This window comes from Clostridium sp. DL1XJH146, assembly GCF_054819755.1.
Map to the genome: position 1 here is coordinate 1 of NZ_JBTVVN010000001.1, position 57,671 is coordinate 57,671.

55 protein-coding genes (1 of these 55 running past the window's edge) are annotated in these 57,671 nt (G+C 28.8%); 44 read left to right on the forward strand and 11 right to left on the reverse strand.

Annotation, left to right across the window (positions count from 1 at the left end):
• The first annotated feature begins 173 nt into the window (after positions 1-173).
• The 3 genes from ACVHXK_RS00005 to ACVHXK_RS00015 all read left to right on the forward strand — a co-directional run bounded on the left by ACVHXK_RS00005 (position 174) and on the right by ACVHXK_RS00015 (position 1,034).
• A complete protein-coding gene (locus ACVHXK_RS00005) occupies positions 174-347 on the forward strand; it encodes a YfgJ family double zinc ribbon protein (RefSeq protein ID WP_461204280.1) in 174 nt (57 codons plus the stop codon).
• 74 nt (positions 348-421) lie between these two features.
• Positions 422-760: an arsenate reductase family protein gene (locus ACVHXK_RS00010; protein WP_461204281.1), complete on the forward strand. Its 339-nt coding sequence runs from the start codon at positions 422-424 to the stop codon at positions 758-760.
• Positions 761-764: 4 nt separating this feature from the next.
• The gene (locus ACVHXK_RS00015) at positions 765-1,034 is read left to right on the forward strand and encodes a hypothetical protein (RefSeq protein ID WP_461204282.1); all 270 of its coding nucleotides are present in this window, start codon (positions 765-767) and stop codon (positions 1,032-1,034) included.
• A 69-nt stretch (positions 1,035-1,103) separates the two neighbouring features.
• On the opposite strand, the gene ACVHXK_RS00020 is transcribed toward ACVHXK_RS00015, so the two are convergent.
• On the reverse strand, positions 1,104-2,486 hold the full coding sequence (locus tag ACVHXK_RS00020; RefSeq protein ID WP_461204283.1) for a peptidoglycan DD-metalloendopeptidase family protein: 1,383 nt from the start codon (positions 2,484-2,486) through the stop codon (positions 1,104-1,106).
• 338 nt (positions 2,487-2,824) lie between these two features.
• Between ACVHXK_RS00020 and ACVHXK_RS00025 the strand changes: the two genes are divergently transcribed.
• The 5 genes from ACVHXK_RS00025 to ACVHXK_RS00045 all read left to right on the forward strand — a co-directional run bounded on the left by ACVHXK_RS00025 (position 2,825) and on the right by ACVHXK_RS00045 (position 9,219).
• Entirely contained in the window at positions 2,825-3,484 is a 660-nt protein-coding gene (locus tag ACVHXK_RS00025) for a rhodanese-like domain-containing protein (protein ID WP_461204284.1), read from the forward strand.
• 39 nt (positions 3,485-3,523) lie between these two features.
• On the forward strand, positions 3,524-3,973 hold the full coding sequence (locus tag ACVHXK_RS00030; protein WP_461204285.1) for a hypothetical protein: 450 nt from the start codon (positions 3,524-3,526) through the stop codon (positions 3,971-3,973).
• Between the two features lie 269 nt (positions 3,974-4,242).
• The gene (gene recQ / locus ACVHXK_RS00035) at positions 4,243-6,399 is read left to right on the forward strand and encodes a DNA helicase RecQ (protein WP_461204581.1); all 2,157 of its coding nucleotides are present in this window, start codon (positions 4,243-4,245) and stop codon (positions 6,397-6,399) included.
• 226 nt (positions 6,400-6,625) lie between these two features.
• Positions 6,626-8,923, forward strand: coding sequence for a glycoside hydrolase family 3 C-terminal domain-containing protein (locus ACVHXK_RS00040; RefSeq protein WP_461204286.1), 2,298 nt, complete (start codon positions 6,626-6,628; stop codon positions 8,921-8,923).
• Positions 8,924-9,006: 83 nt separating this feature from the next.
• Complete coding sequence (locus tag ACVHXK_RS00045) at positions 9,007-9,219, forward strand: (2Fe-2S)-binding protein (RefSeq protein ID WP_461204287.1); 213 nt, start codon at positions 9,007-9,009, stop codon at positions 9,217-9,219.
• A 49-nt stretch (positions 9,220-9,268) separates the two neighbouring features.
• Here ACVHXK_RS00045 and ACVHXK_RS00050 read toward each other — a convergent pair whose 3' ends face one another.
• Positions 9,269-10,348, reverse strand: coding sequence for an endospore germination permease (locus ACVHXK_RS00050; protein ID WP_461204288.1), 1,080 nt, complete (start codon positions 10,346-10,348; stop codon positions 9,269-9,271).
• Positions 10,349-10,444: 96 nt separating this feature from the next.
• On the opposite strand from ACVHXK_RS00050, the gene ACVHXK_RS00055 reads away from it, so the two are divergent.
• The 3 genes from ACVHXK_RS00055 (at position 10,445) to ACVHXK_RS00065 (ending at position 13,767) form a co-directional block, all read left to right on the forward strand.
• Positions 10,445-11,848, forward strand: coding sequence for a spore germination protein (locus ACVHXK_RS00055; RefSeq protein ID WP_461204289.1), 1,404 nt, complete (start codon positions 10,445-10,447; stop codon positions 11,846-11,848).
• The gene (locus ACVHXK_RS00060; RefSeq protein ID WP_461204290.1) at positions 11,845-12,963 is read left to right on the forward strand and encodes a Ger(x)C family spore germination protein; all 1,119 of its coding nucleotides are present in this window, start codon (positions 11,845-11,847) and stop codon (positions 12,961-12,963) included. Before ACVHXK_RS00055 ends, ACVHXK_RS00060 begins: the two co-directional genes overlap by 4 nt.
• A gap of 147 nt (positions 12,964-13,110) precedes the next feature.
• Entirely contained in the window at positions 13,111-13,767 is a 657-nt protein-coding gene (locus ACVHXK_RS00065) for an HAD family hydrolase (protein WP_461204291.1), read from the forward strand.
• A 91-nt stretch (positions 13,768-13,858) separates the two neighbouring features.
• On the opposite strand, the gene ACVHXK_RS00070 is transcribed toward ACVHXK_RS00065, so the two are convergent.
• The 5 genes from ACVHXK_RS00070 to ACVHXK_RS00090 form a co-directional block, all read right to left on the reverse strand.
• Positions 13,859-14,563: an ABC transporter ATP-binding protein gene (locus ACVHXK_RS00070; protein WP_461204292.1), complete on the reverse strand. Its 705-nt coding sequence runs from the start codon at positions 14,561-14,563 to the stop codon at positions 13,859-13,861.
• Position 14,564: 1 nt separating this feature from the next.
• Positions 14,565-15,329 (reverse strand): ABC transporter ATP-binding protein, encoded by a 765-nt coding sequence (locus ACVHXK_RS00075; RefSeq protein WP_461204293.1) that lies wholly within the window; start codon positions 15,327-15,329, stop codon positions 14,565-14,567.
• A 29-nt stretch (positions 15,330-15,358) separates the two neighbouring features.
• Positions 15,359-16,321 (reverse strand): branched-chain amino acid ABC transporter permease, encoded by a 963-nt coding sequence (locus ACVHXK_RS00080; protein WP_461204294.1) that lies wholly within the window; start codon positions 16,319-16,321, stop codon positions 15,359-15,361.
• Between the two features lie 10 nt (positions 16,322-16,331).
• Positions 16,332-17,213 (reverse strand): branched-chain amino acid ABC transporter permease, encoded by an 882-nt coding sequence (locus ACVHXK_RS00085; RefSeq protein ID WP_461204295.1) that lies wholly within the window; start codon positions 17,211-17,213, stop codon positions 16,332-16,334.
• Between the two features lie 123 nt (positions 17,214-17,336).
• On the reverse strand, positions 17,337-18,488 hold the full coding sequence (locus ACVHXK_RS00090) for an ABC transporter substrate-binding protein (RefSeq protein ID WP_461204296.1): 1,152 nt from the start codon (positions 18,486-18,488) through the stop codon (positions 17,337-17,339).
• A 370-nt stretch (positions 18,489-18,858) separates the two neighbouring features.
• On the opposite strand from ACVHXK_RS00090, the gene ACVHXK_RS00095 reads away from it, so the two are divergent.
• Positions 18,859-19,557 (forward strand): glutamine amidotransferase, encoded by a 699-nt coding sequence (locus ACVHXK_RS00095; protein WP_461204297.1) that lies wholly within the window; start codon positions 18,859-18,861, stop codon positions 19,555-19,557.
• Between the two features lie 12 nt (positions 19,558-19,569).
• Here ACVHXK_RS00095 and ACVHXK_RS00100 read toward each other — a convergent pair whose 3' ends face one another.
• Positions 19,570-21,540: a BMP family ABC transporter substrate-binding protein gene (locus ACVHXK_RS00100; RefSeq protein WP_461204298.1), complete on the reverse strand. Its 1,971-nt coding sequence runs from the start codon at positions 21,538-21,540 to the stop codon at positions 19,570-19,572.
• 211 nt (positions 21,541-21,751) lie between these two features.
• Here ACVHXK_RS00100 and ACVHXK_RS00105 point away from each other — a divergent pair, with 211 nt between their 5' ends.
• Entirely contained in the window at positions 21,752-22,252 is a 501-nt protein-coding gene (locus ACVHXK_RS00105; RefSeq protein ID WP_461204299.1) for a dCTP deaminase/dUTPase family protein, read from the forward strand.
• A gap of 62 nt (positions 22,253-22,314) precedes the next feature.
• The gene (locus ACVHXK_RS00110; protein ID WP_461204300.1) at positions 22,315-22,905 is read left to right on the forward strand and encodes a metallophosphoesterase family protein; all 591 of its coding nucleotides are present in this window, start codon (positions 22,315-22,317) and stop codon (positions 22,903-22,905) included.
• A 19-nt stretch (positions 22,906-22,924) separates the two neighbouring features.
• Here ACVHXK_RS00110 and ACVHXK_RS00115 read toward each other — a convergent pair whose 3' ends face one another.
• The gene (locus ACVHXK_RS00115) at positions 22,925-23,335 is read right to left on the reverse strand and encodes a C-GCAxxG-C-C family (seleno)protein (RefSeq protein ID WP_461204301.1); all 411 of its coding nucleotides are present in this window, start codon (positions 23,333-23,335) and stop codon (positions 22,925-22,927) included.
• Between the two features lie 201 nt (positions 23,336-23,536).
• On the opposite strand from ACVHXK_RS00115, the gene ACVHXK_RS00120 reads away from it, so the two are divergent.
• From ACVHXK_RS00120 to glpK, 10 genes are all read left to right on the forward strand, one after another.
• Positions 23,537-25,441: a sigma-54-dependent Fis family transcriptional regulator gene (locus ACVHXK_RS00120; RefSeq protein ID WP_461204302.1), complete on the forward strand. Its 1,905-nt coding sequence runs from the start codon at positions 23,537-23,539 to the stop codon at positions 25,439-25,441.
• 202 nt (positions 25,442-25,643) lie between these two features.
• Complete coding sequence (locus ACVHXK_RS00125; RefSeq protein WP_461204303.1) at positions 25,644-26,810, forward strand: iron-containing alcohol dehydrogenase; 1,167 nt, start codon at positions 25,644-25,646, stop codon at positions 26,808-26,810.
• Positions 26,811-27,044: 234 nt separating this feature from the next.
• Entirely contained in the window at positions 27,045-28,112 is a 1,068-nt protein-coding gene (gene hisC, locus ACVHXK_RS00130; RefSeq protein ID WP_461204304.1) for a histidinol-phosphate transaminase, read from the forward strand.
• Positions 28,113-28,185: 73 nt separating this feature from the next.
• Positions 28,186-28,320: a hypothetical protein gene (locus ACVHXK_RS00135; protein ID WP_461204305.1), complete on the forward strand. Its 135-nt coding sequence runs from the start codon at positions 28,186-28,188 to the stop codon at positions 28,318-28,320.
• Between the two features lie 234 nt (positions 28,321-28,554).
• Positions 28,555-30,510 carry a DNA gyrase/topoisomerase IV subunit B gene (locus ACVHXK_RS00140; RefSeq protein WP_461204306.1) on the forward strand — a complete coding sequence of 652 codons (1,956 nt, stop codon included), beginning with the start codon at positions 28,555-28,557 and terminating at the stop codon, positions 30,508-30,510.
• A gap of 30 nt (positions 30,511-30,540) precedes the next feature.
• Positions 30,541-33,435, forward strand: a complete 2,895-nt coding sequence (locus tag ACVHXK_RS00145) for a DNA topoisomerase (ATP-hydrolyzing) (protein ID WP_461204307.1) — start codon at positions 30,541-30,543, stop codon at positions 33,433-33,435.
• Between the two features lie 13 nt (positions 33,436-33,448).
• Complete coding sequence (locus tag ACVHXK_RS00150; protein ID WP_461204308.1) at positions 33,449-34,012, forward strand: glycerol-3-phosphate responsive antiterminator; 564 nt, start codon at positions 33,449-33,451, stop codon at positions 34,010-34,012.
• 271 nt (positions 34,013-34,283) lie between these two features.
• Entirely contained in the window at positions 34,284-34,988 is a 705-nt protein-coding gene (locus ACVHXK_RS00155) for an MIP/aquaporin family protein (protein ID WP_461204309.1), read from the forward strand.
• A 50-nt stretch (positions 34,989-35,038) separates the two neighbouring features.
• The gene (locus tag ACVHXK_RS00160) at positions 35,039-35,626 is read left to right on the forward strand and encodes a glycerol-3-phosphate responsive antiterminator (RefSeq protein ID WP_461204310.1); all 588 of its coding nucleotides are present in this window, start codon (positions 35,039-35,041) and stop codon (positions 35,624-35,626) included.
• A gap of 11 nt (positions 35,627-35,637) precedes the next feature.
• A complete protein-coding gene (gene glpK, locus ACVHXK_RS00165; protein ID WP_461204311.1) occupies positions 35,638-37,128 on the forward strand; it encodes a glycerol kinase GlpK in 1,491 nt (496 codons plus the stop codon).
• Between the two features lie 42 nt (positions 37,129-37,170).
• Here glpK and ACVHXK_RS00170 read toward each other — a convergent pair whose 3' ends face one another.
• The gene (locus tag ACVHXK_RS00170) at positions 37,171-37,590 is read right to left on the reverse strand and encodes a hypothetical protein (protein ID WP_461204312.1); all 420 of its coding nucleotides are present in this window, start codon (positions 37,588-37,590) and stop codon (positions 37,171-37,173) included.
• Between the two features lie 244 nt (positions 37,591-37,834).
• Between ACVHXK_RS00170 and deoC the strand changes: the two genes are divergently transcribed.
• Positions 37,835-38,512 carry a deoxyribose-phosphate aldolase gene (gene deoC / locus ACVHXK_RS00175; protein ID WP_461204313.1) on the forward strand — a complete coding sequence of 226 codons (678 nt, stop codon included), beginning with the start codon at positions 37,835-37,837 and terminating at the stop codon, positions 38,510-38,512.
• Between the two features lie 109 nt (positions 38,513-38,621).
• On the forward strand, positions 38,622-40,907 hold the full coding sequence (locus ACVHXK_RS00180) for an AAA family ATPase (protein ID WP_461204314.1): 2,286 nt from the start codon (positions 38,622-38,624) through the stop codon (positions 40,905-40,907).
• Positions 40,908-40,938: 31 nt separating this feature from the next.
• On the opposite strand, the gene ychF is transcribed toward ACVHXK_RS00180, so the two are convergent.
• A complete protein-coding gene (ychF, locus tag ACVHXK_RS00185) occupies positions 40,939-42,036 on the reverse strand; it encodes a redox-regulated ATPase YchF (protein ID WP_461204315.1) in 1,098 nt (365 codons plus the stop codon).
• 292 nt (positions 42,037-42,328) lie between these two features.
• On the opposite strand from ychF, the gene mraZ reads away from it, so the two are divergent.
• The 18 genes from mraZ to ACVHXK_RS00275 form a co-directional block, all read left to right on the forward strand.
• Positions 42,329-42,757 (forward strand): division/cell wall cluster transcriptional repressor MraZ, encoded by a 429-nt coding sequence (gene mraZ / locus ACVHXK_RS00190; RefSeq protein ID WP_461204316.1) that lies wholly within the window; start codon positions 42,329-42,331, stop codon positions 42,755-42,757.
• A 10-nt stretch (positions 42,758-42,767) separates the two neighbouring features.
• The gene (gene rsmH / locus ACVHXK_RS00195) at positions 42,768-43,706 is read left to right on the forward strand and encodes a 16S rRNA (cytosine(1402)-N(4))-methyltransferase RsmH (RefSeq protein WP_461204317.1); all 939 of its coding nucleotides are present in this window, start codon (positions 42,768-42,770) and stop codon (positions 43,704-43,706) included.
• Between the two features lie 22 nt (positions 43,707-43,728).
• Positions 43,729-44,181, forward strand: a complete 453-nt coding sequence (locus ACVHXK_RS00200; RefSeq protein ID WP_461204318.1) for a septum formation initiator family protein — start codon at positions 43,729-43,731, stop codon at positions 44,179-44,181.
• Between the two features lie 62 nt (positions 44,182-44,243).
• Positions 44,244-46,439, forward strand: a complete 2,196-nt coding sequence (locus ACVHXK_RS00205) for a stage V sporulation protein D (RefSeq protein WP_461204319.1) — start codon at positions 44,244-44,246, stop codon at positions 46,437-46,439.
• 77 nt (positions 46,440-46,516) lie between these two features.
• The gene (locus ACVHXK_RS00210; RefSeq protein ID WP_461204320.1) at positions 46,517-47,980 is read left to right on the forward strand and encodes a UDP-N-acetylmuramoyl-L-alanyl-D-glutamate--2,6-diaminopimelate ligase; all 1,464 of its coding nucleotides are present in this window, start codon (positions 46,517-46,519) and stop codon (positions 47,978-47,980) included.
• A 2-nt stretch (positions 47,981-47,982) separates the two neighbouring features.
• Entirely contained in the window at positions 47,983-49,353 is a 1,371-nt protein-coding gene (locus ACVHXK_RS00215) for a UDP-N-acetylmuramoyl-tripeptide--D-alanyl-D-alanine ligase (RefSeq protein ID WP_461204321.1), read from the forward strand.
• A 12-nt stretch (positions 49,354-49,365) separates the two neighbouring features.
• Complete coding sequence (mraY, locus tag ACVHXK_RS00220) at positions 49,366-50,322, forward strand: phospho-N-acetylmuramoyl-pentapeptide-transferase (RefSeq protein ID WP_461204322.1); 957 nt, start codon at positions 49,366-49,368, stop codon at positions 50,320-50,322.
• 27 nt (positions 50,323-50,349) lie between these two features.
• Entirely contained in the window at positions 50,350-51,462 is a 1,113-nt protein-coding gene (ftsW, locus tag ACVHXK_RS00225) for a putative lipid II flippase FtsW (protein WP_461204323.1), read from the forward strand.
• A gap of 238 nt (positions 51,463-51,700) precedes the next feature.
• Positions 51,701-52,345, forward strand: coding sequence for a cell division protein FtsQ/DivIB (locus ACVHXK_RS00230; RefSeq protein WP_461204324.1), 645 nt, complete (start codon positions 51,701-51,703; stop codon positions 52,343-52,345).
• A gap of 9 nt (positions 52,346-52,354) precedes the next feature.
• Positions 52,355-53,071 carry a DUF881 domain-containing protein gene (locus tag ACVHXK_RS00235; RefSeq protein WP_461204325.1) on the forward strand — a complete coding sequence of 239 codons (717 nt, stop codon included), beginning with the start codon at positions 52,355-52,357 and terminating at the stop codon, positions 53,069-53,071.
• Between the two features lie 10 nt (positions 53,072-53,081).
• Positions 53,082-53,429 (forward strand): small basic family protein, encoded by a 348-nt coding sequence (locus tag ACVHXK_RS00240; RefSeq protein WP_461204326.1) that lies wholly within the window; start codon positions 53,082-53,084, stop codon positions 53,427-53,429.
• 12 nt (positions 53,430-53,441) lie between these two features.
• A complete protein-coding gene (locus ACVHXK_RS00245) occupies positions 53,442-54,176 on the forward strand; it encodes a DUF881 domain-containing protein (protein ID WP_461204327.1) in 735 nt (244 codons plus the stop codon).
• 21 nt (positions 54,177-54,197) lie between these two features.
• Complete coding sequence (locus ACVHXK_RS00250) at positions 54,198-54,866, forward strand: YggS family pyridoxal phosphate-dependent enzyme (RefSeq protein ID WP_461204328.1); 669 nt, start codon at positions 54,198-54,200, stop codon at positions 54,864-54,866.
• Positions 54,867-54,883: 17 nt separating this feature from the next.
• A complete protein-coding gene (locus ACVHXK_RS00255; protein WP_461204329.1) occupies positions 54,884-55,366 on the forward strand; it encodes a cell division protein SepF in 483 nt (160 codons plus the stop codon).
• Positions 55,359-56,147, forward strand: coding sequence for a YlmH family RNA-binding protein (locus ACVHXK_RS00260; RefSeq protein WP_461204330.1), 789 nt, complete (start codon positions 55,359-55,361; stop codon positions 56,145-56,147). Before ACVHXK_RS00255 ends, ACVHXK_RS00260 begins: the two co-directional genes overlap by 8 nt.
• 17 nt (positions 56,148-56,164) lie before the next feature.
• A complete protein-coding gene (locus ACVHXK_RS00265; protein ID WP_461204331.1) occupies positions 56,165-56,788 on the forward strand; it encodes a DivIVA domain-containing protein in 624 nt (207 codons plus the stop codon).
• A 121-nt stretch (positions 56,789-56,909) separates the two neighbouring features.
• On the forward strand, positions 56,910-57,605 hold the full coding sequence (locus ACVHXK_RS00270; RefSeq protein WP_461204332.1) for a 5'-methylthioadenosine/adenosylhomocysteine nucleosidase: 696 nt from the start codon (positions 56,910-56,912) through the stop codon (positions 57,603-57,605).
• Between the two features lie 57 nt (positions 57,606-57,662).
• Positions 57,663-57,671, forward strand: the beginning of a protein-coding gene (locus ACVHXK_RS00275) for a TraR/DksA C4-type zinc finger protein (RefSeq protein WP_461204333.1). It continues 585 nt past the right edge of the window; the window shows 9 of its 594 coding nt (coding positions 1-9); its start codon is at positions 57,663-57,665; the stop codon falls past the right edge of the window.

Consider the following 57,671-nt stretch of genomic DNA (forward strand, 5'->3'; position numbering starts at 1 on the left):
TGTTAGAATTTTCTGAAATTTAAAACGATAAATTTAAGCTTACTACAGCTATAAAATAAATTTGCTCGTTAGAGCTGTATTTAATAGTATTAACTTGTTCTGACTATTAACATATGTTAAAATACTTGTTAATAGTCAGAACAAAAATTTTCATTGAAAAAAGGAGAATTATTATGAAGGAAAAATATTATTGTCCAAATTGTTTTGAAGAATTAGAAGAAGTATCAGGGTGTGGTTCAGTTAGTTATTTTTGTAATGAATGTAAAAAACTCATTTCAAGAAAAATTATTATAGATGAGAATGAAATGGAAAATATTAATAAAAATAATGGTGACGTAAAAAAATAGTTTGAATTTCTCAAACGAGATATAGTTGATATCTGAATATATTGATTTTGTTTAATAAGATAGGGAGCGAGTTTATGAATATTCAAATATTTGGTACTACAAAGTGTTTTGATACAAAAAAAGCGCAAAGATATTTTAAGGAAAGAAGAATTAAATTTCAGTTTATAGATTTAAATGAAAAGGCTTTGAGTAAAGGTGAATTACAAAACGTTAAGAGAGCGGTAGGTTTAACCAATTTAATAAATGAAAAATCTAAAGAGTACAAAAATCAAAATATGGACAAAATAAGGATGGATAGTACTAGAGAAGAGATACTATTGAATCATCCTAAATTATACAATACGCCTATTGTTAGAAATGGTAAACAAGCTACAGTAGGGTATAATCCGGATATTTGGAAGGAATGGGAATAAAAAATTGATAAAAATATTAGGGACAATAATCAAAAATAATAAGATTATTAGCGAAGAAATAGTTATTTCAAGAGACGAAGGAAATTATCAAGAAAAATTGAAAGAATGTATTGTAGATATTTGTTATAGATTGGATATTGAAAAACCGTATTGGTTACCTAGAAATTTAAAAGAGTATAACAAAAAAAGTAAAACATATTTTAATAAAGATAATTTTGTAGATGAAATTCGTTTCGATAAGTTTATAATTGAAGAAATAGATAGTAACATATAAAATATTTGACAAAAATATAAGATTCTCAACCTAGTTGAGAATCTTCGTTAATTTAAATTGCAAATTGTATTAAATATAATTAAGTGGATTTACTGGAGTCCCGTTTTTCCTGATTTCAAAATGAAGATGTGGTCCAGTTGAATTGCCAGTATTTCCAGATAATGAAATGGTTTGTCCTCTATAAACTCTTTCTCCAGCACATACTTTTAGAGAGCTATTATGACCATAATAAGTTTGATATCCATTTTCGTGGTCAATAATTACTAGATATCCGTAGCCACCTTTCCAACCAGCATAAGTTACTTTACCACCATCCGCTGCTATAATAGGAGAGCCTGTTGGAATACCAAAATCAACACCCTCGTGCATTCTACCCCATCTATAACCAAAAGGAGACGTAATATATCCTGTTGTTGGTTTGATGAAAGAACCATAAGCAACTGTTTTAGGTCTTGTTTTTGTCCCTTTTAGCACAATCTCAGTAGTTGGTTCTGAAATGTTTTGTTTTTCCAATATGATTCTTTCAGTTTCAATACCATTTACTTTTACTATGTCAGCTTTAATATTAGCACTGCCGCAGACACCTTTTACAGATACTTTTGTATCACCCTCGTAGATGTCATCAGAGGATTTATATTCTGTTTCAAATGGTATTTCTTCTATATAGTCGGCTGATTCAATTGTTTCAACATTAATAAATGGTTTTGGTACAGTCAGACTTAAAACTTGTCCAATTTGTATTTTGTCAATATCTATGGTTGGATTAGCCATGCAAACCTCATTGACACTAATATTATAATCTTCAGCAATACAAGAAACAACATCACCTTCTTCAACTATATATTCTTTTATTTCATCAGTACCTAAGGCAATTAATTGGAAGGCAGTATCAAGATTTGTAATTTCTTCTGGATTGCAGTATTCTTTTTTTACTTCAACAGTTTCAACAAAATGTGTTTCTTTTAAGGTGTTTTCATAATCTTCATCTATGTATTGATTTTTCAAATTTTCTAAAAGTGAATTTGCAGTTTCTTCTGAATTTAATACAGCAAGTTCTTTAGAATCAGCATAAATAGTATAAGCCTCGACATTAATGTTTAATTCATTAATGATTAAGGGCTTTATCTCTTCAGTAGTTAAAACATTTTTTCCATAGGAAAGAGTTTTATCAAAACTGATTTTTTGAGCAATTTCAATCTCTTTATTAAGTTTTAGTTCATATTCTAATTTTAAATTATTTTTCAATTCACTGATTTCATCTTTGTTTTTTACAAAGCCAATGGTGTTATTATTAATAATAACAGCGTAAGTGATAGAGTTATTGTAAATAATTAGAGCTATTAGAATTAAAGAAACTGTGGTTATAGCTGAAAATTTGATTTTTTTACTTTCTTTAAAGTTCAATGTAAGCTTTTCTTGCCACTTTTTAATTTTTTTGATTAAATTATTCATTAAACATCCCCCAAAATACAATAAAAGACAAAATTTTATCTTATTTTATTAAATAATACATATTATATTATAGCAACTTAACTGCTGATTTTCAAATTTAGATTAGTATACAAATTTATAGCATAAATATTAACATAATATTCAAAATAATATTTTTTATTTCAGATAAATGTTGGTAAATATAAAGATTTTTTGTATAGGAATATCTTTATTGAAAATTTAAGTCTTTTAGTGTATTCTAAATATAATTATTTGAAAAGCAATTAATAATATTAAAGAGGTGAAAAAAAGTAAATGATTTTTGGGTTTTATTTCAACTAAATTGTTTACTAAAAAATATGAGTAAAAACAGAAAATTTATTGTTGTTTATGTTCTTCTTATTCAATTTATCGTTGTTGGATGCAGTAATATAGATAATATTACCAACGCTAATATTGTAAATGGTGAAAATACAGTATCATATGAAGGTAAAATTATTGAAATGGAAGATAATAATAATTTTGTTATACGAGTTAATAATGGGACAGATTTGATATCTTTAAATATCAATGAGGAAATTGAGTTTAGCGATGGAGTTTCTAATAAGTTTAACTATGGAAATACAATTGGAATAGTTTCTGGGACAGAAGTAATGGAAAGCTGGCCCCTACAAGTTAATCTATTAAAGATATACAAAAATGAAAAAGCTGTATATATGAAAATAAATCAATACGTAGCTAAGAAATTGATTGATACTCAAGACGTACTTATAATTGATGTAAGGACGCAAGAAGAGTATGAAGAAGGATATATACAAGGAGCCATTTTACTTACTTTAGATACTATTGACACAAAAGCTGATGAAATATTAAAAGATAAGAATAAAACAATTCTTGTATATTGTAGAAGTGGTAACAGAAGTAAGGAGGCTAGCCAAAAACTTATTGAAATGGGTTATACCAATATTTATGATTTTGGTGGAATAAATACTTGGGAATACAATATTGTTATAGATTGATAAAAGTTTCATCTAGCAATAATTTGAGGAGGGATAGAGATGGTAAAAATGCTTGATATTATTAGTTTTATAATAAATGAATTTCATGACATGCTTATGGAAATTTTTGATGTAATAGGGTTTAATTTTGATGATAAGCAATTACATTTTATTATTATAGGGATTATAGGAATCATAATGTATGTAATTGTAAATCAGATTTTCAAAGCATTATCAAAGATAAGTATTGAAGTGGTTTCGTTTGTTTATACATTTACTGTTTTAGTTGTAATTGTTTTTGCTATTGAAATAGAACAAAAGATAACTGGACGAGGCAATATGGATTTTGGTGATATTGTAGCAGGATTATGGGGATTTATTTATATTTTTAGCATTTATGTTTTAATTAAGGTTGCTATTTATTTATTGAAAAAATTATATAAAAATATTAAGGATAATAAAAATCAAAAAAAATCAGGAACAAGTTTTTCAACAAAAGAGGATGCTTAGCATTCTCTTTTGTTATAAATGAATTTTGATGTAGTAAATACTGAAAGAGAATTTTTATTATTATAGAAGTATTGATATAATAATATAGAGCTTTATGAATTTTACGTATAGACACAATTTGTAAATAAAATTCCAAAAAGAACTAATGTTTGTATATAATTCTATTATTGGTTAATAATAGAATTATAAAAGGTAAATGATACAATTGATTATAAAATATAAATTTTAGAATATGAAATCAATATACAAAAAATGAAAAAGAGGTTGATATTTTGGAAAATATTTTAGAAACGTTAAAAAAATATTATGGTTATAGTTCTTTTAGAGTAGGTCAAAGGAGAGTTATAGAAAGTGTTCTTAATAATGAAGACGTTGTGGCTATAATGCCAACAGGAGCAGGTAAGTCCATTTGTTTTCAGTTACCTTCAGTGTTGTTTGACGGACTTACTATAGTTATTTCACCGCTTATTTCTCTTATGAAAGATCAAGTGGATAGTATGGATCAAATAGGTATAAAAGCTACTTATATAAATAGTACTTTGAGTAATGATGAAATTAATGAAAGAATAATTGATATATCCTCTGGTGAATATAAATTATTATATATTGCACCCGAAAGGCTTCAATCATCATATTTTCAGAGTGTTTTGAAAAATACTAAGATATCTTTTGTTGCAGTAGATGAGGCTCATTGTGTATCTCAATGGGCACATGATTTTAGACCTAGTTACATGGAGATAATAAATTTTATTAGAAATATAAAAGAAAAACCTGTTATAGGAGCTTATACTGCTACAGCTACAGATAAAGTAAAAAATGATATTATTAATTTACTTGGTTTAGATAACCCTAAGGTTTATCTAACAGGTTTTGATAGGGAAAATTTGTTTTTTTCAGTATATAAAGGTGTTAACAAAAACAATTTTATATTATCATATTTAGAGAAGAATATAGGCGAAACGGGAATAATATATACTTCAACTAGAAAAAATGCTGAAAATTTGTACAATATACTTCTAAAGGAAGGTGTGAAAGTTGGGGTATATCATGCAGGATTAAGTGATAAAGAAAGAGAAAAAACTCAAAATAGTTTTGCCTATGATAAAATAGATGTTGTTGTTGCAACTAATGCATTTGGAATGGGTATTGACAAATCAAATGTTAGATTTGTAATTCACAATAATATGCCCAAAAATATGGAAGCATATTATCAAGAAGCTGGAAGAGCTGGTAGAGATGGATTGAAGTCAGAGTGTATTTTATTATTTGAACCAAGGGATACACAAATTCAAGCATATTTTATAGAGGAAAATAATTTATCCCCAGAGCGAAAAGAAAATGAATATGAAAAATTGAGAGCTATGGTAGATTACTGTTATACATCACAATGTTTAAGAAAATATATTCTAGAATATTTTGGTGATTATTCAAATGACAATGGTTGCAATATGTGTAGCAATTGTCTTGATGAAAAAGAGTTAACAGATATAACTCTTGAAGCAAAAAAAATATTTTCATGTATATACAGAATGAATCAAAGATTTGGAAGTGGTATGGTAGCCGATGTATTGAAAGGGTCAAAGAATAAAAAGGTGTTACAATTTAAACTAAACGATTTATCCACTTATGGGATTATGGACAGTTATAGGAAAAAAGATATTGTTGATATCATTAATAAATTATCAGCAGATAGTTATTTAAGTCTTACAAACGATGGATACCCCGTTCTAAAACTTACTAATAAAGCAATAAAAGTTTTGAAAAAAGATGAAAAAGTATTTATTAAAGCTATCAATATTAAAAGAGTTATTGAAGTTGATAATGGACTATTCCATAAATTAAGAGAATTAAGAGGCAATATTGCTATTAGGGATAATGTACCTCCATATATTGTTTTTTCAGATGCTTCCTTAAAGGAAATGAGTATATATATGCCAATTGTTAAAGAACAATTTTTGGGTATTAAAGGTGTAGGTATACTAAAATATGATAAATATGGAGAAGATTTTTTGGAAGTTATAAATGAATACATAAATGAAAATAATATTGATGTTTCCACAATTAAAAAAGGAGACGGTACGTCTTCATTTTTAGATGATGATAGTAATAGCAATAATCGAAATGCAGGAAAATCTGACACAGAAAAGAGTTATATAGTAACATATGATATGTTTATGGAAGGTAAATCAATAAAGGAAATAAGCAAATTAAGAGATTATGCTAAGCAAACAATTGAAAATCACATAGTAAGATGCTTTAAGGAAGGTTATCAATTGAATTTGAAAGAAATAATTCCAGAAGAATATTATGATTTGATTTTGAAAGTACTTAATGAAATAGAAACCGATAAATTGAAACCAATTAAAGACGCATTACCTGATGATGTGGAATATTTTTGGATTAATTTACTCAAAAATGCTCGATGATTTTTGTTTTACAAAGATTCCTATAGTAACCAGACTAATAGTATTCCAATAATAAATTTCAATTTACTTAACAGTTATTTAATTTATGTATTATGGAATGATAAAAATAATTTTGCTATAATATAGATAAATAAATCATTATTAAGTTGAAATACTATATAGATTTACAAAAAGTTTAAGTATAACCTATAGCGAAAAGAGAATTAAACTAATAAGGGGTATTATCATGGAAAATGACATAGTGAATATTATTAAAAAAATGACATTGGATGAAAAGATATCTTTATTATCTGGTCGTGATTTTTGGAGAACAAAAAATATTAAAAGATTGAATATACCTTCCATAACTTTCTCAGATGGCCCACATGGCATAAGAAAACAAAAGGTGTTTAATGATAATTTGGGCTTGTATGGTAGCAAATTGGCTACATGCTATCCTAGTGCTTCTGCTCTTGCTAACTCATGGAATGAAGATATTATTTATAAGTTAGGTGAGTATCTAGGGGATGAGTGCGTTAGTGAAGGGATAAATATACTTTTAGGACCAGGAGTTAATATTAAGAGAACACCTTTATGTGGTAGAAATTTTGAGTATTTTTCTGAAGATCCATTTTTATCTTCACAAATGGCTGTGAATTATATAAAAGGAGTTCAAAGCAAAGAAGTAGGGACTTCAATAAAGCATTTCCTTGCAAATAATCAAGAGACAAAAAGAATGAGAATAGATGCACAAATAGATGAAAGGACTCTCCATGAGATTTATTTAGCATCTTTTGAAAAAGCTATTAAGGAAGGACAACCTTGGACTGTCATGTGTTCCTACAATAAAGTTAATGGAGAATATTGTTCAGAAAACAATTATTTATTAAAGGACATTTTAATTAATAAATGGGGGTTTGAAGGTTTTATTGTTTCAGATTGGGGAGCGGTTAATTCTCGAATAGATGGCGTAAAAGCAGGTTTGCATTTAGAAATGCCATCATCTAAAAATTTAAATAGCATGGTTTTGAAAAAAGCAGTTAAAAAAGATGAATTAGATGAAAAATATATAGATTTTGCAGTAGAAAGAATATTAAAAATTGTTAATAAAGCAGTTGAAAGGCAAACTCAAAAAAACCCTTATGATAAAGAAAAACATCACAAGTTTGCAAATGATATTGCCACAGAATGTATGGTATTAGTAAAAAATGAAGATAATATTCTTCCACTAAGTAAAGAAAGTCAAATAGCAGTTATTGGAGAATTAGCTATTACTCCGAGATTTCAAGGTGGAGGAAGTTCCCATATCAATCCTACAAAATTGGATAAACCTCTAGAAGAAATAGAAAAAATAGTTTTAGATAAGTCCAAAATAAGATTTTCAAAAGGATATAGTATAAAAAATGAAATTTTAAATGAAAGATTATTGAAAGAAGCCCTTGAAATAGCAGCTGTTTGCCCGTTAGTCATATTGTTTATTGGATTACCTGAATACTATGAATCAGAAGGATATGATAGGCCGGATATAAAATTACCTAAGAATCAGCTAAAATTATTACATGAGTTATATGATGTAAATTCAAATATTGTGGTTGTTTTAACAAGTGGTGCTCCAGTAGAAATGCCTTGGATAGATGAGACTAAAGCGGTGTTATTGACATATTTATCTGGACAAGCTATGGGTAGCGCAACTGCTCAAATATTATTTGGAGATAAAAATCCAAGTGGAAAACTAGCTGAAACAATTCCACATAAATTGTCTCAAACACCTGCTTATTTATCTTTTCCTGGCGATGGAAAACATGCTATTTATAGTGAAGGCGTTTTTGTTGGATATAGATTTTATGATGCACGTGAAATTGAACCCTTATTTCCATTTGGGTATGGTCTTAGTTATTCAGAATTTGAATACAGTAATTTAAGTATTGAGAAAAAACCACTTAATAATGAAATTAATATTGTTGTAAAGTTAAATATAAAAAATAGTGGGCAAGTTTTAGGAAAAGAAATAGTACAATTATATGTATCATCGTTAAAATCAACTGTAAAAAAACCTGTGAAAGAGCTGAAAGGATTTAAAAAAATAGAGTTAAAACCTGGTGATAATAAGGAAGTAGAATTTAATCTTGATAAAAGAGCTTTTTCATATTACAATACTGAAATTCATGATTGGTACGTTGAAAGTGGAGATTATGCGATTCTTATAGGAAAATCCTCAAGGCAGATTGTTTTAGCATCAAAGATAAATATTATTTCAGACATAAAAATTTTAAAAGAATATGATGTTTATTCAACTGTAGAAGAAATATTGGAAACTGATAGTGGAAAAGAATACTTTGGAAAATTTATTAAAATTTTAACTACAATAGATAGGTTTTTAAATCACAGCAATAGCCACTTTTCTTTACAGAATATGTTTAAAAGGGTGCAATTAAAATTTATTACCATGGTTTCAAACAGTATTTTTAATGATAAGAAAATCAAAAATTTGTTGACTAAAGTTAATGAAGAAACTAAAGTAATTAGTAAAAAAAAGGGGAAATAGAAGAAGATAATAAAAATTATCAATTGAAAATTATTATTAAATAGCATATAATACTATTATTCTTATATAGAGAGGAAATTTAAATGGATAATAATATTGATGAAAAAATTTTGGATAAATTAACAAAGGTTTGTCTTTGTAAAGCTATATCTAGAGCTACTATAAAAAAATCTATAATAGATGGTGCTGATACAGTAGAAAAGGTCAATAAGGCAACAGGGTCAGGAACAGGTGGATGTAAAGGGCGAAGATGTTCAATTAAAATACAAGAGTTAATTGAAGAATTAAAAGAATAAACTATTTTAAATATAGTAATTAATAAAAGAGAGCAGATGCTCTCTTTTATTAATTTGAATTGGAAGTTTTATTTTTTATAAACAATAGTATATATGCTGATAAAGGCAGAATAAATAAAGTAAAGAATAAAAAAATAATATAATAGTCTAATATTTGTAAATATTTGAAATTGCTTCTTAACAATAGATTAGAAACAATAAATACTATTAATGATACGAAAATAGGAAAATGTTTTTTATAAATATTCAAATTTTCTAAAACAGTTTTTAAAGCATAGAAAGTTATTATATATTTTATAAACCAGCCACCAACAATTTGAAGAAGAACAAAAAATTCTCCACTTTCTAGAAAGTCAAATAGGCTAACAAGTTGAGATTGCAACAATTTTGGGTAAACAAATTGGAGACTTCGCTCTGGTCCAAAAGTCGTAATTACTCCCATCATTGCGACTATTTCCATTTGGATTACTATTACTAAAGCTAAAAAAGAACTTTTATTTAAATTCTGCTTATCATCAATAAATTGAAAGAAAACAAATATTGATGCTATTGAACTGTAACAACCAAGAGATTTTATTACAGATATAGTCATTTCTCTATTAAAACCAAATTCTAAGATAGGATATATATATTCAATTTGTTTATATTTATGAGTCATAAAACCAAGGTTAATACCGGCAATAAATGTAAAAGTTAAACCAATTATTGAGATTATTAATATTGTGGATAAATCACTTTTAATAGAAAATAATGTAGCTATAAGAAAGAAAATTATAATATACCAGTATGGACTGTCAATTAATAAATTGCCTCTAGTAGCACTGGCTTCTAATGTACAACTTTCAATTAATATTAAAAATAATGAAATACAGAATATTATAGAAATACAATAGCCTATAGTATCACCAAATGCTTTTTTAAAAACGTCGGTTATTTTATATACATTTGTCTTTTGTGTTGTTTTAGTAATAAAAATAGTAGCGAGTAAAATAATTATAGAAGATATAGTTACTGAAATCCAGGCATCTCTACTTGCATGCTGAATTATTAGATTTGGATAAGTTTTTAATGGAACTATAGTTACGCCGAATATTAGGAATATTAAATGCCGTGTGTTTATTTTTTTCAATATACCACCTCAAAATCCAAATTTTAATAATACTATTATTTCTTAAAAAATAGAATATTATTCGATAATATTCAAATAATAATTCTAGGTGATTATATGGGTAGAAATACATTTTTATGGATAAAAGATGAAATGAAAGGTAGTTTTGATTTTAAATGGAGATTAATAAAGAATAAGCAAGGATATATTTATATAATGTATATTGATGATTTATGTGATGCTAAATTTATTAGTGAATATGTTGTAGCTCCTTTAAGCAATAATTATGAAATTAGTGATGTAGATTTAATTAAAACTGGCATAGTTAGTAGTTCTTACGTTAAAGAAGTAGTTGATAGAGATGAATTAATAAATCATGTTCTTTCTGGAGATGTAGTAATTATATTTGATTTCAGTGACAGAAATCTTATATGTGAGGCTAAAGGGTATGTAAGAAGAAGTATTAATACCCCTTTAACAGAAGCTGTTCTTAAAGGGCCGAGAGAGGGTTTTAATGAACTAATTGTCGATAATGTATCATTAATAAGGAGAAAGGTAAAAAATCGAAATTTAAAATTCGAGAGTATGAGTGTTGGAACCAATTCAAATACTTCTGTTGCCTTAGTTTATATAGATCATTTAACAGATGAAAAATTGATTTCATACATTAGGGATAAGATTAACAGTTTAGATATAAATTTTATTTTAGATATAAATTATATTGAAGAAATTTTAAGAGAGAAAAAAACTGCTTTTAACACTATTGGATATAGCGAAAAACCGGATGTTATAGCGTCAAAGATTATGGAAGGTAAAGTCGCAGTTATAGTTGATGGGACTCCTTCTGTTTTAATAGCTCCATATTTCTTTCTTGAACATTTTCAAACTCCTGATGATTATTATTCTAATATTGTTATAAGTACTATCTCAAGAATTGAAAGATGGATAGCATTTTTACTAGCTACTTTAGTACCGGGGCTATATGTTGCATTAACTACGCATCATTTCTCGCTAATTCCAACGGTATTTGTATTTGGGTTAGCATCATCTAGGACGGGGGTACCATTTCCTACAATAGTAGAATTAATTCTTATGCTTTCATTTTTTGGTTTATTAAGGGAAGCAGGAATTCGATTACCTCAACCTACTGGGCAAGCACTTAGTATTGTTGGGGCTCTTATTTTAGGAGAATCAGCTGTTGGGGCTGGATTGGCTTCGCAAAGCACCATAGTAGTGGTTTCGGTGGCATCTATAGCAACATTCTTAATACCTAATTTATATGTACCTGCATCTTTATGGAGTTTGATTATAGTTGTTTTAGGCTCCTTAATAGGTATGCCAGGAGTATATTTTGGAATATTTCTTCTTATTACTCATTTATCAAAGCTTGAAACATGTGGATATAAATATTTATATCCATTGGGAACAGTAAAGAAGCTAAAATTAGGGGATGTATTTGTAAGAAAGTTTTTGGTGGATATTTCAAAGCCTGATTCTATAAAAAAGGATGATATTCAATGAAAAAAATGAAAAAAGCTTTGCTTTCAATTTTTCTATGTCAATTCATATTTACAAGTTGTTTTAGCTATAAGGATATAAATAATGCTTTATATTGTACTTGTATTACTGTTGATATTGCTGAAGATAATAATCCAGTAGTTTATATTGAGACTTTTAAACCACTTGGGGGGGAAGGTTCAGAAGCACAATCAGGGACAAGAATTGTTTTTAAAGGAAAAGGTAAAACCATGTTTGAAGCTATACGTAATATAACACTTTCCGCTAGCTTTAGAATTAATTTCACTCAAAATAAAGTTATCATTTTTACAAGAAAGGCTGCTGATTATGGGTTAGAAAATTTTATAGATTTGTTGGATCGAGACCAAGAATTGATATTAAGACCATATATATGCATTACAGAGGATAGTGCAGAAACGTTACTTACTACTGAATACAAAGAAAATAAATATTTGGGGATTTTTATAGTTAAATTGCTAACTAATGTTGGTAACTCTTCAAGAGCTGTTGAATTAACCTTTAATAGGTATATGATAGAAAGACTTATGGGAAGTAAAGTTGTTGTTGTTCCTCTTGTAGAAATTAAAAAAGAGAGTGTAGGGGAGAATAAAATTGAAATAATTGGAGGAGCAGTACTTAAAGAAGACAAACTTGTTAGTACAATTAAAACTATGGGAGGACAAGGGTATAGTTTTATGATGGATAAAGTTAAATCAGGAACATTAGAACCTAATAATCCTTCCCATAGAGATAAATATTTAACTTTAGAAATTTTAAACAATAAAACAAAAACTGATATAAATGTTGATGAAGATAAAATTATTTTAATTAAAAATATAAAAGTGGAGACAACTATAGGAGAAATTCAAGAAGAAATGGAAGTTGACAAAAATACAATTAGTGAAATTCAAGAACAAACAGAGGAAAATATTATAAAAGCCTGTTACGATATATTTGAAGAGTATAAAGAAAAAAATATAGATTTATTTAATATTAAAGAAGAGTTACATAGAAAATATCCTAAAGAAAAATTTGAAGATGTTATTTCTTCTACAGAATTAGTTGTAAATGTAGATGTTAAAATAAGATTTTCAAATGATACATTAGATTTTTATTGATTTCAATAAATTTGTAGCTACTTTGCTAAGTATTCAATTTATTTTTAGTATTGATTGATTGTTTTTAATGATTTAAGTATAATTATTATAGTATAGGTGTGGTAATTTAATATTGAGTAAAATGCCTATTCAGAAAGGATAAAATTTATGATAAAATATATACTTTTTGATTTTGATGGTACATTAGTGAACAGTAATGATATTATTAAAACACTTTTAATTGAAACTGCAAAAGTTTTTGAAAGCAAGGACGTTGAGGCAAATGATATAATTAGCATATTTGGGAAACCACTTATTGAGCAAATGCAACATTTTTCTGAGGAAAATGCAGAGAAAATGGTATCATATTATAGAGATAAATACAGAGAAAGGGAAGAAGAAACAAAAATATTTGATGGAATAAAAGAGTTAGTTTATACTTTATTTGAAAAAGGATATAAGATAGCTATAGTATCAAATAAAGGCACAAGGGGAATAACAAAAGGATTAAAAATGTTTAATCTTGATGTATATATTGAATATTTTGTTTCATCAGATATGGTAGAAAATAAGAAACCACACCCTGAGGCTATATATAAAGTTAAAGATTTCTTCGATTGTGAAATAGAAGAAATGATTATGATAGGCGATACAGTTCATGATATTGAGAGTGGCATACGGTCTGGAGTAAAAACGGTGTTAGTAGGTTGGACATTGGTGCCGAATATAATGTTTGAGAAGAGTAGACCTGATTTTACAATAGGGAAGCCAGTAGATTTGATAGAAATATTAGAGGAATGTAATAGCGAAGAAAAAATAGTATAATTATCATATAAATAGAGGAAGCAAATGTTAGCTTAGCTAAAATTGCTTCCTTTTATTCTGTTCAGATATAATTTTTTTAAGAGTAAACTTATTACTCACCTAAATATGCACTTCTAATAGAATCATCATTAAGAAGCTCTTGAGCATTACCTTCGAGTACAATATTACCTGTTTCTAATACATAAGCTTTATTTGCAACTGACAGAGCCATATGAGCGTTTTGTTCAACTAATAACACAGTTGTGCCAGTTGAATTTATTTCTTTAATAATATCAAATATATCTTTAACTATTAAAGGTGCAAGTCCCATAGAAGGCTCATCCATCAACATAAGCTTTGGCCTTATCATCAAGCCTCTACCCATAGCAAGCATTTGTTGTTCACCACCACTTAGTGTACCAGCTTTCTGAGACATTCTTTCCTTCAATCTTGGGAATTTAGTAAACACCATTTCAATATCTTCTTTTATTCCTTTTTTATCTTTTCTTAAATAGGCTCCTAATTCTATATTTTCCATAACGGATAAGTTAGAGAAAACTCTTCGTCCTTCTGGAACATGAGAAATACCTAAACTAACAATTTCATGGGCCGGAATATTAGATATTTTCTTATCTTCGTAAGTAACACTTCCATCGGAAATAGGTATTAAACCAGATATTGCTCTTAAAGTAGAGGTTTTACCTGCACCATTTGCACCGATTAATGTTACAATTTCACCTTCATTAACATCAATATTTAGACCTTTAAGGGCGTGAATTGCTCCATAATGAACATTTAGATTTTCTATTTTAAGCATATTAAGCCTCCTCACCCAGATACGCTTTGATTACTTCTGGATTATTTTTAACTTCTGAAGGTGTACCAATTGCTAGAATTTTACCATAGTCAAGAACAATAATTTTTTCGCATATACCCATTACTAGTTTCATATCATGTTCTATTAATAGAATAGATATTTTAAATTTATCTCTAATCCAATTTATTAGTTTCATTAATTCTGCAGTTTCTTGAGGGTTCATACCAGCAGCTGGTTCATCTAAAAGAAGAAGCTTTGGTTTTGTTGCAAGTGCTCTAGCAATCTCTAGTCTTCTTTGTTCTCCATAGGGAAGATTTTTAGCATATTCATCTTTTTTTGTATCTAAATTAAAAACCTTTAGAATTTCTATAGCTTCTTCTTCAATTATTTTTTCATCTTTATGAAATTTTGGTAATCTCAAAAGAGTTTCTGTTAAAGTTGATGATTGTTGATAATTCATTGAAATTTTCACATTATCTAAAACGCTTAAATCTTTAAATAATCTTACATTTTGGAATGTTCTAGCTATGTTTTTATGAGTTATTTCGTATGGTTTTATACCTGTAATGTCTTCTCCATTAAAAGTAATTGTACCTTTTGTTGGAGCGTAAACACCAGTAAGCATATTAAAAACCGTTGTTTTACCGGCACCGTTTGGACCTATAAGGCCATATAAATCATTATTACCTATTTCTATTGTAAAATTTGAAACAGCTGTTAAACCGCCAAATTGCATTGTCAAACTATCTGCTTTCAACAAAGACATAATGTTCACCTCATTTTGATTTAGATTTCCTATAGTTCTACAGATTTTTTATTTTTTGATTTTGATGATATTTTTTTTAGTACATCTGATATTTCGCTTGTGCCCATAATTCCTTGAGGTCTAAACAGCATAAGAGCTATCAAGGCTATAGCATAAATAAGCATTCTATATTCTGCAAAAGTTCTTAGTAACTCAGGAAGCCAAGTTAAAACACCTGCTGCGAGAATACTTCCAGTTAAACTTCCCATACCGCCAAGTACAACGAAAGTTAATATTTCAACTGATTTTAAGAAGTCAAATGATTTTGGATCAATAAACATAATATAATGAGCATATAATCCACCGGCAATACCAGCAAAGAAAGATGCTATAACAAATGATTTTAATTTGTAAAGAGCAGTATTTATTCCCATAGCTTCAGCAGCTATCTCATCTTCTCTTATAGATATCATAGCTCTACCTTGAGAAGAATTGATTAATCTATAAAATACTATAACGGTAACAATTACTAGTATATAAACTATAGTAAAATTTGTTTTTTTAGGGATTCCTGCAAGTCCTCTTGGACCACCAAGAAAATCTAAGTTGACAATAATAACTCTTATTATTTCGCCGAAACCTAAAGTAGTAATGGCTAAATAGTCACCTTTAAGTCTTAATATTGGTTTTCCTATTAGGAAACCGAAAAATGCAGCAGCTAAACCACCTGCTAACAAGACTAAAGGGAAGGGTAGACCTAATTTGATTGTTAATATTGCAGATATATAGGCTCCTATAGACATAAATCCAGCATGACCTAGGGCAAGTTGACCTGTAAAGCCAAGCACTAAGTTTAATGAAACAGCTAAAATTACATTAATACCAAGATAAATAAGTATTTGAGCATAATATGCATTAAGTGCTTTTGATTGTATAAGAGCAAAAATAATTAAATATACAACTAACAATATGCTTATTATAATTATATTTTTTTTAGTAAAAAATTTTTTCATATTCGTGCACCTACACTTTCTCGCTTATTTTTTTACCTAATAAACCAGTAGGCTTAATAAGTAGGATAACTATTAATAATCCAAATGCAATAGCGTCAGACAATTGAGTTGATATATATGCTTTAGTAAATGTTTCTGTAAAGCCCATTATTATTCCACCAAGCATCGCTCCAGGCAATATACCAATTCCACCTACAACGGCAGCAACAAAGGCTTTAAGCCCAGGCATTACTCCCATTAAAGGGTCTATTCTAGGATACATTATTCCTACAAGTACACCAGCAGCACCTGCAAGAGATGAACCGATTGCAAAAGTTACAGAAATAATTGTATTTATATTGATCCCCATAAGAGCAGCAGCATCTTTGTCAAATGAAGTAGCTCTCATTGCTTTTCCTACTTTTGTTTTATGAACTAAAAGTTCAAGTGCAATAGCTAAAATTACTGATACAGTTAAAATTAAAATTTGTATATTGTTTATTTGGACTGTTCCAAATAAATGATAAATTTTAGTTTCTAATACAGTAGGAAACGGTTTAGGGTTGGCTGAGAATTTCAATCTGAATACATTTTGTAACAATTGAGACATAGCGATAGCTGTAATTAATAAAGTTATTCTTTGTGAATTTCTAAGAGGTTTATAAGCAATTTTTTCAATTACAACTCCTAGCAAACCACTACCTAACATTGCAATGAATAATGCAGGTATGAAACCTACGCCCAACACTGTAACAGCTAAATATCCAAAATATGCACCTGCCATGTAAATCTCACCATGGGCAAAATTTATTAATTTAATAATTCCATATACCATAGTATAACCTAATGCAATTAGGGCGTAAACACTTCCAAGTGCTAGCCCATTTATAATCTGTTGAATAAAACTATTCATGTGAAGACCTCCTTATAAGAAATTAGATGCTTTAAGGTAATACCTTAAAGCATCTGTCTCAATTACTATACATGCTTGGGGGCGATATATAATACTGAGAAAATTAGGGTTAACTATAATAAATTAAGGGTTAACTTTTTTAGCGAAAGTTTGAGCTCCATCTTCAGTTTTGATTATAACTGCGCCTTTAACAGGATCTCTATTTTCATCGTATACTACATGTCCAGAAACAACTGTTATATCAGTTGCAACTAGAGCATCTTTAATTGCAGCTCCATCAGTACTTCCAGCTGCTTCAATAGCTTCTAATAATATTTTACCTGCGTCATAAGCAAGAGCACCTAATGCATCAGGTGTAGCATCATATTTAGCACTATAAGATTCTATGAATTCAACAACCTCAGTTGAATCATCTTCTGGTGAGTAATGGTTAGAGAAATAACTTCCATCAACATCAGCACCACCAACAGCGAATAAGTCTGGAGAATCCCATCCATCTCCACCTAAGAAAGTAGCTTCTATACCTAATGATCTAGCTTGTTTAGCTATTAATCCTACAGTGTTGTAGTAATCAGGTAATAATAAAACATCAGGTTCAGTAGTTTTTATATTTGTTAATTGAGCGTTGAAATCTGTATCACCAGTGTTGTATGTTTGCTCAGATACAATTTCACCACCAGCTTCTTCAAAACTCTTCATAAAGAATTCTGCAAGACCTACTGAGTAATCATTAGCTACGTCATATAATACAGCAGCTTTTGTTGCAGCTAATTCTTCACCAGCAAATTTTGCTAAAACTGTTCCTTGGAATGGATCTATGAAACATGCTCTAAATACATATTCTCCACCATCAAGTGTAACAGCTGGGTTAGTTGAAGTAGGTGTAATCATTGGAATTCCTGCTTCAGTAGCTATAGGTCCTATAGATAAACTACATTTACTTGCAACAGAACCAACTAAAGCAACAACACCATCATTGTTGATTAATTTTTGTGCAGCTGATGCTGAAGAAGTAGGTTTGTTTTCATCATCTTCATAAACAAAAGTAATGTTTTTTCCTAAAACTCCACCATTAGCATTTGTTTCTTCTGCTAATAGTTCTAAAGCGTTTTGGCAAGATTCACCAAAAGTTGCTACATCACCAGTAAGTGGTAGAACAGCACCTATTTTGATTTCTTCACTATCAGCAGTATTTGATGAATTTCCACAACCTGCAAATAACGAACCCATAACAGTCAAACTTAAAACTAAAGCTAATATTTTTTTCTTTGTCATTAACATTCCCTCCTAAAGTTAATTTATCAAATTATTAAATTGATATGCGTTAGAATGATTATATAACAAAAACAAAGAATGCACAAGTAAAAAATGATAAAATGATAAAATAATAAGATAATGTTGTTAGAATAGCAATTTGATGCGGAGAAAAAAGCAAAATTATTATATATATAAATAGGGTTTTAAAAAAAATTATTCTCAAGGTTTTAGTATTAATCTATTGGATTACCATTAAGATTTATTAATAAGAACATTAGAATTTTATTAATAAACTTTAAAATTTATGAGAAATATGTATAATAGATATAAAAGATAAAAGAGGTTATAGGAAATTATTAATAATAAATCAGAAAAGAGGATTATTGAAATGAAGTTTGTGATATTGAAAACAGGAAGCACTTATCCAAATATAAAAGATGAATTTGGTGATTTTGAGGATATGATAAAAAAAGGCATGAGAATTGATGATGAACAAATTGAATTAGTCGATGTTAGGGGAAATGACAAATTACCTGATTATAAAGATTGCACTGGTGTAATAATTACTGGTTCCCACTCAATGGTTACTGATGAAGAGAAATGGATTAGAGATATTGAAAAATGGATAAGTGAGAGTATTAGTGAACATATCCCTATTTTGGGGATATGTTTTGGACATCAGCTAATTGCTAACGCTTTCGGAGGTAAGGTTTGGTATCATCCTAAAGGTATTGAATTGGGTGAAATAAATGTTAATTTAACGGATGAAGGTAAAAAGGATGTAATTTTAGGAGAATTGGGAGAAAAATTCAGCAGTTATGCTGCTCATTCACAAACAGTAGTGAAATTACCATCTTGTGCAAAGAAGCTGGCATATAATTCCTTCGATGAAAATCATGCTTTTAGAATTGGAGACTGTATTTGGTCAGTTCAATTCCATCCGGAGTTTACTAAAGAAATTGTAAATAGTTATATCAAGAAAAATAATACAAGTGGTGTGATTAGCAAAGCTGAATTCGAAACTAATGAAAGTGAAAAAATATTACTTAAATTTAAAGATTATTGTATAAATGAGCAAGGTAAATAATCCCTGCTCATTTTATTTTTCAATTATTAAAGTGCTTATTTTTTGGTCTTTTCTTATATGTTTAATAGTATCAGGGATATCACCTACAATGCCTTTAACAAACCAGGTCATATTTAAAAGATCATCGTATGAAGCAATAATATTTTCTTCGATTTTTAAGTTATTTTGTTGATCAAAAATTGGCCCTGTAAATGGGTGATAATCTTTTCTTATTATCATTTTCCTAAATAGCTTTACTAATTTTTGAGTTTGATGTGGTACAAATTTATTTGAAAAAATAATGTCTACAATACCTGAATCAATACCTAGCCAATAGTTGATGAGCTTTGAGTTTTCTTGCCATACTTCAAATAGACTTTTGGTACCAGCAGAAAGAGTAATATTTATGAAATTTTCATAAAAATTTTCCCATAGTAATATCATATTTGCAAAGTGAGAAAACATTAAACTTTCTTCATTGGTGCCTGTATAGTCCAATGAACATAATCCGTACTGATGTTTAGCATCCCCAGGAACAGGAATGGCATGATAGAATACTATATCACAGTTTTTATTTTTTAATTTATTTCGTATGTTGTCTTTATTAGAAATATTTTGTTCATCATATGACCAATATACATGTACTTTTCCTTTTGGATTTACAGTCTGAACTCCTAAGGTAAAAGCGTTAATTTCAGGTATTATCTCTCTAACAGGGTAATCAGCTATATACCCAATAACATTGCTGTTAGTAAGAGAGCCTGCAATTAGACCAATTAAAAAACTAGCTTCATAAATTCTTGCATAGTAATTAATGACATGTTTAAATGAATATCCTTCTGCACAATTTAAGAATTTCACATCTGGAAAGTTCAAAGCTGCTTTTAAAGTAATATTTTTGTATATAGGGTCAGTTGTGAATATTATTTTGCAATCATTTTTTACAAGCTTTTCTATATAAATATATCCATTGTCATCTGAAGGAACATTTTCAATAAATTCTGTGAGAATTTCATCTTTGTATTTTTCTTGTATAAATCTTCGTGCAGATTCCTGTGCGTATGTTAATCCCCATGAATTAACATCTTTATAATAAATAAACCCAATCTTAAGTTTGCGTTTTGGTGTTACAAGATTAGTTAAACTTTTAAGCATATTTTTTTTAGGCTGCGCTAATGGTTCTGAAAGAACTTTTATTTGAGGATTAATATTGATAGCTTCAAGTTCTTTTATCAAATTTTCTATTGTTGTTATATTTTTATCTTCTATAAATTCTTGTGGGATACCATATAGTTTTATATATTCTAGTATAGCATCTCCTGTTGTTATGGGTAGATTGTCGCCACCTGATTTTTTATATAGATTTCTAAAAGGTTTATATACATAATTTTCAAAGTGTTTAAATTTATTTGAATATATAGATAAATCCGGTGTATAGTTATCAAAATAATTTGTAAGTTCATCAAAACTTTTTTCATTTGAAAACCAAATTGATGATATAGAAGTTATCTTTTGAAATTCCATAAATTTGTAATAGTTGCATATTGTTTTGTTAGATGGGTCGTATTTTGGAATTATTCGTGTAACATTACCATGAAAAGAATATGCATCGATAAATTTGAGAACACTGACTCTTTTATTTCCTTCTAATACATAAAACCAATTCAAGTATTCATAGACTTTAATTGGTTCGCGAATTCCTTCTTCTATGTGGCTTTGATATAGATGAACCCATTTATCTTTGAATTCACTATTTTTATCTAAAATAGGCATAAAGTTAGATGCAAATATATTTGCTCTGCTGAAAAAGTATGTTCCAACAATTTTTTCTAGAGGAATCTCTATTAAACCAAGATATTTTTCTGAGTCAATATTGGTATTTTTAATAATTCTTTCTAAGGAAGGTAAATATCCACTTTGGCCTTTCGATAGCATATTCATATACTGGTCTTTCCCTGTTTTGCTAGCTTTTATATATGCAATATTAGCATCTTCTATAATCATAGTATTACCTCCAATGAAAAATATAGTTTGTTGTGCATTCTTACTATTATATGATTAATTGTTTTAAACTTGCTAATAATAGTTTATTATAATAAGTAGAAAAATAAAAGATATAAATAATATTTTTATTATATTAATCAATAATATTAATATGTAGTAATAATTATGCAGGATTTGTATAAGGAAAATATTAAAGAAAAGAGGATTATAAATGAAAAAAGTAAGAGGATTCGAAAAAATTAGTTTTAAACAATTCAAAAATGATATTGATATGTGTGAGAATGATTATAACATAGTATATTCTAATTATAGTTTACCTAAAAGGGCTACAGATAATTCTGCGGGATATGATTTTTATGCATTATTTGATATTAAATTGAACAAAGGAGAATCGATTATTGTCCCTACAGGCATAAAGGCATACATGTTAGTTGACGAATGGATTGGAATATATATAAGGAGTAGCTTAGGGTTTAAATATAATATAAGATTAAAAAACCAAGTAGGGGTAGTGGATTCTGATTATTATAATAACAAGAAAAATGAAGGACATATATTTATAGCCATTGTTAATGAAGGATATAAAATATTAGAAATAAAAAAAGGAGAAGCTTTTGCACAGGCAATATTTAATAAATTTTTGCTGATTGATAATGATATTCCTAAAAATGAGTTAAGGGTTGGGGGAATGGGATCTACAAATGAACAATAACTAGGGAATAATAATTATATAAATTAAGCATTTTTCACAGTTATTTAAGGAAAGGAGAATATATGAAGATCTTATTACTTGGGGATGAAGAATCTGGATATATATGGGACCATTTTGATAGAGATGTTTTTAAAAATATTGATTTTATAATTTCCTGTGGTGATTTAAAACAAAGTTATTTATCTTTTGTAGTAACAATGATGAATAAACCTTTATACTATGTTCCAGGTAATCATGATGTATCTTATGAAGAAAAACCACCTGAAGGTTGTATTAATATACATAATAAAATTATTATACATAAGGGAATTAGAATTTATGGGTTTGGTGGAAGTATTTGGTACAATGGCAATAAATATCAATATAAAGAGAAAGAAGTACACAAAGTTATAAAAAAGAATAGGTTTAAGTTTAAGAAGTCAAAAGGGATTGATATATTGGTATCTCATTCGCCAGCACTTGGTTTAGGTGATGGAGATACTAATGCACATAAAGGATTTTCTTCATTTAAAGAGTTTATTGATTTATATGAACCAAAATATCATTTTCATGGTCATCAACATTTAAATTACGCAATGCAAGATAGAATAATAAAATACAATAATACAACAATAGTAAATGCTTATAATTATTATATATTGGAATATAAATAAAGCGAGGAGATTCCTCGCTTTATTTATTAAGTTCTTTACATATCGTGTTATCTAGCAATTCAGCAGTTGAGTACATTAAATCATTACAACCGAATTCTTCTGTTCGGTAAATATCTTTTAAATTCTCACAATGTTTAAATTTATGTTTTACCCAAAAACCATCTATGAATTCTTGAACTATTTCTTTTAAATGCTCTGATTTGTGAGCTGATTCCTCCACAAACATAATTGATAAAACGGCAATAGAACCTGTTATACAACCGCATGTTTCGTTAGCATACATTCCACCACTAAATCCTGCCATAGATTTTAAAGTGTCTTGGCTTAAGTTTAGATTATATTCTTCGTTTGCTGCATAAAGCATTGTTTCAGAACAACTTAAATCATACAAATCTTTATCTCTATATTTCTGCATAGTCTCTTTTAACATAATAAGCCTCCTAGTTTTCTAAGTTTGTTTCTATTCTACACTATAATTTCTACATTGTGAATAGTTTGGACATATTGTTACCTTAATAAGGGAAGCTAATTAGTTTTTACATAGAATAAGCAAATAAATATGGTATTATAGTATTGAAAAAAATTTTTTTTAGAACAATATTATTGATATTATTATACAAAGGGTGATTAAATGAAAAATCATAAAATGATAAATGATGAACTTCATAATGAAATTATTAAAAGGTCGCATAAAAGAAGTGAAAAATATGGTGTAGAAAAAAATAGAGTATTTCCTAAAAAAATGATACAAGGAAAAGAAATATCTAATAATATAAAGAAAAATGAAAAATTAATAAATATTGCAAAAGATGCTATGTATTCAATTGAAGCCTTTCTTGAAGGTTCTAATTTTTTTATTCTTTTAACAGATAGAGAAGGTTGTATTCTTAATATAATGGGTAATGAAGAGATAATTGAGGAAGCTAAAAAGTTGGATATGGTAGTAGGGGCATATATGGACGAAAAAAGTATTGGTACTAATGCTATGGGGACAGCTATTAGGGAAAATATTTCAATACAAATTTCTGCAAAAGAACATTTTATAACGGCATACCATAAATGGACGTGTTCAGCTGCACCTATACATGATGAGTTTGATAATATAATTGGATGCTTAAATCTTACAGGGAGTTATACAGGTGTTCATCCACATACGTTAGGACTTGTAACAGTAGCTGCAAATTATATAGAAAAAAGTCATAAGGTATCTATAGTTAATGAAAGATTTGTTGAAATTTATGAATATTTAGATTCAATAATTGATTCAATCAGAGAAGGTATAATCGTAATAGATAAAAATGGCAAAATTAAAACTATTAATCAATATGCTTGTAGTATGTTTGGAATTAGAGATGAATTTATTATTAATAAAAGGGCAGATGATATTTTACCTCACTGGGAAAAATTATTTATAACTTTAAGAAATGAGCAGAAGATTACTAATAAGGAATATTCACTTGATGGGGCAATTAAGGGTACATTTAATATGGATATTACTCCAATTGTTCTGAATGATGAAGTTGTTGCAATGGTAGTCTTATTGAAAGAAATTGAAAATGTATTGAATATAGTTAAGAAATACTCTGGATATCATGCAAGGTATACTTTTGATGATATCATAGCTCAAAGTGAAGAAATGAGAGTAGTTAAAGAATTTGCTAAAAAAGTAGCTTTAAGTCCGTCTACGATTTTAATTCAAGGAGAAAGCGGCACAGGTAAGGAATTGATGGCTCAAAGTATACATAATTATAGTGCTTATAGTGATGGGAGTTTTGTTGCAGTTAACTGTGGAGCTCTTCCTAAAAATTTGATAGAAAGCGAATTGTTTGGGTATGAAGACGGTGCTTTTACAGGTGCTAGAAAAGGAGGAGCACCAGGAAAGTTTGAATTAGCTAATGGAGGTACTATTTTTTTAGATGAGATTGGAGAAATGCCTTTAGATATGCAAGTTAAACTGTTAAGAGTATTGCAGGAAGGTAATATTAGTAGAGTAGGTGGAACGAAAGTAATAAAAATAAATACAAGAATTATTGCAGCTACAAATAAGAATTTGTATGAAGAAGTTAGAAAAAAAACATTTAGAGAAGATTTATACTATAGATTAAGAGTGATTCCTATAAACCTACCTTCTTTAAGAGAAAGAAAAGGAGATTTAGGGTTGCTATTAAGACATTTTCTCCAAAATAAAGCTTACAAATTAAATAAACCAATACCACATATTAGTGATGATATAAAAAGAAGAATAAAGGAATATTCATGGCCGGGGAATATAAGGGAATTGGAAAATTTTGTTGAAAATCTCGTTAATTTAGATGGCAAAACATCTTTTGATATAGAAGAACAAAATATTTATAAGCCAAAGGAGGTTGAATTTGGTAATGAAGATGTAAGTTTGGAGGAATTAGAAAAAAAATATATTATACAGTGTCTAGATAAGTATGAATACAATATCTCAAAAGTAGCAAGAATTCTAAAAATAAGTAGAAATACATTATATACAAAGATGAAAAAGTATAAAATTCAATTAAATATTTAAGCAAAATGGTCAGAAACTGAACAGTGTCCTGAAATTGAACATCAAATGCGAGTGAAAGTGTTCAATTTCAGGACATCGAAAGTTTGTTTGTTATTTATCTAACGAAGAATGACATGGATAGTGACTTTTAACTTTGATAATTTTGGCACGGTACTTGCTATATATAATTGCATAATTAAAAGATAACGGGGAGGAATTAAATATGGCAAGATTTACATTACCAAGAGATATTTATTTTGGAGCAGGTTCAATAGAAAATTTGAAAACTATAAAAGGTAAAAAAGCAATAATTGTAATGGGCGGAGGCTCAATGAAAAGATTTGGTTTCTTAGATAAAATTGTAGCAAATTTAACAGAAGCAGGTATAGAAACTAAAATATTTGATAATGTTGAACCAGACCCATCAGTTGAAACAGTTATGAAAGGTGCAGAAGTAATGAGAGACTTCGAACCTGATTGGATAGTAGGAATAGGTGGAGGTTCACCAATAGATGCTGCTAAAGCTATGTGGATTTTTTATGAATATCCAGAATTTACTTTTGAAGAAGCAGTTGTACCATTTGGTTTACCAGAATTAAGACAAAAAGCTAAATTTATTGCTATACCATCAACTAGTGGTACTGCTACAGAAGTTACAGCTTTCTCTGTAATTACTGATTACAAAGCAAGAATTAAATATCCTATGGCAGATTTTAATATAACACCAGATATAGCTATAGTTGATTCTGATTTGGCTCAAACTATGCCACAAACATTAACTGCTCATACTGGTATGGATGCAATTACACATGCCATTGAAGCCTATGTTGCTTCAGCAAGATCTGCTTTTTCTGATCCACTTGCTCTACAAGCAGTAAAAATGGTTAAAGAAAACCTTTTTGCATCATACAATGGAGATAAAGAAGCAAGAAATGAGATGCACTTAGCGCAGTGTATGGCTGGAATGGCGTTTTCTAATGCATTACTAGGAATAGTACACTCTTTGGCTCACAAAACTGGTGCTGTATTCCACATACCTCATGGTTGTGCTAATGCAATTTATCTACCATATGTAATCCAATATAACAGAAAAGCTTGTGAAAGTAGATTTGCCGATATAGCTAGATACGTTGGATTAGAAGGTTCTACTGATGTAGAATTAACAGATGCACTTATAAACATGATAAAAGAAATGAATAAAGAATTAAATATTCCTTTGACATTAAAAGATTATGGTATTTCAGAAGAAGATTTTAAAGAAAATGTTAAATTTGTAGCAGAAAATGCTGTATTAGACGCATGTACTGGTTCAAATCCAAGAGAAATTGATGCTTTAACTATGGAAAAATTATTAACTTCTATCTATAACGGAGAAGATGTTAATTATTAATATTGAGTAGCTAATTCATAGAACACACACACACACACACACAAATATAAATCATAAAAGTCTCCAATGGAGGCTTTTGTGGTTTTTTGTTAAAATCTATTAAGATATACAAAAAATAAAAGAAACTTGTCCAACAATAGATTTTCTTATATAATTAAATTAAATGGGGAAATTTGAAATATGCAATTATGTAAAATTAAAATAATGGGCTAAAAAGAAAGGGGCAAAAATAAAATGAGTAAATATTGGAGTGAATTAACAAAGAAATTAATACCTTATATACCAGGTGAGCAGCCAAAAGATAAAAAATATGTTAAATTAAATACAAATGAAAATCCATATCCACCTTCACAAAAAGTAGCTAATGCAATAAAAGAATTCGATAGTAATGATTTGAGACTTTATCCAGATCCAGATGCATCAATATTAAAAAAGACTATAGGGAAGTATTATTATTTAGATGAAAAAAATGTTTTTATTGGTAATGGATCAGATGAAGTGCTTGCTTTTGCATTTATGTCTTTTTTTCAACCGGGTAAAAATATTGTCTTTCCTGATATAAGCTATAGTTTTTATGAAGTTTATGCAAATATTTTCAATATAGATTATTTCGAAGTACCTCTTGAAGAGGATTTTAGTATTAATATTGAAGGATTGTATAATTCTAAAGGAGGAGTATTGGTTCCAAATCCTAATGCTCCAACAGGGATAGCTTTAACAAAAGAGCAAATCATACAGATTTTAGATAATAATAAAGATGTTGTAGTTATTGTGGATGAAGCATATGTTGATTTTGGTGCTTATTCATCTGTAGATTTAATAAAAGAATACCCTAATTTACTAGTTGTTCAGACGCTCTCTAAATCTAGGTCTCTTGCAGGTATGAGAGTTGGATATGCTATGGGACATGAGGATTTAATTATTGCTTTAGAAAGGGTTAAAAATTCTATCAATTCATATACTATTGATAGATTGGCAGTAGTTGCCGCTGTTGCAGCCATTGAAGATGATACATCTTTTCAAAAAAATAGGGAGGCAATAATTAAAACTCGAGATTTTGTAAGTTTAAGGTTGAAAGAAATTGGTTTTAAGGTTCTGGATTCAAAAGCTAATTTTATATTTATTTCTCATAATTCTATTGATGCTGAAATATTATTTCAAGAATTGAAAAGAAAAGATGTACTTGTAAGATACTTTAATAAGAAAAGAATTGATAATTATCTTCGAGTAACTATAGGTTCTGAAGAAGAAATGAAGGCGTTTTTAGAGAATATTGAAATAATAGTAAATGAAAATATATAACATTTAAACTTAATAATTATATAATAGTATTATAAAGCAATTTAAAAGAAGGATAGTAGTGAGGAATTGCTTAGTGATTTATATTAAATTGGTAGGAATTTCTTCTTTTGTTATTTACTTTGTGTATTTATGCTTAGATAGTGGTTTTATTACTAAAGAAAAGGACAAACCTTTAATTTTTAAAGATGAGAAAATTAAGAAAAAATAACGATTAAATAAGCTGATGAAATGAATTATAAAAGAATAGTTTATGTTAACAATAGTAAAAATATAATAGATACTTGTATTAATCTTAAAAATTGGGTAAAATATAATATAAAGCTTAATAAGAACGAGAGTTCTTATTTTTTTATTGTACTTGTATAGGAAACTAATATATAGTAATTTACAATTAAGTATCTAGGGTAAATAGAAAGTTGATATTCATAGGTGGAGGTATATTATGAGCATAAGTGAAGAGAAAAAGCAGTCATATGAAGTTACTGACTTAACTTCTTTAGAGAAACTTGAACCAGTTAGAGTTAGGCCAGGAATGTACATAGGTTCTACTGGGCAAAAAGGACTTCATCACTGCATATGGGAGATTTTAGATAATTCTATCGATGAAATATCTAATGGATATGGTGATAAAATAACTATTTTTTTAAATAAAGATAATAGCGTTACAATTGAAGATAATGGGAGAGGGATTCCTACTGGAATCCATCCTTTGAAAAATAAATCCGGTGTTGAAATGGTTTTTACAGAATTACATACAGGTGGTAAATTTGATAACAAAAACTATAAAACTTCAGGAGGACTTCATGGCGTAGGTGCAGCAGTTGTTAATGCTCTCTCAAAATGGCTTGAAGTAGAAGTTAAGCAAAAGGGTCAGATATTTAAACAAAGATTTGAAAATACTTTTGATAAAGAATTTAACAAGGAAATGCCAGGAACACCTGTATCAAAATTGAAAATAGTAGGAAAAACGAAAGAGACAGGAACTAAAATAACTTTTATGCCTGATGATTATATATTTAGTACTATTAAATTCAAATTTGAATTAATTGATGAGAGATTGCAAGAACTTGCTTTTCAAAATAAAGGGATATTATTAGAGCTTATTGATAAGAGAAAAGATGAAGAGATTAAAAAAACGTATTTTTCTGAAAGAGGTTTATTAGATTTTATTGAATATTTAAATGAGAGTAAATCAGTATTAAATAAGGAGCCAATTTTATTAAGTGGTGAGAAAGAAATAAATGATATAAATTTATTCAGTGAAATATGTATTCAATTTACTGATTCATCAACTGAAAATATTGCTAGCTATGTTAATAATATACCAACTTCGGAAGCGGGGACTCATGAAACTGGTTTTAAAGTAGGTATGACTAGAGCGTTTAAAGAATGGTCTAAAAAGCTAAATATTGTGAAAGAAAAGGACAAGGGTTTTGAAGGGGACGATCTAAGAGAAGGAATGACAGCTATCATTAAGATCAAAATAAGTGAACCTATATTTGAAGGTCAAACTAAAACTAAATTAGGAAATAATGAAGCATATACTTTTATGAATGAAATTTCATACTCTAAATTGTGCGAATGGATTGAGGATAATAAAGAAATTGCATCAGCGATCATAAATAATGCAGTTGCGGCAGCTTCAAGAAGAGAGAAAATCAAGAAAATTAATGAGGCTGAAAAAAAGAAAGTGGGAAAAGGAACGGCACCTCTTGCAGGAAAAGTAGCTTTATGTACTTTGAAAAAACCAGAACTTTGTGAATTTATAGTTGTTGAGGGAGATTCAGCAGGAGGAAGTGCAAAACAAGCAAGAGACAGAAGGTTCCAAGCTATTATGCCTTCTAAAGGTAAAATTATGAATACAGAAAAACAAAAAATTGAGAATGTTTTGTCAAGCGATGAGCTAAAATTATTTAATACAGCTATTGGCACTGGTGTTTTGGATAACTTTGACCTAAAAGATTTAAAATATAATAAAATTATTATAATGAGTGATGCAGACGTTGATGGTTACCATATTAGGACTCTTTGGATGACGTATATTTATAGGTATATGCGGCCTTTAGTTGCTAGTGGACATCTTTATATTGCGATGCCACCTTTATATAAAGTTTATAAAAAGAGTAAATCTAAAGAAGAAGTTATATATGCTTATGATGACAAAGAATTAGAAAAAGCAAAGAAAAAACTAGGTAAAGGTGTTCTTATTCAAAGATATAAAGGTTTAGGAGAAATGAATCCGGACCAACTATGGGAAACTACCTTGAACCCGGAGACAAGAATACTGCAACAAGTTACAATTGAGGATGCTGTTAAAAGTGAAAAAATGGTATCTTTACTTATGGGTGATATTGTAGAGCCAAGAAGAAATTATATGTATAAGTATGCGGAATTTTAATAAGATTTTACAATAGAAAGAGGTATTAATATGGCTAAGAAAATAAAAGAAATTCCTATAGATAAAAATATAGTAAGAGTACCACTCTCAGAAGCAATGCCGGACAACTATCTACCATATGCTGTGGAAGTTGCAAAAGAAAGAGCATTGCCGGATGTTAGAGATGGACTTAAACCTGTGCATAGAAGAATATTATATGGTGCCTATAAATTAAAAGCCCTTCCAGATAAACCATATTATAAATCAGCCAGAATAGTTGGAGATATTTTAGGAAAATATCATCCGCATGGGGACACATCTGTTTATGATGCAATGGTTATTTTAGCACAGAAATTTGCCACACGAAATCCTTTAATTGATGGTCATGGAAATTGGGGGAGTATCGATGGCGATAACGCTGCTGCAATGCGTTATACTGAAGCTAGGTTAACAAAATTGTCCATGGAAATGATTGGAGATATTGAAAAAGATGTAGTTGATATGCAATATAATTATTCTGATAGTGAGCTAGAGCCAAAGGTGCTACCAGCAAGATTTCCTAATCTCTTAGTCAATGGTTGTTTTGGTATTGCAGTAGGTTTAGCTACAAACATACCACCACATAATCTGAGTGAAGTTATAGAGGGCACTATCGCATATATAGAAGACAATAATATTTCGACAGAAGAACTTATGAAGTATATAAAAGGACCAGATTTTCCTACTGGAGGGACTTTAATTGGAGAAAAATCTATCCTCTCGGCGTATAAAAAAGGAGAAGGAAAGGTAACACTAAGAGCGAAAACTGATATTGTAAAATTAGAGGACGGCAAACCAGCTGTAGTAATAACAGAATTCCCGTATAGAAAAAATAAAGCTAGATTATTGCAAACTATATCTGATATGACAGCAGATAAAAGATATTCAAAATATTTAGAACCTATATCTGATATAAGAGATGAATCAGATAGAAATGGTATTAGGGCGGTTATAGAATTTAAAAAAAATACAAATACTGATACTGTAGAAAAAGTTAGAAAGTATTTATTTAAAAAAACAGATTTGCAATGCAATATAAGTTTTAATATGGTAGCAATTGCAGATAATAAGCCTAGAACTCTAAATCTCAAAGAAATAATAACATATTATGTTGAACACCAAAAGGATGTAATTACAAGAAGAACAATAAATGAATTAAAACTTGCAGAAAGTAGATTTCATATTGTAGAAGGTTTTATCATAGCTATAGATATAATGGATGAAATAATTGCAACGATAAGAGCTTCAAAATCAAAAGTTGATTCAGAAAGAAATTTATGTGCAGAATATGAATTTTCTAAAGAACAAGCTAAGGCTATTGTAGAATTAATGCTATACAAATTAAGTTCACTAGAAGTTAAATCCTTCCAAAAAGAACATAAGGAATTATTACGCAGAATAAATCAATTAAAGAAAATACTTGATGATAAAAGAGAATTATTGAAAGTAATAAAGCAAGAATTAATAAGTATTAAGAAGGAATATGGCGATGAAAGAAGGACATTAATTTTCGAAAATGATGAGGAAGCTAATATTAACTTTGAAGAAATTATTCTAGAAGAAGAAATTTATGTTACTTGTTCAAAGGAAGGTTTTATTAAAAGAATTTCCGAAAAATCATATAAAAGGTCTAATGTTGATGTAAATGAGATTGAATATAGAGAAGGGGATGAAAATAAATATTTATTTAAAACTAACACAAAAAATCTAATTTTAGTATTTACAAATAATGGATATATGTATAAAATTAGGGGTATAGACCTTCCTGAGAAAAAATGGAAGGATAAAGGGATTAGGCTTGACGAAATGATTAATCAATTAGATTTAAGTAAGGATAAAATAATAGGTTTGTATTCAATAGATAGCTTTAAGGATAATAAATATATAAGATTTTTAACAGATAAAGCAGTATTTAAAATCACCAATCTAATAGAATTTAAATCGAATTATTCAAAATTAATGGCGGTAAGATTAAAAGATAATGAGAAATTAATTTCAATTGATATTCTTGACAATGATTTTCAGTCTTTAACACTTTCTATTACTACAAAAAGTGGATTATATTTTATAAAACAAATAGGAAATGTTGAGGCAAGTGCAAAAAATTTATCAGGAATAAAATTGTACGAAATATCAAATGAGGATATTGTTACCAATGTAGAATTTGATGTTGAGTATAATTATAAACGGTTTGATATTATATTTCATAATAATGATATAAGTTTTAAGAATAGGTGGAAAAAAGATTACATAAAGGTATTAACAGATACTGAAAGTACACTATTATTTTTCACAAATAAAGGGAATGCATATTCTTTGGATGCAAATATTATTAGTGAATCACAAAAAGATTGTATACAAATCAAATCCTTATTTTCTAATTTTGATGAAAAAAATGAGAAAATAGTAAATATTTATTCAATTTCATCTTTTGAAGAAGATAGTAGTTTATATTTTGTTTCGAAAAAAGGATTGATAAAAAGAACTATTTTAAGTGAGTTTAAATGTGAAAACTCTTCTATGGTTGCTTATAAGTTTAAATATTCTTATGACGAAATTATAAAGGTTGAAAAAGTGAATAATTCTAGTAGTAATACTAATTTATTTATAACAAAAAAGGCAATGGGTATAAAATTTGCGTTAGATTCTATTAATTATATGGGAAGAGTTGCATCAGGAGTGACGGGAATAAGCTTAAAAGAAGATGATGAAGTGATATTTAGTACCTTAGTTGATGAAAGCGATGAATTTATGGAAATGGGCAGAGGAAAAACTATTACAATTTATACTGAGGCAGGTTCAGTAAAAGAACTCGAATTGAACACAATAAAAAATCAAAACAGAGCTGGTAGAGGTAAGAAATTAATAATATTATCTTTAGAAGATAGCGTTATTAAAATATTATAATTGGGAGAATTTTATGAATAATTTGAATGAAATATTTCTAGAAAATCCTATAATAGGAGCTATAAAAAACGATAATGATTTAGAAATGGTTTTAAAATCCAATGCTAGTATTGTTTTTGTATTGTATGGAAATATAATGAGTATATCTGCTATTTGCAAAAAAATAGCTACTAAGGATAAGGTTGTTTTTATCCATTTAGATTTGATTGATGGATTAAAAGCTGACCATAGAGGTGTCGATTTTATTAAAAAATATGCTGATCCTTATGGTGTTATTAGTACTAAGACATCTAACATCAGATATGCAAAGCAAATTGGATTAAAAACGGTTTTGCGTATATTTGCGTTGGATTCATTATCATTATCGACTGGGTTAAAAAATATATATGATACTAAACCGGATGCTGTAGAAGTTATGCCTGGTGTTGCAAGTAAAATAATATCGTCAATAAATAAAAATATTTCGATTCCGGTTATCGCTGGTGGGTTAATACAAACTAAAAAAGATATTATGGATGCGTTATCATCTGGAGCAGTAGCAATTTCAACAACGAAAAATACATTATGGAATTGTTAAAAAAAATTAAAAAAGTATTTGATTTTTTGAGAAAAGTATAGTATGATTTAAGAGTAGCAAGATTAAATGTTAATATTTAGAAGATGCTTGCTAAAATTTTTAATAAATAAATATATAAGGCAGAGAATAGAGAGCCGTTTTAAAGAATACTTAGAACAAGTATATCTTTGGGACGGCTTTTATATTATTTTTTAGCTATATTTACAAACGTTTACAAATCACGCTTAGCCGGCAAGTGTGAGTAAATTATAAATTTAGGGAGGAATAATAAATGTCAAATTTTACTGCTGAATTTTTAGGTACTTTGATACTTGTATGGTTAGGGGATGCTGTTGTTGCAAATGTATGTTTAAACAAAACGAAAGGTAATAATTCTGGATGGATAGTTATTGCTACTGCTTGGGGAATTGCTGTTGCTATACCTGTATTTATATTTGGAGGAATTAGTGGAGCTCATATTAATCCTGCAGTTACAATAGGATTAGCTGTAGTTGGAAAATTTGCATGGGCTGAAGTACCTAGTTACCTTGCAGCTCAGTTACTTGGTGGTATAGTTGGTGCAGTTTTAGTTTATTTAACTTACCTACCTCACTGGAAAGAAACAGAAGATAAAGCAACTAAATTAGGCGTATTTTCAACTGGTCCAGCTATAAGAAACTTGCCTGCTAACTTTTTATGTGAAGTGTTAGCAACAATGATGTTATTATTTGGATTACAAGGTTTAGGTCAAGCTGAAATGGCAGCAGGTATAAGTGCATTAGCAGTTGGTTTGCTTATTTTTGTATTGGGTTTATCTCTTGGAGGACCAACTGGGTATTCTCTAAATCCTGCTAGGGACTTAGGACCTAGAATAGCACATGCTATACTTCCTATACCAGGAAAAGGAGATTCTGATTGGGGTTATTCATGGGTTCCAGTAGTAGGACCTATTGTTGGTGGTATATTAGGATGTATATTGGCTGTTATTGTATTTTAATTAATGGGTAGATAAAGTTTTTATTTTAATGTAAATTATGGGAGAAGTTGATGAGAACAAAGCAAAATAATGATGTAAATAGGAAATTATTTGTAGAGAATCCTGTAATAGCAGCTATTAGAAATAATGATGACTTGAAAAAAGTTATTGAAACAGATATAAATATAGTTTTTGTTTTGTATGGAAATATTATGGAGTTAAAAGGTGTATGTACACTTCTTAAAAGAAGGCACAAAAAGGTATTCATTCATATTGATTTAATTGAAGGCCTAAAAGCAGATGAAGTTGGAATAAGATTTATTAAGACATATATAAAACCGGATGGTATAATAACAACAAAGGCTAGAAAAATTAGGTATGCTAAGAGTCAAAAACTATTCACAATACAAAGAATATTTATAGTGGATTCACTTTCGATAAAAACTGGTGTTCATAGTATTATAGAAGATTCACCAGATGCTATAGAAGTTTTACCAGGAATAGCTAGTATAATAATTGAAGAACTAGAGAAAAAAATCCATATCCCAATTATAGCTGGTGGATTTATAAAAACAAAAGAAGATGTTTTAGATTCGATATACGCAGGAGCTATTTCTGTTTCAACTACAAAAAGAGATTTATGGAATACAAAATATTAGGGGGTAATTATATGGCAAAGTATGTTATGGCGTTAGATCAAGGAACTACTAGTTCAAGGTGTATTTTATTTGATAAGGGAGGACAAATCAAATCATCTGCACAAAAAGAATTCACGCAAATTTATCCTAAAGCTGGATGGGTAGAACATGATCCTATGGAAATATGGGAAACTCAATTAGAAGTAGCAAGAGAGGCTCTAAAGAAAGTTGAAGCTACAGCTGAAGATATTGCGGCAATAGGAATCACAAATCAGAGAGAGACTACTGTCGTATGGAATAAAAATACTGGAAAACCTGTTTATAATGCTATTGTATGGCAATGTAGAAGAACAGCTGATTTCTGTGGAGAATTAAAAGACAAATTTTTAGCTGAACCGATTCGTAAGAAAACTGGTTTGATTTTAGACGCGTATTTTTCTGGTACAAAAATAAATTGGATACTTGAAAATGTTGAAGGAGCAAGAAGTGAAGCTGAAAAAGGTAATTTACTATTTGGTAATATAGATACATGGTTAATATGGAATTTAACTGGTGGTAAAGTACATGTAACCGATTATACAAATGCTTCAAGAACTATGATATATAATATACATGATTTAAAATGGGATGCTGAACTTTTACAAGAATTAAAAATTCCTTCTTCAATGCTACCAGAGGTTAAACCATCAAGTTATGTATATGGTGAAACAATTAAAGAAATTTTTGGAGCACCGATTAAAATTTCAGGTGATGCTGGGGATCAACAAGCGGCTCTATTCGGTCAAGCTTGTTTTAAACCAGGTATGGCTAAGAATACTTATGGAACAGGATGCTTCTTGTTAATGAATACAGGGAATAAAGCAGTGGATTCTAAAAACGGCTTATTAACTACAATGGCTGCAAGCACAAATGAAAAACCAGAGTATGCATTAGAAGGAAGTATATTTATTGGTGGAGCAGTTATTCAATGGTTAAGAGACGAATTGAAAATGATAGATAGTGCACCTGAATCTGAAAAGTATTGTGAAGCAGTTGAAGATACTAATGGTGTATATCTTGTTCCGGCCTTTGTTGGTTTAGGAGCACCATATTGGGATTCTTATGCTAGAGGAACTATGGTAGGCTTAACTAGAGGTGCAAAGAAAGAGCATATTATAAGAGCAGCTGTAGAGTCTATGGCATATCAAACTTTTGATGTATTGAGGGCGATGTCAGAGGATTCTGGTATTGAATTAGATACATTAAAAGTAGATGGTGGTGCTACTGCTAATAATTTCTTGATGCAATTCCAATCAAATATATTAGAAAAAGCAGTTCAAAGACCAGAGGTAATTGAAACAACAGCTTTAGGTGCAGCGTATTTGGCAGGTTTAGCAGTTGGGTATTGGGAAAGCAAAGAAGACGTTGTTAATAACTGGGCTATTGATAGAACTTTTACTTCTGAAATAGAAGTAGAAAAAAGGGATGAACTAGTAAAAGAATGGCATAAAGCTGTAAACAGGTCTTTAGGATGGTTAAAATAATTTATTAGATAGAAAAGGAAGCTATATTAGCTTCCTTTTTATCTATCTGTTTTTATATTTAACCTTTGTTGCTTCTTTGATTTTTTTCATATCTTGACCTTCAACAGGAACAAGTTGTTGTTTATTAGTCATATTTATTATGTTTAAGATTTGAATTTGTTCTCTGTTATCTTTGCCTTTTTTCCCTTTTAATCCTTGAATCATTAATGAGTGTCCTTGTGATATGTTTATGAAATTAGGTTTTTTAAACCATCTGTTTTTATTGTAATAAGTTTTTACAATATTCTTACTTCTATCAGGTTTTACTATTATAGTGACCATTATTTTGTTAAAGATCCAAAGTATAGCTTTTCTTTCTACTTTAATATTTAAAACTTTACCCTGTGTTTGAGTAAGCCTATCACCATACTTTTTGATATAATTATTAGTATAACTTTGTGCAATTCTATCTCTAAAGCCCATTATATTAACTCCTTTTCTACTTAAATATTTTAGGATATCAAAGTGAATTATATCATAGTATGAGGATTTTTGAAATACTAAAAGCATTATTAATAATAATTTGTTTTTATTTATAAGAAATATTTCGGAAATATTACATTGGAATACTTTTTTAGAGGTCTTTAAATAATTTAATACTTGTTTGAAATTAAGAGTTAGTATAGAATACTATTGTGTAAATAAAGAAATATTCGGAGGGATAAATATGAGAAAAGAAAATTTAGCTAGAATGATAGACCATACAATTTTAAAGCCAGATACTCAATTGGAACAAGTAAAAAAAGTTTGCAAAGAAGCTTTAGAATATAATTTTGCTTCTGTTTGCATAAATTCTAGTTTTGTAAAATTAGTTGCAGATGAACTAAAGGGAAGTGAAGTCAAAGTATGTACTGTTATTGGTTTTCCACTTGGAGCAGCAACTACAAATGTTAAAGAAGTTGAAACAATTGAAGCTATTGAAAATGGGGCACAAGAAGTAGATATGGTTATTAATATAGGTAGAATGAAAGATGGAGATTATGAATATGTATTAAAAGATATTAAGGCCGTTGTAGAAGCAGCAAAGGGAAAAGCGCTTACAAAGGTTATAATTGAAACCTGTCTTTTAACTAATGAAGAAAAGAAAAAAGCTTGTGAAATTTCAAAAGAAGCGGGAGCTGATTTTGTAAAGACATCGACTGGCTTTTCTACAGGAGGAGCAACTCCTGAAGATATTAAATTAATGAGAGAAACAGTAGGAAATGAAATGGGGGTTAAAGCATCAGGTGGTGTTAGAAAACTTGAAGATGCTTTAATTATGATTAAAAATGGAGCAACAAGGATAGGAGCTTCTTCTTCCGTAGAAATTATTAATGGATTAGAGGTTGAAAAAGGTAATTATTAGTAAAGTTAGCTGTTGACTTAATGTCAACAGCTTTTGTTTTATAAAGAAATTGTTCCTATTTTTCAGATAATAGAATATTAATATAATAAAGAGAAAGGGGGGCAATTAATTGAAGCGAGTTTTAAAATCTAAGGAAATAATATATAATATAAATTTTGATAGTATTACGAAGGAAAATGATAAAGTAGAGTTTGAAGATGAAATTTTTGAAAATATAGATGTTGCTTTTGGTATTAATCAAAAGGGTTTTAATATATATTTAATCGATAATTGCTATAATTATCGATTAAAAAATCTTATGAAATATATAGAAAATTTATTACAAGGGAAAAGTATTCCAGGCGATATATGTTATGTAATTAAAGAAAAAAAAGATGAAGGAGAAGTTTTATATTTAAAAAGTGGGAATGGTAAAAAAATTGAAAACTATCTGAGGAGTATTAAGGAGGAGTATTATGAAATAATAAATAAATTTTATAATGATACAGATTTGAATGAAAAAGAAGAGTTAATTGATGAAATTCAGAAAAAAAGAAATGATCTAATTGACAAACTTTTGAAAAAAGCTGAGAAGAAAAATCTCCAAATTAAAACTTCTTATAGTGGTTATTCATTTATTCCTATTAAGGATAAAGTTCCGATTCCAGAAGATGAATTTGATTTGTTAGATTCAACTAAAAAAGATGATATCATGAAAAATGTGACTGAATTAAAAAAAGAAGCAAAAGAAATCATAAGAGATTTGAAGGACATAGAATTATATCAAGTAAAGGAATTAAAAGAATTATTTAATCTTTATTTATCTAATGAAACAAAAAAAATGAAATCTGATTATAGAAATGAATTGAAGGAAGATATTAATGCAATAGCATTTTTAGAATATATTTGCCAGTCTATAGAAGAAAAAGTAATTAAAGAATATACAGCAAGTTTTGATGATGATGATAATATAATAAAAGAAATAATTTTAGGATATGACATAAATGTTTTATTTGATTCTTCAGAGTTTGATCATCCTAAAGTGATTTATGAAGATGACCCTAATATAAATAATTTATTTGGTAATATAGAATATAAAAACGATAATGGGAATTATACTTCAGATTTATCAAATGTTAAAAGTGGCTCTCTTATTCAAGCTAATGGAGGATGTTTGATTTTAAATGCTGAAAAACTTTTACAAGATTATAAGGCATATTATTATTTAAAAAAATTCTTAAATACAAATGAATTAAAAATTAATCAAAATAAGAACTATCTTGATCTTTTGAGTGTAAGTGCTATTAAACTTCAAGATATTAAACTTGATACAAAAATATTTCTAATAGGAAGTTATGAAATTTTTGACATTTTATTTAATAGTGATGAGGAATTTAAAAATCTCTTTAAATGTTGTATACAGTATAACCCGGTTGTTGATATTGATGAGAACACTAAGCGAAAATTTAAGGATATGGTTTATAGTTTGATTGAGGAAAATAATTATTTAAATATTAGCGATAGAGCGATTAAAGAACTAGCGAAATATTTTTCAAGAAAAGCAGAAAGTAGTAGTAAATTATATTTGGATGCAAATTTGATTAATGATATTTTAGTATATTCTAATCGAAATGCAATTAAACATAATAATAAAATGATTGAAAGTGAAGATTTTTTCTTTCCTTATCAAAATATGAATTTATTCGAAAAAGAATTCGAAAAATATTTTAAAGAGAATAAAATAAATATTTGTTTAAATAAATCTTTTGTCGGGCAGGTTAATGGTTTATCTGTAATAGACTTAAACTATTATTCTTTTGGGAAACCGTTTAAAGTTACGTGTGCATGCTACAAAGGTGATGGAGAAATAATTGATGTTCAAAGTGAAAGTAACCTAAGTGGTAAGATTCATAAAAAATCTGTTAATATATTAAGAGGATTAATAAACGAATTTGTTGGTGGTTACGGTAAATTACCAATTAATTTTAATATCAGTTTTGAACAAACTTATGGGCTAGTGGATGGAGATAGTGCATCAGTTGCAGAATTTATTTCTATGATTTCTTCAATTAGTAGAATTCCTGTTAAACAAAGCATTGCAGTAACAGGTTCTATTAACCAGTTTGGAGATATTCAATCTATAGGTGGAATTAATGATAAAATCGAAGGCTTTTTTAAAGTCTGTGATTATATTAGTACCCATACAGGTAAAGCAGTGTTGATGCCAAATAGCAATAGGGATAATTTAGTTTTGGATAGCGAAATAGAAGCAGCAATAAAAAAAGGCGAATTTAATATTTACGTGATGGATAATATTAAAGATGCTATAGAAATCTTAATGGGTGATTATGATTTGGTTATGAAAAAAGTAAGAAGTGAGCTTGAAAAATATAAAGAATCAAATAGAAAAGAATAGAAGCTTAAAAAGCTTCTATTCTTTTGAAATATTAAACGTTAAATCTAAAATGAACAACATCACCATCTTGCATTATATATTCTTTTCCTTCTAATCTATAAAAACCTTTTTCTCTTGCAGTAACTTCAGAACCACAACTAATTAATTTATCATAAGAAACGATTTCTGCCCTAATAAATCCTCTTTCAATATCTGTATGTATTTTACCGGCAGCAGCAGGTGCTTTAGTTCCTATATTAATAGTCCAAGCTCTTACTTCGTCTTTGCCGGCAGTTAAAAAGCTCATTAAACCTAAAAGACTATAGCTAGCTTTAATAAGAAGATTTAGGCCAGGCTGTTTTATACCGTATTCATTTAGTAATTCTTCTTTTTCATCTTCTTCTAATGCTGATAATTCTTCTTCGATTCTTGCACAAATAGTTATTACTTCTGAGTTTTCACTTTCTGCATGTTTTTTTACAATTTTAACATATTCGTTCTCAGAATTACCATCCATTAAATCTTCTTCTGAAAGGTTTGCAACATATAACACGGGCTTTGAAGTAATTAAGAATAAAGTTTTAATAAATACGTTTTCTTCAGTAGCTACTTCTAGTGTTCTTGCAGGATTTTCGGATTCTAAATGCTCTTTTAATTTTTCCATAATGGACAGTTCGAACTTAGCATCTTTATTACCACTTCTAGCGAGTTTTACTGTTTTTTCCATTCTTCTTTCTAACACTTCTAAATCTGATAATATTAATTCTGTATTTATTGTTTCAATATCTCTAATAGGGTCAATGGAGCCTTCGACATGAACAATGTTATCGTCATCGAAACATCTAACTACATGTACTATAGATGCAACTTCTCTTATATGAGATAAGAATTTATTGCCTAAACCTTCGCCTTTACTTGCACCTTTTACAAGGCCAGCAATGTCACAAAATTCTACAGATGCATAAGTTTTTTTCTTAGGAGCGTACATTTCCTCTAATACTTCTAATCTTTCATCTGGAACATTTACTACTCCTATATTTGGTTCTATAGTACAAAAGGGGTAATTTGCAGATTCTGCTCCAGCTTTAGTTATTGCATTGAATAATGTGCTTTTACCAACATTAGGTAAACCAACGATACCTAGCTTCATATATTAACAGTCCTTTCTTTATCTCTTTCTAATTAAATATATTTTTTATAATCCACTAATAGATTATACTCTAGAGTTTATTGTATTTCAACAAGTAAAAGTAGAGTATTAGAGGATTCCACATCAATTATATATGTGTAAACCCAATGAATAAATCTTTATTTTAAATAATCCCTAAAAATTAAAAAATATTTATTTATAATAGAAGGAATTTTAAAACTTTTATAGAAGTAGTAACTAGTGGTTAAAAGTGGTTGAAAATGGAGTGAAATAGTATAATTGGGGTGTAAATATGTTTATTGGTGAATATTCTCATTCTCTTGATTCTAAAAATAGAATGATAATACCTTCAAAACTTAGAGAACAGCTTGATGGTAAATGTGTTGTGTCTAAGGGGCTTGATGGGTGTTTATATGTATTCCCTATAAAAGAATGGAAAATTTTAGAAGAAAAATTAAAAAAATTACCACTTACTAGCAAAGATGCCAGAGCATTTGTGAGATTTTTTTTCTCAGGTGCAAATGAAATAGATATCGATAAACAAGGAAGAACTCTTATACCACAAAATTTATTAGAATATGCATGTGTAAAAAAGGAAATAGTAAGTATAGGAGTAATGACAAGAATTGAAATATGGAGTAAGGAAAAATGGGAAGACTATAATAATTCAGACATCAATTTCGATGAAATTGGAGATAAAATGAGCGAATTAGGAATATAAGGGTGGTAATATGGAATTTAAACATGTATCAGTGCTGTTAGATGAAGTGATAGAAAGTTTGCAAATTAAAGAAGACGGGATTTATGTAGATTGTACATTAGGTGGGGCAGGACATTCAATAGAAATATTAAAGAGGTTGTCCACTAAAGGACGTCTTATAGGGATAGATCAAGATAATGATGCTTTGCGTTTTGCTAAAGAAAAGCTAGACTGTTTTGACAACGTTACTTATGTGCATGATAATTTTTATAATATTGATAGGATACTTTCAGAGCTTAATATCGAAAAAATAGATGGAATTCTTATGGATTTAGGTGTTTCTTCTTATCAATTAGACACGGCAGATAGAGGATTTAGTTATATGAAAGAGGCTTATCTTGACATGAGAATGAATAGAGATGATGCTCTTACTGCCTTTCAAGTTATTAATGAGTATTCTGAAAAAGAACTCATAAGAGTGATAAGAGATTATGGAGAAGAAAAATTTGCATCTAGGATTGTAAGGAATATTTTAGAAACAAGAAAAGAAAAAAACATTGAGACTACAACTGAGTTAGTGAGTATTATTAAGGGTTCTATCCCAATGAAGTTTCAAAATTCAGGGCATCCTGCGAAAAAAACTTTCCAAGCTATTCGAATTGAAGTGAATAATGAACTTGGTATACTAAAAAAAACTATTTTAGATGCTATTGAACGCTTAAATGTAGATGGGCGAATATCTATTATAACGTTTCATTCATTAGAAGATAGAATTGTCAAAAGAGCTTTTTCAGAATTAAAAGACCCTTGTACATGTCCTAAGGATTTCCCGTATTGTGTATGTGGGAAGAAACCTAAAATTACTATTGTTACAAGAAAACCAATAGAACCTTCTGAGGAAGAAAAAGAGAGCAATCCAAGAAGTAAAAGTTCTAAGCTTAGAGTAGCTAAAAAAATAAGTTCTAATTAATAAATGAGGTGAATAGATTATTATGAGTAGAAATATGAGCTATGTTTATGGGAATACAGCACTAGATCCTAATACAGTTGAAAAACATATTGGGAAAAATAGACAGCATCAAGAATTTGAAGATTACAAGAAAAAACTCAATAAGCAAAAGAAAAAAGCTGAGTTAAATTTAAAAATGAAAGTTTTTTTAAGCGTTGTTTTGTCTTTTGTCATAGCTTTTAGTATAGTAAAAAGATATAGTGATATATTACAAATAGAAAGAGAAATTAAAATAGTAGAAAATCAGATTGCTGAAATGGATGCTGTTAATGAGGATTTAAGGATTGAATTGTTAAAATCAGACAATATAAGTTATATTGAAAGTATTTCAAAAGGTGAACTAGAAATGTTTCTACCAAGCTCACAAAATTGTGTGTCGGTTGATTTGGATAAAGATAATTTTACTGCTTATAATGGGGTGCAAGAAACTAAATAGAAATAAGTTCATAGTTTGTTGAAAAGGTAATTTAGAGGATAATAATTGGCGGGGGTAAAGATGTGGCTGTTAAAAAATATATAGATAAGGTTAAAATTAAGAAAAGGATGCTTGGTACTGCAGGCATACTTTTGTTTTTGTTTTTTGTTCTTGTTGTTAAGTTGTTTTACATAATGATAATTAAATCAAATGATTACAAGAGCATTGCAATAACTCAATGGGCTAATGATGTAACTATTGCACCTAGAAGAGGCGACATATTAGATAGAAATGGACAGGTTTTGGCTACTAGCGTAAATGTTTATAGAGCAGACTTAGATTTGAATGTATTAAGAATCACGCTTGAAAAAAATAACATATCAAATGAAGAATTTGCTAAAATGGCAAGTGATTGTGTCGATGTTACGGAGGAAAAGATATTGTCTATATTAGCACATACCGAATGGGGTGATGCTATTTTAGCAAGAAGGATTAATAAAGAAGGAGCAGATGAGCTTGAAGCTCTTAATCTGTATGGAATAAATATTTCGCCAGATGTAGAAAGAGTTTATCCTAATGGCGAATTAGATGGAGAACCTAATAATGGAGAATTTCTTTCACATGTGTTAGGGCATACAAATTCAGATGGAAGTGGCTTAGCAGGGGTTGAACTCCAATATAATACAGAATTATCAGGAGTTAATGGAGTAAAGATTTCTGAAATAAATGGGTATGAAGGATTATTCCCATCATATATTTCTGAATTTGTTGACCCAATTGAAGGCAAAGATGTAGTTTTGACAATAGACTCCACTCTACAGTTGATTTGTGAAAATGCAGCTGAACAAGCTATGATAGATAACAAAGCTAATGCAGTAACCATAATTATAAGTGATCCCAGTAATGGTGAGATTCTAGCGATGGTAAACGAACCGGATTACGATTTAAATGACCCGTGGGTAGAAGGGGAGAGTTATGAAGAGTTACAACAGAGTTGGAGAAATAGGGCTGTAAGTGATACCTATGAACCAGGTTCCATATTTAAAGTAGTAACAGCAACAGCTGCTATGGCAGAAAAAGTTATTGACGAAGATACATTCACTGTTATTTGTAATGGTAGTGTAACAATAGGTAAACGAATAATACATTGTTGGAAAACGACTGGTCATGGTACTCAATCCTTTGTTGATATTCTAAAAAATTCATGTAATGTTGGTTTTATGAAATTGGCAGAATTGTTGGGAGTAGACAAACTATATAAACATATTGATGCATTTGGATTAGGTCATAAAACTGGTATTGACTTACCAGGAGAAGCTGCTGGAATTATAAAATCTGCTGAGGATGTTACTGAAACAGATTTAGCAACAATATCTTTTGGGCAAACTAATACTTTAACACCAATACAATATGTTACTATAATGAATGCTATAGCTAATGGGGGGACTTATTATACGCCTCATGTTATGAAAGATATTACTCATTATGATGATGAAGGAGAATTAATCATTGATGAGCAGTATGAAGACGAGAATATTAGAGTTATTGAAGATAAAGAGGTTATGGACAGACTGAGAGGATATTTAGAAAAAGTTGTTTCAGAAGGCGGAGGCAAAAAAGCTTATGTTGAAAGTTATCACATTGGAGGAAAGACAGGTACTGCACAAAAAGTGGTAGATAGTGTTTATGCTGAAAAAAAGTATATTGCTTCTTTTGGTGGCATGGCACCTATACTTCCAGGGGAAACACCCAAAATCACAGTATTTATTTCAATAGACGAGCCAGACCCATCTAATTACTATGCAGGACAAATTGCAGCGCCAGTAGCAAAAGAAGTTTTTGTGAATGCTTTTAATTATTTAGATATAGCAAATGAAGAATATGGAGAAAAAGCATTATTAGAAGATGTTGTAGTTCCAGAGGTTAGAGGATTTAAAAAAGCTGAAGCAATTTCTTCTATTGAGGAGAGTAATTTAAGCTATAAAATTAGTGGTGAAGGTGATTATATAGTGAATATGATGCCAAAACCTGGATATACTTTAAAAGAGACTAGTGAAATAATTTTATATACTGGTAATGGATCCGTAGAAACCGAAGATGTAGTTATGCCTAATTTAATAGGACTAAACACAGAAAAAGCAGAGGATATTTTGAATAAGCTGGGTGTGGAAGTAACATTTTTAGGGGAAGGATTAGTTTCTGAACAAAGTATAAGCCCTGGACAAAGTGTTTTAAAAGGTCAAAAAGTAGTTTTGCAATTAGAAAACATACCAGATTAAAGAAAAAATTTGTTTCTAAAAATTTGTTTGATGGTATAATAATTCTAGTATTTAAATTTTGAGTATGAGGTGTAGTTATGGAACTTAAGAAAGTGCTTAATAAAGTAAAATATAGCATTTTAAATGGAGATATTAACAAAGAAATTGAAAAAATACAATATGATTCAAGAAAAGTTGGAAATGGCGATGTGTTTTTTTGTGTAGAAGGATATAAAGTTGATGGTCATGATTTTGCACAAAAGGCAATAGAAAAGGGTGCATCAGTAATTATTTGTAGTAAAAAAATCAAAACTGGTGATAACTTGCAAATAACCATATTACAAGTTGAAGATGTAAGGAAAGCATTAGCTATATCAGCGGCTAACTATTTTGATAATCCTTCACATAAAATAAAACTTATAGGTATTACAGGTACAAATGGGAAAACAACTTCTTCATTTATGCTAAAATCAGTTTTAAAGGCTGCTAAGAAGAAAACCGGTTTGATTGGGACTATTAATAACTATATTTTAGATGAGAAGATTAGTACTGAGAGAACAACGCCTGAATCTCTAGAACTTCAAGAACTTTTTTCGAAAATGGTATGTAAAGATGTGGAATATTGCATAATGGAAGTTTCATCGCATTCTTTATCTTTGGATAGGGTGTATAATGTTGATTTTGACTATTCATTATATACAAATTTGACTAGAGACCATTTGGATTTTCACAATACTTTTGAAGAATACTATAAGGCAAAATTGAAATTGTTCAAAAATGGTAAAAATAATATAGTTAATATAGATGATGAATACGGAAAGAGAATAATAGAAGATACTAATTCATCAAGCATTACTTATTCCATTTTAGTTAATGATGCAGATGTTGTTGCGTCAGGTATAATTACTCATTCAAGGGGAGTTCAATTTGATTTGAATTACAAAGGATTAAAAGAACAAATCCATTTGAATATACCAGGTAGATATAACGTGTATAATGCGCTTTGTGCAGCAGCAGTGTGCCTTAGAGAAAATATTGATGTTAAAATAATAAAAAAAGGATTAGAAAATGCTTTTGTCCCCGGTAGATGTGAACTTGTATCAAATAAATATAATTTGAATTTTGATATTATTATTGATTATGCGCATACTCCTGATGGGTTGGAAAATATTTTAAAAACAGCACAAGAATTTACTAAAGGTAGATTGATTAGTGTTTTTGGTTGTGGTGGGGATAGAGATAAAACTAAAAGACCTATCATGGGAAAAATTGGTTCGGAGCTATCTGATGTAGCTATTATCACATCAGATAATCCAAGAACAGAAGATCCAGAAGAAATTATTAAAGATATTATGGATGGAATTGAGAAAGATAATGACGATAATTTAATAGTTGTAGTAAATAGAAAAGACGCAATAAAAAAGGCGATACAGATAGCAGAAGAAAATGATGTGATTGTTATTGCTGGTAAGGGTCATGAAGATTACCAAATACTTAAAAATGAAGTTATTCATTTCGATGAAAGAGAAGTAATTGATGAAATAATTAGGGAGGTTTTCTAAGAATGGAAAAACTAACTTTTGATGAGATCCTTAAAGCTGTTAGTGGTAAAAGTTTAATTAATTCAGGGAATGAGTACTTTAATAGAGTTGAAACAGACACAAGAAAAAATTTAGAAGATTGTATATTTTTTGCATTAACTGGTGAAAATTTTAATGGGAACAAGTTTGTAGAAGAGGCAAGTAATAAAGGAGCATCTCTATGTATTGTTGATGAGGAGATATTTGATAAATGTAATTTAAAAAAGAAAACTTCAATAATATTAGTAAATGACACTAAAAAAGCTCTTTTAGAACTTGCAGAATATTATAGGAATAAACTAAAAATAAAGGTTGTTGGCATAACAGGATCTACAGGAAAGACATCAACGAAAGATATATTAGCAGCTATGTTAAGCAGCAAATACAAAGTATTTAAAACAAAAGGGAATTTCAATAATGAGATCGGGTTACCATTAATGATATTTAAATTGGATAATTCATACGATATTGCAGTATTAGAAATGGGCATGAGTAACTTAGGTGAAATAGATAGATTAGCTAAGACAGCGAAGCCGGATATGGCTATTATTACTAATATTGGAGATTCTCATTTGGAATTTTTAAAGACCAGAGAGAATATACTTAGAGCAAAGATGGAAATAACAAACTACTTTCATGCGAACAACTTGTTGATAGTTAATAGTGAAAATGATTTATTAAGGGAAATAAATAAAGGTGAACATAGGTTAATTAAGACAGGATATTCTAGTAATGAGGATTTTTATGCCAGTGATGTAGTATGTAGAAAAGATTCTATAGGATTTAATCTTTATAAAGAGGGTAAGTTCGAACAAGAATTTACTTTTGATTTAATTGGGAAGCATAATGTTCTAAATTCATTGCTTTGTATTGCATGTGCTGATGAATTAGGGATAAGTTTTGATGAAATGAAAAAGGGATTACGAAATATAGAAAGAACTTCTATGAGATTAGAAATAAAGAAAACGGATTACATTACTATAATAAATGATTGCTACAATGCAAGTCCAGATTCTATGAGAGCAGCTATTGATATTTTGAGTACATACGAAGGTAGAAAAATTGCAATTTTAGGAACGATGAAAGAATTAGGCGATAATTCATCAGAACTCCATAGGTCCATTGGAGAGTACGCCCTTTTAAATAATATAGACTTAATAGTAACAATTGGAGAATGTTCTGAAGATTATTGCAGAGGTTTTTCAGGGAGGGAAAGTTATCAATTTAAATCTGTTGAAAAAGCATTAATAAAATTACACAGCATTGTTGACAATAAAGATGTAGTTCTTATTAAAGCATCGAGATATATGAAATTTGAGCATATAGTTGAATTTCTATTAAAATACGAAGGTTAGAGGAGAAAACTAATGAGTTTAATGATATATTCAGTAATCGTAGCTTTTTTTATTTCACTTTTACTTGGGCCACTATTATTGCCAGCTTTACATAAATTAAAATTTGGACAGAATATAAGGGAAGAGGGTCCTAAAAGCCATCAGAAAAAATCAGGTACTCCTACTATTGGTGGGGTACTATTTATAATATCAACTATAATAACTATATTTATTGTTGATAGGAATATTAACTACAATGTTTTTATTATACTTTTTTCATTAATTGGATTTGGATTAATTGGATTTTTGGATGATTTTTTAAATATTAAGAAGAAGACAAGTGAAGGATTAACACCTAAAAAAAAGATGCTTTTACTTTTGATTGTTTCTTTTATAATAGCAATACTAGCCTATAAAAATAATGATATTGGAAGTATGATTTTTATACCATTTTTGAAAATTGAAGTGAATATAGGATTAGTATATATACCATTTATTGTTTTTTACTTTGCAGCTATAACTAATGCAGTGAATCTTACAGATGGCTTAGATGGTTTATGTACAACAGTTACTATTTTAGTTGCTACATTTTTTGCTTCTTTAAGCTTTATATTAGGCTATTATCATGTATCAATTGTTGCAGCGGCACTTGCAGGAGCTTTGCTTGGATTTTTACAATTCAATGCTTTCCCAGCTAGAGTTTTCATGGGAGATACTGGATCGCTAGCCTTAGGGGGAGCTATAGGAGCAATTGCTCTGGTTATGAAACTACCTCTTATTATAATACTGGTAGGTGGAATATATTTAGCTGAAACTATGTCAGTAATAATTCAAGTTGCATATTTTAAAAAAACAGGTAAAAGAATATTTAAAATGAGTCCACTTCATCATCATTTTGAATTATGTGGTTGGCATGAAACACGAGTAGTAGCTGTTTTCTCCATAGTGACAGTAATACTTTGCTTATTAGGATTTCTATCAGTTTTATAATATTGAATGATTTTCAGGAGGAGTTTTATGTATAAGGTAGCAAATAAAAAATCTGGAGAAGTAGATTTTTGGTTGTTTATGACAATCTTGCTCTTAGTATCTATAGGGGTAATAATGGTGTTTAGTGCAAGTTATCCATCGAGTCTAAAAAATGGTGATGGAATGTACTACTTAAAAAAACAAGGTATGTGGTGGGCGTTAGGCTTAACGGCTATGATAATAATACAAAATATTGATTATCATAAGTATAAAAAATATACAAAGTTTATAATGATAGGTACTGTTATTTTACTGCTTGCAGTTTTTTTACCAATATTTAAACCAGTTAATGGTGCTAGAAGATGGATATCATTTCTAGGATTTTCTTTGCAGCCTTCTGAACTTGCAAAATATGTTGTTATTCTCTTTATGGCACAAAGTATAGAGAATAAAGGAAATAAGATGAAGAACTTTTGGCAAGGAGTAGTACCATTTTTATTGGTATCTGGATTTTTTGCAGCTTTAGTTTTGGCGGAGAAGAATTTAAGTATTGCTTCTGTGATAATGATAGTAACTTTATTAGTGCTATTTACAGCGGGATGTGATATAAAACATATTTTTTTAGTAGTGGCATTAGTATTTGCACTTGGTGTAGTAGGTATACTTATTGAACCGTTTAGATTAGATAGAATAAGTAGTTTCTTGGATCCATGGGCAGACCCCCAAGGAGATAGTTATCAATTGATACAATCTTTACTAGCATTAGGTGCAGGAGGAATTTCAGGAGTTGGATTAGGTTTATCAAGACAAACTACATATACATTACTACCTGAACCTCACAATGATTTTATTTTTGCAGTTATTGGTGAAGAAACTGGCCTTGTAGGCTGTTTATTTATAATTGGTTTGTTTATATTTTTTGTATTTAGAGGGTTAAGAATTGCTAGCAAAGCTCCAGATATTTATGGTACCATGCTTTCAGTTGGTATAACAGGTATAATTGCTATACAAGCACTTATAAATATTGCCGTTGTTACTGGTACTATGCCTGTTACAGGTGTTCCACTTCCTTTTATTAGTTATGGAGGTTCATCTTTGGTCGTAAATATGGCAGCAATGGGAATTTTATTAAATATATCACGACATATAAAAAAAATTTAAAGCCCAAAAGGGCTTTTTATTGTTTGCAAAATATGATTAACAAAGGGTAAAAATTTTTATTTAATATTTATTATTATTACATTATGTGGTATTATATAAATGGAAATTCATATGAAAGGCTAATACGATGATATATAATCAGAAGCAAAATAACAATCAAATTAAGAAACATAAAAAGAAAAAATATTTATTGCCTCTTTTGTTTTTATTTGCATTATTAGTATTAGTGGGGATAAATTTGCCTATTTTTAAAATTAAAAATATAGTTATTAATGATAATATGACTATTAAGGAAGAATATATACAATCAGAACTTAAAGAGGTTTATGGGACAAACATTTTTTTTGTTAGGAAAAAAAATATAGAAAATGAATTAGTTAAATTGAGCGAAATTTCTCAAGTTGATGTAAAAAAAGTATTTCCTGACACACTGATAATTGATACACTTGAAAAAAACCATATGTTTTATATAAAAAGTGGCCTCAACTTTTTTTTAATAGACGAGACAGGATTTATATTTGATGTAAAAGATAATCTGGATGATAATGATATAATATTACTAGAAGGAATAAATATAAATGGACTAGAAGTTAATACTTATGTAACTGAAGACAATAGACAACAAAAGTTAATTAAGGACCTTACGGACCTTTTTATTTATTTGGATAGTAGTTTAGATAAGCCTGATATCGTAAATATTGAATCTTTAATTGATATAAAGATCTCCTATAATAATATGTGTATTATTATAGGAGATTCTGAGAATTTGAAAGATAAAGTAAATAAAGGTATAAATATTTTGAATAATAATAATTTATATGATAAAAAAGGGTATATTGATGTAAGTTACACTGGAAACCCGGTTTTTAAGATAGAAAAATAGGAGGACATAATGAAAAAAGTAAGCGAAAAAATTGCAATTGGTGTTGTTTCAATATCGTTAGGTTTTATGATTACTTATCAGATAAAAGCAATTGCGAAGCAAAATAATTTAACAGATACAGCTGATGTTGCGAAAATAACTCTTGAGGTTGAGCAATTGAATAAGCAGAAAGAAGAAATGGAAGAAAAGATAAATGAACTGCAAGGACAAGTCAAAAATTATGAAACTTCTGCTGCTAGTAATGATACTATGACAAAAGCAATAGTAAATGAGCTAGAGAACACTAGAATGTTAACAGGTAAAACTGATGTAATAGGATCTGGAACAATAATAACAATTACACCAACAAATGATATTTTTGCAGAACCAGGGGCTGTTTCATCATCTATTAATGTTTTGGATTTGATAAGTCTTATAAATGAATTGAATTATGCTGGTGCCGAAGCTATTAGTGTAAATGATGTTAGAATTACTGCAAGGACTGGAATTAATAATGCGGGTGACATAATTATTATTAATGATGTGAGAATTTCACCAAATAATGAAGTTGTTATAAAAGCAATTGGAAATAAAAAGAATTTAAAGGGAACATTAGATTTCCCAGGGGTTATAGATGGACGTTTTGGCAATAGCAATATTAAAATAGAGTATGCTGATGATGTTAAAATATTAAAGTATGCTTTAGAATTGGATTTCAAATATGCAGAAACAATAAATAATGACTAGAGGTGTTTAAATGTTTATACTAGTAGGATTATTAATAGGAGTACTAATTGGATTGTTTGGTAATATAAGCATACCGCTTATGTTTTCATCTTACTTATCTGTTGCAATATTAGCTTCGATGGACTCAGTTTTTGGAGGTTTGAGGGCTTTGATAGAAGAGAAATTTAGAAGTGATATTTTTATATCAGGTTTTTTTGGAAATGCAATACTTGCTGTCGGACTTACATATTTAGGGGATAAACTTGATATGCCAATTTATATTGCAGCAGTAATAGTATTCGGTAGTAGGATATTTAATAATTTTTCATCCATTAGGAGATCGTTAATTGAAAAAATTGAAAAAAGTAAATTGCATTAATGAGGTGACTAAATGAAAAAAAATGGAGCAACTATATATATATTCGTTGCATCAATATTATTTGGTATTTTAATATCCTCAAATATAAATACTAATAAAGAAGGAGATTCAAAATTATATTTAAGCCCTACTGAGTATTTACAAGCTTATAATGATAGATTGATCTTATATAAAGAAACAAGCGTTTTAAAGAATGACATAAAATATCTAGAAGAAAAGTTAGAAAAATATTCCGAGTATACAAGTGATTTTAATCAAGTTACTGAAGAAATGAAAAATGAATTAGTAATTAACAATTTAATTTTAGGAAAAGAAGATGTTGAGGGGCCAGGGTTAGTAATCACACTTGAGGACGGTGTACAAGTTTACAATAATATTCAAAATACATCGGAAGCATGGTCGAGGTTAATACATGACTTTGATTTGCGAAGTTTAGTAAATGATATTAAAAATTCTGGTGCAGAAGTTATTTCAATCAATGGACAAAGAATAATTGAGACATCTACAATTCTTTGCGATGGACCGCTAATAAAAGTAAATGGGATAAAAATAGCTAGTCCTTTTATAATTGAAGTTATTGGAAATCAAGGTGAGTTATATAATGGAATTCTTGAAGATGATAAAAGATTAACTTTTTTAAGATTAAGAGGAATTAAAATTTCGGTAGATAAATCTAATGATATAAAAATATTTTCATATAGTGGAAATAGATATATTGAATATATGTCTATACCTAAGGAAAATTAAAGGCTTATTTGAGGTGGAATTATGGAGATTAAAAAGAAAATTGATTGTATTATGTCAAATATTACATCTGAGACTCATTTAATTGCAGTATCAAAAACAAGAACTATTGATGAGATGGATAAAGTGTACAAAATAGGTATTAGGGATTTCGGAGAGAATAAAGTTCAGGAATTGATAGATAAATATGATAAATTTCATGATGATGTAAAATGGCATTTTATTGGACATTTGCAGAAAAATAAAGTAAAATATTTAGTAGGGAAAGTTTTTTTAATTCATTCTTTAGATAGTATTAAACTTTTAAAAGAAATTGAGCGAATTTATACCAAAGAAGGGGAAATCGCTAATCTTTTAGTGCAAATTAATATTGGGAGAGATGAGAGAAAATCAGGAATAATGATTGAGGAACTTGAAAATTTATTAATTGAATGTGAAAAATGCAAAAACATAAGAATTAAAGGTTTAATGACAGTTATTCCAAGAGGAATAGAGGAAGATAATATTATTTATTTTAAAAAGATGAAAAATATTTTTGATGATATTGGTAACAGGAATTTTAGAAACATAACTATGGAATATTTGTCTATGGGAATGACTGGTGATTATATGTTTGCTGTAAATAATGGAGGCAATATGATTCGTATTGGTACTGGTATTTTTGGTGAAAGGAATTATAATAAAGAGCTTTAATAAAGGAGGTTATCTCAATGGCTAAGAAAATTGGAAATAAAATGATGAATTTTTTAGGATTCACTGATGATTTTGATGAAATTGAGGAAGCAAAAGACTTAGAAGATTTTGAAAAAGACTATAATGAAGAAAATAATGATATAGATAATGTTTTTAAATATGCAAGTAAAAGTAAGGGGAATAATAAAGTTGTAAGTATACATTCAGCTCAATCTACAAAAATTTTAATAATCAAACCCAGTCATTATAACGATGCTGTAGAAATTTGTGACAATTTAAAAAATAGAAAAATTTGCGTAATTAATATGAAAAGTATTGAATCTGGAATTGCACAAAGATTGATAGATTTTATTGCAGGGTCATGTTATGCGTTAGGTGGTAGCCTAGAAGAAGTAGAAAAAGGAGTATATGTAATGTCTCCGTCGAATATTGAAGTGGATAATGAATTTAAAGCTGACATAAAGACTAATGGAATGTTAAATTGGAAAAAATATGATTAAAATAAATAAGAATCAATTTTTAAGTTATTTTCAGATTGATCAGGAATTACTAGCATCAAAATTGTATGAAAAAATAATATTAGCTAATAAAACAAATAAAATTGTTTATTACAATGAATTTCTGACACCTAATATTTGGGAAGTTCTTAAAGAAAAAAATCAACTATTAGGTTGTGAAATTATTGTAGAGGGTTTTTTTGAAGAAAGTGAAAGAAGATTTTTGGCAATTAAACCTTTTAATACAATTGATGAGTTGAACTTCCCAATAAAACTTATAGTAATTTCAAATAGTTCGAAATTTAGTAAAATAAATCATAGAGATTATTTAGGGGCTTTAACTTCATTAGGTGTAAAAAGAGGTTTATTCGGTGATTTGGTAATTAATGATGAACAATGTTACTTACCAGTAGCAGACATTATTGTGGAATTTGTTAAAATTAATTTGAATAAAGTCAAAAATTCACCTGTAAAAATAGCAGAGGTAAATATAGAAAAAGAAGGTATTCCAACTCATGAGTTTGAAATAATTAGATTGCAAATAGCTTCAGAGAGGTGTGATACAGTTGTTTCAGCAGCAGTTAATATTTCTAGGAATGAAGCAATAAAATTGATACAAAAAGGCAATGTTTTGGTTAATTATAAAAACGTGAATAAGAAAAATAGTAATTTGAATTATGGAGATATTATTACAATAAGGGGATATGGTAAATTTAAATTTGGAGAATTTATAGGTGAAACTAAAAAAGGAAGAAAAAAAGTTATAATATACAAGTTTATCTAACTAAGGGGGACAATTAAATGAAAATAACAGTAATGGATATTGAGAACAAGGAATTTAAAAAGGCATTTAGAGGTTATGAGCAAGATGATGTTGATGAATTTTTAGAAGATGTGGCTGAAGATTATGAAGCGTTATATAAGGACAACTCTTCATTAAAAGAAAGACTAGCTATGTTAGAAGAAAAATTGGAAAATTATAAACAGATAGAAGCAACAATTAATAATACTTTGTTGATGGCCCAAAACACAGCAGACCAAGTGAAAAATAATACTAGAGAAGAAGCTAATATAATTTTAAAGAAAGCTAATGATACTGCACAAAGAATAATTGATGATGCACATACTGAAGTTATTAAAATTAATGAAGACTATGGAAGAGTTAAAAGAGAATTTTTGACATTCAAATCAAAATATAAGAATTTTATGGAAACTCAATTAGATATCTTCAAAAGTTTAGAAGAAGATTTTACAAAGAATTTCAATATAAGTTATACTGAATCCATGAATAACACATCTAAATCAATTGAATCAATTGAAGAAGTTATTAATAATGAAATTGAAGAAAAAGATGCAGATGAGAATATAGAAGTAACTAGAATCAGTAATTCTATTGAGTTTATAGATGATGTTGATGAAGAATAATAAATATATTTTAATGTAATTATAATCTCACTGTTATAGTGGGATTTTATTTTTTTATTGTATAACAAACAAAAGTTTGTTAAATTATATTTATCTAATAAATTACTTAGGAGGGTTAAATATGGTTATTGGAATTATTGGGGCAATGGATGAGGAAGTTAGTATATTATTAGAAGAAATGAAAGTGGAGAGTAAGGTTGAAAAAGCTAATATGATTTTTAATACTGGATTATTATTAGAAAAAAAGATTGTAGTTGTTAAATGTGGGATTGGGAAGGTTAATGCTGCTATATGCACACAAATTCTAATTGATGATTTTAATGTTGATAAAGTAATAAATGTTGGAGTAGCTGGTGGAGTTGCAAAAGATATAAAACCTGGCGATATTGCTATAGGTAGTAATTTAGTGCATCACGATATGGATACATCGGCTTTTGGAGATGTAATAGGACAAATTCCTAGAATGGATGTATTTCATTTTGAGTGTAGTAAAGAACTTGTTCACTTGGCTAAGAAATCAGCTAAGTTGAATAAAGATGTAAATGTTTTTGTAGGGAGAATCGTATCAGGAGACCAGTTTATAAATAATGCAGAAAAAGTAAATTGGATGTGCAATCAATTTGATGCAATTGCTTGTGAAATGGAAGGAGCAAGTATAGCGCAAGTATGTTATTTGAATTCTATTCCTTTTGTTGTAATTAGATCAATATCAGATAATGCGGCAACAGGTGCATTTAGTGACTATGAGAAATTCACACCACTAGCAGTAAAAAATTCTACTAGCATAATAAGAAACATCCTTAAATTAATTGAGTAATAATTATAAAAAATACAAATCATAAATAATGCCACATTAAAATAAGGAGTGTTATTTATGAATAAT

Bases quoted from the DNA above. Each gene is read 5' to 3' on its own strand.
- ACVHXK_RS00005 (WP_461204280.1), top strand. From the start codon at position 174: ATGAAGGAAAAATATTATTGTCCAAATTGTTTTGAAGAATTAGAAGAA.
- ACVHXK_RS00010 (WP_461204281.1), top strand. From the start codon at position 422: ATGAATATTCAAATATTTGGTACTACAAAGTGTTTTGATACAAAAAAA.
- ACVHXK_RS00020 (WP_461204283.1), bottom strand. From the start codon at position 2,486: ATGAATAATTTAATCAAAAAAATTAAAAAGTGGCAAGAAAAGCTTACA.
- ACVHXK_RS00025 (WP_461204284.1), top strand. From the start codon at position 2,825: ATGAGTAAAAACAGAAAATTTATTGTTGTTTATGTTCTTCTTATTCAA.
- ACVHXK_RS00030 (WP_461204285.1), top strand. From the start codon at position 3,524: ATGGTAAAAATGCTTGATATTATTAGTTTTATAATAAATGAATTTCAT.
- ACVHXK_RS00040 (WP_461204286.1), top strand. From the start codon at position 6,626: ATGGAAAATGACATAGTGAATATTATTAAAAAAATGACATTGGATGAA.
- ACVHXK_RS00045 (WP_461204287.1), top strand. From the start codon at position 9,007: ATGGATAATAATATTGATGAAAAAATTTTGGATAAATTAACAAAGGTT.
- ACVHXK_RS00055 (WP_461204289.1), top strand. From the start codon at position 10,445: ATGGGTAGAAATACATTTTTATGGATAAAAGATGAAATGAAAGGTAGT.
- ACVHXK_RS00060 (WP_461204290.1), top strand. From the start codon at position 11,845: ATGAAAAAAATGAAAAAAGCTTTGCTTTCAATTTTTCTATGTCAATTC.
- ACVHXK_RS00065 (WP_461204291.1), top strand. From the start codon at position 13,111: ATGATAAAATATATACTTTTTGATTTTGATGGTACATTAGTGAACAGT.
- ACVHXK_RS00070 (WP_461204292.1), bottom strand. From the start codon at position 14,563: ATGCTTAAAATAGAAAATCTAAATGTTCATTATGGAGCAATTCACGCC.
- ACVHXK_RS00075 (WP_461204293.1), bottom strand. From the start codon at position 15,329: ATGTCTTTGTTGAAAGCAGATAGTTTGACAATGCAATTTGGCGGTTTA.
- ACVHXK_RS00080 (WP_461204294.1), bottom strand. From the start codon at position 16,321: ATGAAAAAATTTTTTACTAAAAAAAATATAATTATAATAAGCATATTG.
- ACVHXK_RS00085 (WP_461204295.1), bottom strand. From the start codon at position 17,213: ATGAATAGTTTTATTCAACAGATTATAAATGGGCTAGCACTTGGAAGT.
- ACVHXK_RS00090 (WP_461204296.1), bottom strand. From the start codon at position 18,488: ATGACAAAGAAAAAAATATTAGCTTTAGTTTTAAGTTTGACTGTTATG.
- ACVHXK_RS00095 (WP_461204297.1), top strand. From the start codon at position 18,859: ATGAAGTTTGTGATATTGAAAACAGGAAGCACTTATCCAAATATAAAA.
- ACVHXK_RS00100 (WP_461204298.1), bottom strand. From the start codon at position 21,540: ATGATTATAGAAGATGCTAATATTGCATATATAAAAGCTAGCAAAACA.
- ACVHXK_RS00105 (WP_461204299.1), top strand. From the start codon at position 21,752: ATGAAAAAAGTAAGAGGATTCGAAAAAATTAGTTTTAAACAATTCAAA.
- ACVHXK_RS00110 (WP_461204300.1), top strand. From the start codon at position 22,315: ATGAAGATCTTATTACTTGGGGATGAAGAATCTGGATATATATGGGAC.
- ACVHXK_RS00115 (WP_461204301.1), bottom strand. From the start codon at position 23,335: ATGTTAAAAGAGACTATGCAGAAATATAGAGATAAAGATTTGTATGAT.
- ACVHXK_RS00120 (WP_461204302.1), top strand. From the start codon at position 23,537: ATGAAAAATCATAAAATGATAAATGATGAACTTCATAATGAAATTATT.
- ACVHXK_RS00125 (WP_461204303.1), top strand. From the start codon at position 25,644: ATGGCAAGATTTACATTACCAAGAGATATTTATTTTGGAGCAGGTTCA.
- hisC (WP_461204304.1), top strand. From the start codon at position 27,045: ATGAGTAAATATTGGAGTGAATTAACAAAGAAATTAATACCTTATATA.
- ACVHXK_RS00140 (WP_461204306.1), top strand. From the start codon at position 28,555: ATGAGCATAAGTGAAGAGAAAAAGCAGTCATATGAAGTTACTGACTTA.
- ACVHXK_RS00145 (WP_461204307.1), top strand. From the start codon at position 30,541: ATGGCTAAGAAAATAAAAGAAATTCCTATAGATAAAAATATAGTAAGA.
- ACVHXK_RS00150 (WP_461204308.1), top strand. From the start codon at position 33,449: ATGAATAATTTGAATGAAATATTTCTAGAAAATCCTATAATAGGAGCT.
- ACVHXK_RS00155 (WP_461204309.1), top strand. From the start codon at position 34,284: ATGTCAAATTTTACTGCTGAATTTTTAGGTACTTTGATACTTGTATGG.
- ACVHXK_RS00160 (WP_461204310.1), top strand. From the start codon at position 35,039: ATGAGAACAAAGCAAAATAATGATGTAAATAGGAAATTATTTGTAGAG.
- glpK (WP_461204311.1), top strand. From the start codon at position 35,638: ATGGCAAAGTATGTTATGGCGTTAGATCAAGGAACTACTAGTTCAAGG.
- ACVHXK_RS00170 (WP_461204312.1), bottom strand. From the start codon at position 37,590: ATGGGCTTTAGAGATAGAATTGCACAAAGTTATACTAATAATTATATC.
- deoC (WP_461204313.1), top strand. From the start codon at position 37,835: ATGAGAAAAGAAAATTTAGCTAGAATGATAGACCATACAATTTTAAAG.
- ychF (WP_461204315.1), bottom strand. From the start codon at position 42,036: ATGAAGCTAGGTATCGTTGGTTTACCTAATGTTGGTAAAAGCACATTA.
- mraZ (WP_461204316.1), top strand. From the start codon at position 42,329: ATGTTTATTGGTGAATATTCTCATTCTCTTGATTCTAAAAATAGAATG.
- rsmH (WP_461204317.1), top strand. From the start codon at position 42,768: ATGGAATTTAAACATGTATCAGTGCTGTTAGATGAAGTGATAGAAAGT.
- ACVHXK_RS00200 (WP_461204318.1), top strand. From the start codon at position 43,729: ATGAGTAGAAATATGAGCTATGTTTATGGGAATACAGCACTAGATCCT.
- ACVHXK_RS00210 (WP_461204320.1), top strand. From the start codon at position 46,517: ATGGAACTTAAGAAAGTGCTTAATAAAGTAAAATATAGCATTTTAAAT.
- ACVHXK_RS00215 (WP_461204321.1), top strand. From the start codon at position 47,983: ATGGAAAAACTAACTTTTGATGAGATCCTTAAAGCTGTTAGTGGTAAA.
- mraY (WP_461204322.1), top strand. From the start codon at position 49,366: ATGAGTTTAATGATATATTCAGTAATCGTAGCTTTTTTTATTTCACTT.
- ftsW (WP_461204323.1), top strand. From the start codon at position 50,350: ATGTATAAGGTAGCAAATAAAAAATCTGGAGAAGTAGATTTTTGGTTG.
- ACVHXK_RS00235 (WP_461204325.1), top strand. From the start codon at position 52,355: ATGAAAAAAGTAAGCGAAAAAATTGCAATTGGTGTTGTTTCAATATCG.
- ACVHXK_RS00240 (WP_461204326.1), top strand. From the start codon at position 53,082: ATGTTTATACTAGTAGGATTATTAATAGGAGTACTAATTGGATTGTTT.
- ACVHXK_RS00245 (WP_461204327.1), top strand. From the start codon at position 53,442: ATGAAAAAAAATGGAGCAACTATATATATATTCGTTGCATCAATATTA.
- ACVHXK_RS00250 (WP_461204328.1), top strand. From the start codon at position 54,198: ATGGAGATTAAAAAGAAAATTGATTGTATTATGTCAAATATTACATCT.
- ACVHXK_RS00255 (WP_461204329.1), top strand. From the start codon at position 54,884: ATGGCTAAGAAAATTGGAAATAAAATGATGAATTTTTTAGGATTCACT.
- ACVHXK_RS00260 (WP_461204330.1), top strand. From the start codon at position 55,359: ATGATTAAAATAAATAAGAATCAATTTTTAAGTTATTTTCAGATTGAT.
- ACVHXK_RS00265 (WP_461204331.1), top strand. From the start codon at position 56,165: ATGAAAATAACAGTAATGGATATTGAGAACAAGGAATTTAAAAAGGCA.
- ACVHXK_RS00270 (WP_461204332.1), top strand. From the start codon at position 56,910: ATGGTTATTGGAATTATTGGGGCAATGGATGAGGAAGTTAGTATATTA.